Origin of the sequence: Streptomyces sp. NPDC093984, from assembly GCF_044764595.1 — a bacterium.
GTDB lineage: Bacteria > Actinomycetota > Actinomycetes > Streptomycetales > Streptomycetaceae > Streptomyces > Streptomyces cynarae.
In genome coordinates this window covers 1-56,468 of record NZ_JBIWIM010000009.1, presented here as the reverse complement: position 1 = coordinate 56,468, position 56,468 = coordinate 1, and the positions used below count along the sequence as shown (strand labels likewise).

At 71.8% G+C, this 56,468-nt stretch carries 52 protein-coding genes (1 of these 52 running past the window's edge); 34 read left to right on the top strand and 18 right to left on the bottom strand.

Going from position 1 to position 56,468, the window contains the following annotated elements:
- The 3 genes from ACIRC0_RS28395 to ACIRC0_RS28385 all read right to left on the bottom strand — a co-directional run.
- A protein-coding gene (locus ACIRC0_RS28395) for an amino acid permease (protein WP_403621269.1) crosses the window boundary here: on the bottom strand, window positions 1-864 show its 5' portion. 693 nt of this gene lie to the left of the window's left edge; the window shows 864 of its 1,557 coding nt (coding positions 1-864); its start codon is at window positions 862-864; its stop codon lies off the left edge, out of view.
- A gap of 220 nt (window positions 865-1,084) precedes the next feature.
- Window positions 1,085-1,930 carry a siderophore-interacting protein gene (locus ACIRC0_RS28390; RefSeq protein WP_403621266.1) on the bottom strand — a complete coding sequence of 282 codons (846 nt, stop codon included), beginning with the start codon at window positions 1,928-1,930 and terminating at the stop codon, window positions 1,085-1,087.
- Window positions 1,931-2,042: 112 nt separating this feature from the next.
- Window positions 2,043-2,981 (bottom strand): 5'-3' exonuclease H3TH domain-containing protein, encoded by a 939-nt coding sequence (locus tag ACIRC0_RS28385; protein ID WP_403621770.1) that lies wholly within the window; start codon window positions 2,979-2,981, stop codon window positions 2,043-2,045.
- 191 nt (window positions 2,982-3,172) lie between these two features.
- On the opposite strand from ACIRC0_RS28385, the gene ACIRC0_RS28380 reads away from it, so the two are divergent.
- The 4 genes from ACIRC0_RS28380 (at window position 3,173) to ACIRC0_RS28365 (ending at window position 8,636) form a co-directional block, all read left to right on the top strand.
- On the top strand, window positions 3,173-4,261 hold the full coding sequence (locus tag ACIRC0_RS28380; RefSeq protein WP_403621263.1) for a glycine betaine/L-proline ABC transporter ATP-binding protein: 1,089 nt from the start codon (window positions 3,173-3,175) through the stop codon (window positions 4,259-4,261).
- Window positions 4,254-6,869: an ABC transporter permease/substrate binding protein gene (locus ACIRC0_RS28375; protein WP_403621260.1), complete on the top strand. Its 2,616-nt coding sequence runs from the start codon at window positions 4,254-4,256 to the stop codon at window positions 6,867-6,869. Before ACIRC0_RS28380 ends, ACIRC0_RS28375 begins: the two co-directional genes overlap by 8 nt.
- A gap of 434 nt (window positions 6,870-7,303) precedes the next feature.
- The gene (locus ACIRC0_RS28370; protein WP_103845299.1) at window positions 7,304-7,879 is read left to right on the top strand and encodes a helix-turn-helix domain-containing protein; all 576 of its coding nucleotides are present in this window, start codon (window positions 7,304-7,306) and stop codon (window positions 7,877-7,879) included.
- Between the two features lie 37 nt (window positions 7,880-7,916).
- Window positions 7,917-8,636 (top strand): helical backbone metal receptor, encoded by a 720-nt coding sequence (locus tag ACIRC0_RS28365; protein ID WP_403621256.1) that lies wholly within the window; start codon window positions 7,917-7,919, stop codon window positions 8,634-8,636.
- Here the strand turns inward: ACIRC0_RS28365 and ACIRC0_RS28360 are convergent.
- Entirely contained in the window at window positions 8,563-9,759 is a 1,197-nt protein-coding gene (locus tag ACIRC0_RS28360) for a TDT family transporter (RefSeq protein WP_403621254.1), read from the bottom strand. The two genes, ACIRC0_RS28365 and ACIRC0_RS28360, sit on opposite strands and share 74 nt — an antisense overlap.
- A 70-nt stretch (window positions 9,760-9,829) precedes the next feature.
- On the opposite strand from ACIRC0_RS28360, the gene ACIRC0_RS28355 reads away from it, so the two are divergent.
- On the top strand, window positions 9,830-10,765 hold the full coding sequence (locus tag ACIRC0_RS28355; RefSeq protein ID WP_403621251.1) for a LysR family transcriptional regulator: 936 nt from the start codon (window positions 9,830-9,832) through the stop codon (window positions 10,763-10,765).
- Between the two features lie 203 nt (window positions 10,766-10,968).
- Here ACIRC0_RS28355 and ACIRC0_RS28350 read toward each other — a convergent pair whose 3' ends face one another.
- Entirely contained in the window at window positions 10,969-11,661 is a 693-nt protein-coding gene (locus tag ACIRC0_RS28350; protein ID WP_403621767.1) for a gamma-glutamyl-gamma-aminobutyrate hydrolase family protein, read from the bottom strand.
- Window positions 11,662-11,710: 49 nt separating this feature from the next.
- Entirely contained in the window at window positions 11,711-12,457 is a 747-nt protein-coding gene (locus ACIRC0_RS28345) for a FadR/GntR family transcriptional regulator (protein ID WP_403621248.1), read from the bottom strand.
- Window positions 12,458-12,533: 76 nt separating this feature from the next.
- Between ACIRC0_RS28345 and ACIRC0_RS28340 the strand changes: the two genes are divergently transcribed.
- From ACIRC0_RS28340 to ACIRC0_RS28330, 3 genes are read left to right on the top strand one after another with little or no spacing between them, the layout of a single operon-like run.
- On the top strand, window positions 12,534-13,904 hold the full coding sequence (locus ACIRC0_RS28340) for a glutamine synthetase family protein (protein WP_403621245.1): 1,371 nt from the start codon (window positions 12,534-12,536) through the stop codon (window positions 13,902-13,904).
- Window positions 13,905-13,927: 23 nt separating this feature from the next.
- The gene (locus tag ACIRC0_RS28335) at window positions 13,928-15,307 is read left to right on the top strand and encodes an aldehyde dehydrogenase family protein (protein ID WP_403621764.1); all 1,380 of its coding nucleotides are present in this window, start codon (window positions 13,928-13,930) and stop codon (window positions 15,305-15,307) included.
- A 2-nt stretch (window positions 15,308-15,309) separates the two neighbouring features.
- Window positions 15,310-16,101: a 3-oxoacyl-ACP reductase gene (locus ACIRC0_RS28330; protein WP_403621761.1), complete on the top strand. Its 792-nt coding sequence runs from the start codon at window positions 15,310-15,312 to the stop codon at window positions 16,099-16,101.
- Window positions 16,102-16,199: 98 nt separating this feature from the next.
- Here ACIRC0_RS28330 and ACIRC0_RS28325 read toward each other — a convergent pair whose 3' ends face one another.
- Window positions 16,200-17,402: an amino acid deaminase/aldolase gene (locus ACIRC0_RS28325; protein WP_403621242.1), complete on the bottom strand. Its 1,203-nt coding sequence runs from the start codon at window positions 17,400-17,402 to the stop codon at window positions 16,200-16,202.
- Window positions 17,403-18,364: 962 nt separating this feature from the next.
- Between ACIRC0_RS28325 and ACIRC0_RS28320 the strand changes: the two genes are divergently transcribed.
- Window positions 18,365-19,444 (top strand): hypothetical protein, encoded by a 1,080-nt coding sequence (locus tag ACIRC0_RS28320; protein ID WP_403621239.1) that lies wholly within the window; start codon window positions 18,365-18,367, stop codon window positions 19,442-19,444.
- On the top strand, window positions 19,441-20,607 hold the full coding sequence (gene mycP / locus ACIRC0_RS28315) for a type VII secretion-associated serine protease mycosin (RefSeq protein ID WP_403621237.1): 1,167 nt from the start codon (window positions 19,441-19,443) through the stop codon (window positions 20,605-20,607). Before ACIRC0_RS28320 ends, mycP begins: the two co-directional genes overlap by 4 nt.
- Window positions 20,608-20,631: 24 nt before the next feature.
- On the opposite strand, the gene ACIRC0_RS28310 is transcribed toward mycP, so the two are convergent.
- A complete protein-coding gene (locus ACIRC0_RS28310; RefSeq protein ID WP_403621234.1) occupies window positions 20,632-21,582 on the bottom strand; it encodes a hypothetical protein in 951 nt (316 codons plus the stop codon).
- A gap of 151 nt (window positions 21,583-21,733) precedes the next feature.
- Here ACIRC0_RS28310 and ACIRC0_RS28305 point away from each other — a divergent pair, with 151 nt between their 5' ends.
- Entirely contained in the window at window positions 21,734-22,465 is a 732-nt protein-coding gene (locus tag ACIRC0_RS28305; protein WP_403621231.1) for an SseB family protein, read from the top strand.
- 28 nt (window positions 22,466-22,493) lie between these two features.
- Here the strand turns inward: ACIRC0_RS28305 and ACIRC0_RS28300 are convergent, their stop codons facing one another.
- The gene (locus ACIRC0_RS28300; protein ID WP_403621228.1) at window positions 22,494-22,889 is read right to left on the bottom strand and encodes a DUF1844 domain-containing protein; all 396 of its coding nucleotides are present in this window, start codon (window positions 22,887-22,889) and stop codon (window positions 22,494-22,496) included.
- 370 nt (window positions 22,890-23,259) lie between these two features.
- Here ACIRC0_RS28300 and infC point away from each other — a divergent pair, with 370 nt between their 5' ends.
- From infC to ACIRC0_RS28255, 9 genes are all read left to right on the top strand, one after another.
- Window positions 23,260-23,913, top strand: a complete 654-nt coding sequence (infC, locus tag ACIRC0_RS28295; protein WP_366025651.1) for a translation initiation factor IF-3 — start codon at window positions 23,260-23,262, stop codon at window positions 23,911-23,913.
- Window positions 23,914-24,099: 186 nt separating this feature from the next.
- A complete protein-coding gene (gene rpmI, locus ACIRC0_RS28290) occupies window positions 24,100-24,294 on the top strand; it encodes a 50S ribosomal protein L35 (RefSeq protein ID WP_007829094.1) in 195 nt (64 codons plus the stop codon).
- A 113-nt stretch (window positions 24,295-24,407) separates the two neighbouring features.
- Window positions 24,408-24,791 carry a 50S ribosomal protein L20 gene (gene rplT / locus ACIRC0_RS28285; protein ID WP_055492778.1) on the top strand — a complete coding sequence of 128 codons (384 nt, stop codon included), beginning with the start codon at window positions 24,408-24,410 and terminating at the stop codon, window positions 24,789-24,791.
- A gap of 384 nt (window positions 24,792-25,175) precedes the next feature.
- Window positions 25,176-26,036 carry a TrmH family RNA methyltransferase gene (locus ACIRC0_RS28280; protein WP_403621225.1) on the top strand — a complete coding sequence of 287 codons (861 nt, stop codon included), beginning with the start codon at window positions 25,176-25,178 and terminating at the stop codon, window positions 26,034-26,036.
- Window positions 26,037-26,086: 50 nt separating this feature from the next.
- Window positions 26,087-27,223, top strand: coding sequence for an ATP-binding protein (locus ACIRC0_RS28275; protein WP_403621222.1), 1,137 nt, complete (start codon window positions 26,087-26,089; stop codon window positions 27,221-27,223).
- 139 nt (window positions 27,224-27,362) lie between these two features.
- A complete protein-coding gene (gene pheS, locus ACIRC0_RS28270) occupies window positions 27,363-28,484 on the top strand; it encodes a phenylalanine--tRNA ligase subunit alpha (protein WP_366025497.1) in 1,122 nt (373 codons plus the stop codon).
- Window positions 28,484-31,036 carry a phenylalanine--tRNA ligase subunit beta gene (locus tag ACIRC0_RS28265; protein ID WP_403621218.1) on the top strand — a complete coding sequence of 851 codons (2,553 nt, stop codon included), beginning with the start codon at window positions 28,484-28,486 and terminating at the stop codon, window positions 31,034-31,036. The genes pheS and ACIRC0_RS28265 overlap by 1 nt, the downstream gene beginning before the upstream one ends.
- Before the next feature lie 480 nt (window positions 31,037-31,516).
- Window positions 31,517-32,857 (top strand): transcriptional regulator, encoded by a 1,341-nt coding sequence (locus tag ACIRC0_RS28260; protein WP_403621215.1) that lies wholly within the window; start codon window positions 31,517-31,519, stop codon window positions 32,855-32,857.
- Window positions 32,858-33,009: 152 nt separating this feature from the next.
- Window positions 33,010-33,555 carry an NUDIX hydrolase gene (locus ACIRC0_RS28255; RefSeq protein WP_403621212.1) on the top strand — a complete coding sequence of 182 codons (546 nt, stop codon included), beginning with the start codon at window positions 33,010-33,012 and terminating at the stop codon, window positions 33,553-33,555.
- A 17-nt stretch (window positions 33,556-33,572) separates the two neighbouring features.
- On the opposite strand, the gene ACIRC0_RS28250 is transcribed toward ACIRC0_RS28255, so the two are convergent.
- Window positions 33,573-33,830 (bottom strand): hypothetical protein, encoded by a 258-nt coding sequence (locus ACIRC0_RS28250; protein WP_200421292.1) that lies wholly within the window; start codon window positions 33,828-33,830, stop codon window positions 33,573-33,575.
- Between the two features lie 192 nt (window positions 33,831-34,022).
- Window positions 34,023-34,883, bottom strand: a complete 861-nt coding sequence (locus ACIRC0_RS28245) for a 3-hydroxybutyryl-CoA dehydrogenase (RefSeq protein ID WP_403621208.1) — start codon at window positions 34,881-34,883, stop codon at window positions 34,023-34,025.
- 172 nt (window positions 34,884-35,055) lie between these two features.
- Here ACIRC0_RS28245 and ACIRC0_RS28240 point away from each other — a divergent pair, with 172 nt between their 5' ends.
- On the top strand, window positions 35,056-36,276 hold the full coding sequence (locus tag ACIRC0_RS28240) for a glycoside hydrolase family 10 protein (RefSeq protein WP_403621205.1): 1,221 nt from the start codon (window positions 35,056-35,058) through the stop codon (window positions 36,274-36,276).
- An 8-nt stretch (window positions 36,277-36,284) separates the two neighbouring features.
- Here the strand turns inward: ACIRC0_RS28240 and ACIRC0_RS28235 are convergent, their stop codons facing one another.
- Together ACIRC0_RS28235 and ACIRC0_RS28230 are read right to left on the bottom strand one after the other, a co-directional pair.
- Window positions 36,285-36,494, bottom strand: coding sequence for a DUF1918 domain-containing protein (locus ACIRC0_RS28235; protein WP_263228998.1), 210 nt, complete (start codon window positions 36,492-36,494; stop codon window positions 36,285-36,287).
- A 149-nt stretch (window positions 36,495-36,643) separates the two neighbouring features.
- Window positions 36,644-37,576: a DMT family transporter gene (locus tag ACIRC0_RS28230; protein WP_403621202.1), complete on the bottom strand. Its 933-nt coding sequence runs from the start codon at window positions 37,574-37,576 to the stop codon at window positions 36,644-36,646.
- On the opposite strand from ACIRC0_RS28230, the gene ACIRC0_RS28225 reads away from it, so the two are divergent.
- The 3 genes from ACIRC0_RS28225 (at window position 37,575) to ACIRC0_RS28215 (ending at window position 40,370) form a co-directional block, all read left to right on the top strand.
- A complete protein-coding gene (locus tag ACIRC0_RS28225) occupies window positions 37,575-39,017 on the top strand; it encodes a PLP-dependent aminotransferase family protein (RefSeq protein WP_403621199.1) in 1,443 nt (480 codons plus the stop codon). The two genes, ACIRC0_RS28230 and ACIRC0_RS28225, sit on opposite strands and share 2 nt — an antisense overlap.
- A 224-nt stretch (window positions 39,018-39,241) precedes the next feature.
- Complete coding sequence (locus tag ACIRC0_RS28220) at window positions 39,242-39,709, top strand: GNAT family N-acetyltransferase (protein ID WP_403621196.1); 468 nt, start codon at window positions 39,242-39,244, stop codon at window positions 39,707-39,709.
- 73 nt (window positions 39,710-39,782) lie between these two features.
- Window positions 39,783-40,370, top strand: a complete 588-nt coding sequence (locus ACIRC0_RS28215) for a histidine phosphatase family protein (protein WP_403621193.1) — start codon at window positions 39,783-39,785, stop codon at window positions 40,368-40,370.
- Here the strand turns inward: ACIRC0_RS28215 and ACIRC0_RS28210 are convergent.
- Window positions 40,358-40,825 (bottom strand): DUF6314 family protein, encoded by a 468-nt coding sequence (locus ACIRC0_RS28210; RefSeq protein WP_403621758.1) that lies wholly within the window; start codon window positions 40,823-40,825, stop codon window positions 40,358-40,360. The two genes, ACIRC0_RS28215 and ACIRC0_RS28210, sit on opposite strands and share 13 nt — an antisense overlap.
- Window positions 40,826-40,961: 136 nt before the next feature.
- Between ACIRC0_RS28210 and ACIRC0_RS28205 the strand changes: the two genes are divergently transcribed.
- Complete coding sequence (locus tag ACIRC0_RS28205) at window positions 40,962-43,442, top strand: alpha-L-arabinofuranosidase C-terminal domain-containing protein (RefSeq protein WP_403621190.1); 2,481 nt, start codon at window positions 40,962-40,964, stop codon at window positions 43,440-43,442.
- Here ACIRC0_RS28205 and ACIRC0_RS28200 read toward each other — a convergent pair.
- Together ACIRC0_RS28200 and ACIRC0_RS28195 are read right to left on the bottom strand one after the other, a co-directional pair.
- Window positions 43,429-43,866: a carboxymuconolactone decarboxylase family protein gene (locus tag ACIRC0_RS28200; protein ID WP_403621187.1), complete on the bottom strand. Its 438-nt coding sequence runs from the start codon at window positions 43,864-43,866 to the stop codon at window positions 43,429-43,431. The genes ACIRC0_RS28205 and ACIRC0_RS28200 overlap by 14 nt on opposite strands.
- Window positions 43,844-44,293 (bottom strand): MerR family transcriptional regulator, encoded by a 450-nt coding sequence (locus ACIRC0_RS28195; RefSeq protein WP_403621184.1) that lies wholly within the window; start codon window positions 44,291-44,293, stop codon window positions 43,844-43,846. The genes ACIRC0_RS28200 and ACIRC0_RS28195 overlap by 23 nt, the downstream gene beginning before the upstream one ends.
- 422 nt (window positions 44,294-44,715) lie before the next feature.
- Here ACIRC0_RS28195 and ACIRC0_RS28190 point away from each other — a divergent pair, with 422 nt between their 5' ends.
- The 8 genes from ACIRC0_RS28190 to ACIRC0_RS28155 all read left to right on the top strand — a co-directional run bounded on the left by ACIRC0_RS28190 (window position 44,716) and on the right by ACIRC0_RS28155 (window position 53,881).
- Window positions 44,716-47,403 (top strand): YfhO family protein, encoded by a 2,688-nt coding sequence (locus tag ACIRC0_RS28190; RefSeq protein ID WP_403621181.1) that lies wholly within the window; start codon window positions 44,716-44,718, stop codon window positions 47,401-47,403.
- 24 nt (window positions 47,404-47,427) lie between these two features.
- Entirely contained in the window at window positions 47,428-48,405 is a 978-nt protein-coding gene (locus tag ACIRC0_RS28185; protein WP_403621178.1) for a glycosyltransferase family 2 protein, read from the top strand.
- Entirely contained in the window at window positions 48,405-48,806 is a 402-nt protein-coding gene (locus ACIRC0_RS28180) for a GtrA family protein (RefSeq protein WP_403621175.1), read from the top strand. The genes ACIRC0_RS28185 and ACIRC0_RS28180 overlap by 1 nt, the downstream gene beginning before the upstream one ends.
- Before the next feature lie 95 nt (window positions 48,807-48,901).
- On the top strand, window positions 48,902-49,930 hold the full coding sequence (gene argC, locus ACIRC0_RS28175; RefSeq protein WP_403621172.1) for an N-acetyl-gamma-glutamyl-phosphate reductase: 1,029 nt from the start codon (window positions 48,902-48,904) through the stop codon (window positions 49,928-49,930).
- Window positions 49,931-50,042: 112 nt separating this feature from the next.
- Entirely contained in the window at window positions 50,043-51,194 is a 1,152-nt protein-coding gene (gene argJ / locus ACIRC0_RS28170) for a bifunctional glutamate N-acetyltransferase/amino-acid acetyltransferase ArgJ (protein ID WP_403621169.1), read from the top strand.
- The gene (gene argB / locus ACIRC0_RS28165) at window positions 51,191-52,126 is read left to right on the top strand and encodes an acetylglutamate kinase (RefSeq protein WP_403621166.1); all 936 of its coding nucleotides are present in this window, start codon (window positions 51,191-51,193) and stop codon (window positions 52,124-52,126) included. The genes argJ and argB overlap by 4 nt, the downstream gene beginning before the upstream one ends.
- Entirely contained in the window at window positions 52,123-53,328 is a 1,206-nt protein-coding gene (locus ACIRC0_RS28160) for an acetylornithine transaminase (protein WP_403621163.1), read from the top strand. The genes argB and ACIRC0_RS28160 overlap by 4 nt, the downstream gene beginning before the upstream one ends.
- Before the next feature lie 7 nt (window positions 53,329-53,335).
- The gene (locus tag ACIRC0_RS28155; protein WP_403621160.1) at window positions 53,336-53,881 is read left to right on the top strand and encodes an arginine repressor; all 546 of its coding nucleotides are present in this window, start codon (window positions 53,336-53,338) and stop codon (window positions 53,879-53,881) included.
- Window positions 53,882-53,975: 94 nt separating this feature from the next.
- Here the strand turns inward: ACIRC0_RS28155 and ACIRC0_RS28150 are convergent, their stop codons facing one another.
- Complete coding sequence (locus ACIRC0_RS28150) at window positions 53,976-54,932, bottom strand: GlxA family transcriptional regulator (protein ID WP_403621157.1); 957 nt, start codon at window positions 54,930-54,932, stop codon at window positions 53,976-53,978.
- 70 nt (window positions 54,933-55,002) lie between these two features.
- Here ACIRC0_RS28150 and ACIRC0_RS28145 point away from each other — a divergent pair, with 70 nt between their 5' ends.
- Window positions 55,003-55,953: an NADP-dependent oxidoreductase gene (locus ACIRC0_RS28145; protein ID WP_403621154.1), complete on the top strand. Its 951-nt coding sequence runs from the start codon at window positions 55,003-55,005 to the stop codon at window positions 55,951-55,953.
- Between the two features lie 53 nt (window positions 55,954-56,006).
- Here the strand turns inward: ACIRC0_RS28145 and ACIRC0_RS28140 are convergent, their stop codons facing one another.
- On the bottom strand, window positions 56,007-56,330 hold the full coding sequence (locus ACIRC0_RS28140) for a transposase (RefSeq protein ID WP_403621151.1): 324 nt from the start codon (window positions 56,328-56,330) through the stop codon (window positions 56,007-56,009).
- Window positions 56,331-56,468: the final 138 nt, after the last annotated feature.

Here is a 56,468-nt window from a genome sequence, read left to right as displayed (position 1 = left end):
GAGAATGCCGCCGAGGACGATGAGCCCGCCGAGCAGGCCCGCCGCGCCGAGCGCGGTCAGGATGGTGCGCGGCGCGGTGCGGCGCGGGTTGTGGGTCTCCTCGCTCATCTCCCCGGCGCTGTCGAACCCGATCATCACGTACGCCGCCGTGAACGACCCGACGAGCAGCGCCCCGAGCAGTCCGCCCGTGCCGGAGCCGGTGTGGAAGGTGATGCCGGGGGAGCGCCGGGAATGGGTGAGCAGCAGCACGACGATCAGGCAGGCGCCGATGATCTCGGCGGTGACGCCGATGCGGTTGACCACGGACATCACCCGGTTGTCGACGACGTTCACGAGCGTGGTGAGCACCAGCAGGATGACGCCGAGGACCGCCGCGTTGGCCGCGCCGCTGGGCGAGGTGGGTGACGGGTCGCCGCCCACCAGCTGGAAGCCGGACCACAGCGGCGGCATCACCATCTGCAGCGCCAGCGCAGCCGCGGCGACCACGACTATTTGCCCGATCACCATGATCCAGCCGGCGAACCAGCCGAAGGTGGGGTTCGACAGGCGCGAGGACCACTGGTAGATGGCGCCGGAGATGGGGTAGCGCGCGGCCAGCTCGGCGAAGCACGCGGCCACCAGCACCTGGCCCGCCATCACCACGGGCCAGGTCCAGAAGAAGACGGGGCCGCCGAACGCGTACCCGAACGCGAAGAACTGGAAGACGGTCGTCAGGACGGAGATGAAGGAGAACCCGGCCGCGAAGGAGGCGTACCGGCCCAGGCTGCGGTGCAGTTCCTGGTGGTAGCCGAAGCGCGCCAGGTCGGCGGCTTGCTCGGGGCCCGGAGGGTCGGGGCGGACGTCGGCGGGGGCGGTGCTCGTCATGGCGGCAACCTGCTTTCGCACTGCGCGCGAGAGTTCCTGTCGGGCGACAGAAATTGCTGTCGGGCGACCGAACGTAGGGAGCACCTGTTTCACCGGCGTCACGCCGCGGTGTCGGCGTCGGACCCAAGTCCTCACGCCTCCGCGAGAGCACCGCACGACAGGGCGGCGGCACCCGGGTATCCCCGGAGTGCCGCCGCCCTGGGTGTCCGACCGCGGTGTCCTAGGCCGCGGACGCGCCCTCCTGCTCCGCCTCTATGCGCGCGTTCCACTCCCGCTTCGACGCCTGCCAGCCGTCCTCGTCGTGCCCGAGGCGCCAGTAGCCGGAGATGGACAGGTCCTCGCGCGGGAATCCGCGCTCGACGCGCAGCAGCCGGCGCAGTTCCTTCACGAAACCGGCCTCGCCGTGCACGAACGCGTGCACGCGGCCCTCGGGGAACTCAAGCGCCCGTACGGCCTCGATGAGCGCCGCGCCGACCGGCCGGTTCCCGCGGTGCAACCAGACCACCTCCACATCGGAGTCGATCTTCTGCTCCTCCTCGGGGCCGGCGACCTCCACGAACGCGTGTGCCCGGGCGCCGACCGGCAGTGCCTCCAGGGTCGCCGCGATCGCGGGCAGCGCGCTCTCGTCACCGGCGAGCAGATGCCAGTCGGCGCTCGCGTCCGGTGCGTAGGCGCCGCCCGGCCCCATGAACCGCACGGTCTCGCCCGGCCGCACCCGCAACGCCCACGGCCCGGCGAGCCCCTCGTCGCCGTGGATCACGAAGTCCAGGGTCAGCTCGCGGTGCTCCGGATCCCAGGCGCGCACGGTGTACGTCCGGGTCACGGGCCACTGCTCCCGCGGCAGCTCCTCACGGATGCGCTGCAGGTCGAAGGGTTCCGGATAGGTGACGCCCTCGGCAGGGGGGAAGAGCAGCTTCACATAGTGGTCGGTGCAGCCGCCCGCCGCGAAGCCGGCGAGCCCCTCGCCGCCGAGCACCACCCGCTGCATGTGCGGGGTCAGCCGCTGCGTGCGGACCACCTGCGCGGTGTGGGCCCTGCGCGCCTTGCCTGCGGGGCGCTCTGCCATCACGGCCTCCCGGTTCCCTGAGTTAGGTTCACCTAAGTTAGCATCTCCTGCCAGTCAGCACCTCATTCCCGACTCTCCCCTGAGAACGGGATGACACTTCCTCCCGGAACCGTCACGCCCCGAGCGTGGTGAGCAGTCGCCGCAGTGAGCCGCCCAGACCCCAGCGGGCCTCAAGGGCGTCCAGCGCGGCCGGGTCGCGCGGTGTGCGCGGCAGCGCCGTGTCGACCTCGGGCAGCGGTACGTCCTCGGCGACCCGGACGACCGAGGGCGCGACCGCGACATACGGCCGTGCCTCGGCGAGTCGCTTGCGCTGGGCCGGTGTGAGCTTCGACGCCGGGTCGTCGACCGCGGCCATGATCCCGGCCAGGTCGCCGAACTCGGCGAGCAGCTTCGCGGCCGTCTTCTCGCCGATGCCCGCGACCCCCGGCAGCCCGTCGCTGGGGTCGCCGCGCAGCAGCGCCAGATCCGCGTAACCCCGCCCGTCCACGCCGTACTTCTCGCGCAGCGCCGCCTCGTCGGTGAGCTGCAGCGTGCCGACGCCCTTGACCGGGTACAGCACCCGCACCCCGCGCGCGTCGTCGACCAGCTGGTACAGGTCGCGGTCACCGGTGACGATGTCGACGGGACCCTTGGCGCGCGCCGTGAACGTGCCGATCACGTCGTCCGCCTCGTACCCGGCGACGCCCACGCGCGCGATGCCCAGCGCGTCCAGGACGTCCTCGATGACCGGTACCTGCGGGGACAGCGTGTCCGGCACCTCCTCCACGTCCGGTTCCGCCTCGTGGGCCTCGGCCACGCGGTGCGCCTTGTAGGAGGGGATCAGCTCCACCCGCCAGTGCGGGCGCCAGTCCGCGTCCATGCAGGCCACCAGGTCGTCGGGGTGGTGGTCCTTCACCAGGCGGTCGATGAAGTCGAGCAGCCCGCGCACGGCGTTCACGGGCGTGCCGTCGGGGGCCCTCACGGACTCCGGCACGCCGTAGTAGGCGCGGAAGTACAGCGAGGCGGTGTCGAGGAGCATGAGCCGTCGGGTTCTCTGCGTCACGTGCCGCATCATGCCGTACGGCGCCGACAGTGGCCCTTCCGTGGGCGTGCCGTGCACATACGTGGCAGAAGTAAACGCCTTGTGAACTGGGCCACCCCTGCGTTTGGCCTTGACGACCGGGGGCAGGGGCGCCTCGAAGTGATGCCGGTTGCAGTTTCAACGTTTGCAGCGGCTCGGAGGCTTCGAGACGAGAGGTACCTGTGTCTTCCAGGCTTGAGACCGAGCACCTGTACAAGGTGTTCGGCAGACGACCGGATCGGGCGGTGGAACGGCTCCGGCAGGGGGCCGACCGCGAGGAACTACGCGCCGACGGGACCACCGCGGCTGTGATCGACGCGTCCTTCACGGTGGAGCCGGGCCAGATCTTCGTCGTCATGGGCCTGTCCGGATCCGGCAAGTCCACGCTGCTGCGCATGCTCAACGGCCTGCTCGAGCCGACCGCCGGACACGTCCGCTTCGACGGCCAGGACCTCACCGCCCTCGGCCCCCGTGAGCTGCGCGAGGTCCGCGCACGGAAGATCAGCATGGTCTTCCAGCACTTCGCGCTCTTCCCGCACCGCAGCGTCCGCGAGAACGCCGCGTACGGCCTGGAAGTGCAGGGCGTGCCCCGCGCCGAGCGCCTGAAGCGCGCCGACGAGGCGCTCGCCCTGTGCGGCCTGGCCGGCTGGGAGAAGTCGTGGCCCGACGAGCTGTCGGGCGGTATGCAGCAGCGCGTGGGCCTGGCCCGGGCGCTCGCCACGGACGCCGACCTGCTGCTGATGGACGAGTCGTTCAGCGCGCTCGACCCGCTGATCCGCCGCGACATGCAGGACCAGCTGCTGCAGCTGCAGCAGACCCTGAAGAAGACCATCGTCTTCATCACGCACGACCTCAACGAGGCCATGCGCCTCGGCGACCGCATCGCCGTGATGCGGGACGGCCGCATCGTGCAGATCGGCACCGCCGAGGACATCCTGGTCCGCCCCGCCGACGACTACGTCGCCTCCTTCACCCAGGACGTCGACCGCTCGCGGGTGCTCACCGCCGGCGCGGTCATGGACACCACGGTCACCGGCGACGACCCGGGCTGCGGCTGCGAGACCGCGACCCCCGACACGCCGTTCGCCGAGCTGTGCGCGATCAGCGCCCGGCTCTCCCATCCCGTCGGGGTGGTCGACGAGGGCAACCGGCTCATCGGTGTCGTACCGCAGGAGCGGCTGGTGGGCTTCCTCGGCAACGAGGCCGCCGACCCCGCCCCCTGCGACGACAGGCGCGACGCCGACGGCGGGAAGGTGGTCGCCCGTGCCTAGGATCCCGTTCGGCGACTGGGTCAACTCCCTGGTCGACTGGCTGCTGCACCACATGGCGTGGCTGTTCGACTTCTGCAAGACCGTCTTCCTGGGCGCCTTCGACGGCATCGACGCCGTCCTGCAGGCCCCCGAGCCGCTGCTGCTCGCGGGCATCTTCGCCGTGATCGCGTTCTGGCTGCGCGGCACGGCCGCCGGTGTCCTCGCCTTCGCCGGCTTCGCCTTCATCGACTCCCTTCAGCTGTGGGACGACGCGATGGTGACCCTGTCGCTCGTCCTGGTCGCGACGCTCATCGCGCTCGTCGTCTCCGTGCCCGTCGGCATCTGGGCGGCCCGCTCCAGCCGGGTCGGCGGCCTTGTGCGGCCGGTGCTCGACTTCATGCAGACGCTGCCCGCGATGATCTACCTCATCCCGGCGATCCTGTTCTTCGGCACCGGTGCGCCCGCCGGCATCGTGGCCACCCTGATCTTCGCCCTCGCGCCCGGCGTCCGCATGACCGAGCTGGGCATCCGCCAGGTCGACAAGGAGCTGGTGGAGGCCGCGGAGGCGTTCGGCACCACCCCGCGCGACACGCTGCTGCGCGTCCAGCTGCCGCTCGCCCTGCCGACCGTCATGGCCGGCGTCAACCAGGTGATCATGCTGGGTCTGTCCATGGCGGCCATCGCCGGCATGGTCGGCACCGGCGGCCTCGGCGGCGACGTCAACGAGGCCATCGGCCAGCTCGACGTGGGCCTCGGCTCCGAGGCCGGTGTCGCCATCGTCATCCTGGCGATCTACCTGGACCGCATGACCAGCGCCCTCGGCACCCAGGTCTCCCCGCTGGGCCGCCGCGCCGCCGCCCGGCTGCGCGCCGCGCAGGGCCTGAAGATCTGGTCCTACCGGCCCCGGCCCGCCGTGGCCGTGATCGGCGTGGTGGTGCTCGCGCTGGTCGCCGGCGGCATGGGCGTCTTCGCGGGCGGCGGCAAGTCCGCCACCGCCGCCGACGCGCAGAACGTCGGCCAGGGCAAGAAGATCACCATCGGCTACATCCCCTGGGACGAGGGCGTCGCCTCCACGTTCCTGTGGAAGGAGGTCCTGGAGCAGCGCGGCTTCCAGGTCGACGTCAAACAGTTCGACGCCGGTCCGCTCTACACCTCGCTCGCGCAGGGCGACATCGACTTCGAGACCGACTCCTGGCTGCCCACCACGCACCAGCAGTACTGGCAGAAGTACGGCAGCCGGCTCGACGACCTGGGCTCCTGGTACGGCCCGACGTCGCTGGAGCTGACCGTGCCCTCGTACATGAAGGGCATCGACTCGCTGGAGGACCTCAAGGGCAAGGCCGCCACCTTCGGCGGGAAGATCACCGGCATCGAGTCCAGCGCCGGTGAGATGAGCCTGCTCAAGAGCACGGTCCTCAAGAAGTACGGCCTGGACAAGGAATACCAGGTCGTCGACAGCTCCACGCCCGCGATGCTCGCCGAGCTCAAGCGCGCCTACGAGCAGAAGAAGCCCATCGTCGTCACGCTCTGGTCGCCGCACTGGGCGTACAACGACTACGACCTGAAGAAGCTCAAGGACCCCAAGGGCGCCTGGGGCAAGGGCGACTCGGTGCACACGCTCGCCCGCAAGGGATTCGCCCGGGACAACCCGGTCGTCGGGACCTGGCTGAAGAACTTCAGGATGGACGAGAAGCAGGTCACCAGCCTGGAAGCCGAGATCAACAAGGCCGGAAAGGGCAGGCAGCAGGACGCCGTGCGGGCCTGGCTGAAGAAGAACCCGGGTGTCGTCGACAAGCTCGCCCCCGTGCAGAAGTCCGCGGCCGGCAGCCCGGCCGAGGCCGAGCGGCCGCTGAACGTCGCCTGGTTCCCCTGGGACGAGGACGTCGCCGTCACCTACCTGTGGAAGAACGTCCTTCAGCGGCGCGGCTACCGGCTCGACCTGAAGCAGATGGACGTCGGCCCGGTCTACACGGGACTGGCGAGCGGCGACCTCGACCTCAACTTCGACGCCTGGCTGCCGTACGCCCAGAAGAACTACTGGGACAAGACGAAGGACAGGCTCACGGACCTGGGCACCTGGTACCAGCCGACCTCACTGGAGATCGCCGTGCCCTCCTACGTCAAGGACGTGAAGTCCCTGGAGGACCTCAAGGGCAAGGCGAGCACCTTCGACGGAAAGATCATCGGCATCGAGCCCGGCACCGGCGAGATGAACCTGCTCAAGACGAAGGTCCTGCCCGGCTACGGCCTCGACAAGGAGTACCAGGTCGTCGACGGCTCCACGCCCGCGATGCTCGCCGAGCTGAAGCGTGCCTACGCGCAGAAGAAGCCGGTCGCCGTCGTCCTGTGGTCGCCGCACTGGGCGTACAGCGAGTACAAGCTCACCAAGCTCGCGGACGACAGGAAGCTGTTCGGTGAGGGCAACACGATCCGCACCATCGCCGCCCGGGCGTTCCCGGACCGGTACCCGCAGCTCACCAAGTGGATCAGGAACTTCAGGATGAGCGAGGCGGAGCTGGGCAGCCTGGAGAGCGAGATCAAGAACCGCGGCCAGGGCCATGAGGAGGCCGCCGTGGCCGCGTGGGTGCAGCGCCACCCGGACATCGTGCAGCGCATGACCCCGCAGTGACCCGCCCGTAGTGCTCCGGGAGGACACCCGGAGCACCACCAGGACCGCGAGCCGCCCGGCGCCCTCAGCGCGCCGGGCGGCTGCGTACTCCCGTGCGAGCGCCGTGCGAGGCCGTGCGAGAAGAATCCGGACAACCCCGCAACGGCCCAATTCGCCGATCGTGGCCGTACGGCTCTCTTCCCTGACCTTGTCCGCGACGCCTCCGGCACCTCGCGCGGGCCGCCCCGCGCCCCTGGTCAGCCGTTTCCTCGCAGGTGAGCGCGGCGTGCGCGGGGAGGCGGGACGGCTCGTCCGGTGGCGCGAACCCTGACCTTCACCACTCTTGTATATGGCACCGATGTGACGGGCGCATGAAACGGTTTGCCGAACATGCGTAGGGTGCAGACAACTCAGAAGAAGCAGTGGACCGACGAGCGAGGGAGGGAGCCGGAGCGATGGGCGACCACAAAGAGCAGCCCCTTCGGGTGGGCGCGGCCGTACGGCGGCGGCGCCGCGCGCTCGAGCTCACCCTCGCCGTCGTGGCCGAGCGCAGCGGCCTGTCGGTGCCCTTCCTGAGCCAGGTGGAGAACGAGCGGGCGCGTCCCAGCCGGCCCTCCCTGGAGCGGATCGCCGACGCCCTGCGGACCACCGCCGTCGACCTGCTGGCCGCGGCCGACCCGGCGTGCAGCGTGGACGTGCTGCGCGCCGACGACGAAGCGGTCCCGCCGGGGCAGGCCAGGGTGCGCCCGCTGGTGCGCGGGCACCACCAGCTGCACGCGATGGAGTTCATCGGGGACCACGACGAGGGACGCGAATTCCAGCACCGCAACGACGAGTTGATGTACGTCGTCGAGGGCGCCGTCGAGATAGAGGCGGAGGGCCGGGCGCACCGGCTCGGGCGGGGGGACACGCTGTACCTGAGCGGGGGAGTGCGGCACCGCTGGCGGGCGACCGTGCCGGACACCCGCGTGGTGGTGGTCGCGGTCGCGGACCACATCGAGGCGGTCGAGGACCGGTCGCGCCGCCGCTGACCTGCTTGCCGTCACCGCCGGGGCCCGAGGAGGCAGGATGCGGGTCGTCTCACTGGTGCCGTCGCTGACGGAGGCCGTCACCGCCTCCGTGCCGGGCGCCCTGGTCGGCGCCACCGACTGGTGCACCCACCCGGCGGACCTCGACGTCGTCCGGATCGGCGGCACGAAGAACCCGAAGGTCGACCGGATCGTCGGGCTCGCCCCCGACCTGGTGCTAGCCAACGAGGAGGAGAACCGCGAACCGGACCTCGCCGCCCTGCGCGAGGCGGGCCTGAACGTCCTGGTCACCGAGGTGCGGAACGTGCCGCAGGCCTTCCGCGAGCTGGAGCGGGTGGTGGCGGCGTGCGGCGCGCCGGCCCGGCCCCGCTGGCTGGACGAGGCCGAGGCGGCGTGGTCACGGCTGCCGGAGCCGGGGACCTGGACGAGCGCCGTCGTACCCGTCTGGCGCAGGCCCTGGATGGTGCTGGGCCGGGACACCTTCGCCGGGGACGTGCTGGCCCGACTGGGCGTCGGCAACCTGTACGGGACGCACCTCGAGCGCTATCCGAAGGTGCCCCTTCAGGAGCTGCGGGACGCCGCCCCCGACCTGGTGGTGCTGCCCGACGAGCCGTACCGCTTCACCGCCGACGACGGTCCGGAGGCGTTCGAAGGGCTGCCGTGCGCGCTGGTCAGCGGGCGTCACCTCACTTGGTACGGGCCCTCGTTGATCCAGGCGCCACTCGTTCTCGCCCAGGCGCTGCGAGCAGCTCGCCGCTGACGACACCCCGGCCGGTCAGGACCGCGGCCACGGCCCAGGCGGCGACGAGCAGCGCGTACAGGCCGACCGCGAGCCCGTCGAAGGCGCCGAGCCCCGTGCGCCGGGCCAGCGCCTCCGCGCCGGTGGCACAGGTGCCGACCGGGAACGTGAACGCCCACCAGGTCATGGCGAAGCCCATGCCTTGCCGCAGGGCCCGCACCACCAGCGCGGCTGCGAGCGCCAGCCACAGCAGGGCGAAGCCCATGACCGGAACGCCGTACAGCACGGCCAGGACGGCGAAGCCCTCGGCGTACGGGGCGGGTACGGCGTCGCGTGCGGCGTCGGCGGCGGTGCCGACGGCGGTGGTGGACTGGCCGAGCGGGCCGAGGACCAGGAAGAGGGCCGGTGTCAGGGGAAGCGGCAGCGGTCCCGCGGTGATGAGCCGGGTCACGATCGGCGGCAGGATCACGAGCGTGGCCAGCAGGCTCAGCCCGAACAGGGCGAGACAGGCGAGCAGCAGCGTCTCGCGGGGCCGGCCGGCGGGCAGATGCGGGACCAGCAGCGGACCCTGGGCCGCGGAGACCATGGGGGCGACCAGGGGCAGCAGCCACACGGGGCTCGCCTGGTCCGGCTCGATGCGGTGCCGGGCGACCATCAGATACGGCACGGCGACGGCGGCGACGAGAGCGATGACAGTGCCCGCGGTGAACAGGACGGTGTCCACGGCGACGGCGGGACCCGCACCGATCCAGTCCCGGCCGACGGCCAGGGTGGCGCCGCCCACGGCGAGCAGGGCCATGGCCAGGCAGCCGTAGAAGGGGGCCACGGCGGGGTCGAGGAGATGGGCGCGCGCCTGGTCGCGGTGGTGGACCCAGTGCAGGGTGCGGGCGACGAGCAGGGCCGCGAGCAGGGCCGACGCGAGCGCCCAGACGGCCGTGCAGACGGTCCGCAGCCCCGGCACGTGCACGGCGCCGGGCAGACCGGCGCCGGCGGTCGCCACGATCGCGGTGCCCATCACGGAGGCGTACCAGTTCGGTCCGAGGTGCCGGACGGTGGGGGCACGCCGGGGGCCGGCGGGCAGGGGAGGGGCGCTTCTCACGGATCTCCGAGAGAAGGATGCTGGGGGCTGGGCTGCGGTGACCATGGATGCACGGTCCCGCCGGGCGGAGGCCGGCACCAGGGACCACGCCTCTATGTGGGCATAAGCTGTGTTTATGGCTGAGGGTGTTGAGGCGGGGCTTCCGGGGGCGGGTCTGGCGCACCGGGTGCCGGATCTGGGGGCACTGGAGCTGCTGCTCGCGGTGGCCCGGCTGGGCAGCCTGGGGCGGGCCGCGCGGGAGCTGGGGATCACCCAGCCGGCGGCCAGCAGCCGGGTCCGGTCGATGGAGCGGCAACTCGGGGTGGCGCTGGTGGACCGTTCGCCCCGGGGGTCCCGGCTGACCGCCGCGGGGGCGCTGGTCACCGACTGGGCGAGGCGGATCGTGGAGGCGGCGGAGGCCTTCGACGCGGGGGCACAGGCGCTCAGGGGCCGACGGGACTCACGGCTGCGGGTGGCCGCGAGCATGACGATCGCGGAGTACCTGCTGCCCGGCTGGCTGATCGCGCTGCGCGCCCAGCGGCCCGACACGGCGGTGTCGCTGCTGGCCGGGAACTCGGCGGCGGTCGCGGAACGGCTGCTCGCGGACGAGGCCGACCTGGGCTTCGTGGAGGGGCTCTCCGTGCCGGCGGGCCTGGACGAGGCGGTCGTCGCCCGGGACCGGCTCATCGTGGTGACGGCGCCGGGGCACCCGTGGGCACGCCGCCGCAGGCCGCTCACGGCCGGGGAACTGGCCTCGACCCCGTTGATCCTCCGGGAGGAGGGCTCGGGCACCCGTCAGGTCCTGGACGCGGCCCTGGGCGGCCTCGCCCGCCCCCTGCTCGAACTGTCGTCGACCACCGCGGTGAAGGCCTCGGCGGTGAGCGGCGCGGGCCCCGCGGTCCTGAGCGAACTCGCCGTGGGCGAGGAACTCTCGGCCCGCCGCCTGGTGAGCGTCCCGGTCGACGGCGTACGCCTGGACCGCGCGCTGCGAGCGGTATGGCGCACCGGGCACCGTCCGACGGGCCCGGGACGGGACCTGCTGGGGCTCACGCGGCACAGGGGGCAGGGCTGACCGGCGCAGAGGCAGGGCTCACGCGGCACAGGGGGCAGGGCTGACCGGCACAGAGGCAGGGCTCACGCGGCACAGAGGCAGGGCCGACCGGCACAGAGGCAGGGTCGGACGAGGCCAGGGGCTGACGCGCGGACGAGGCCAGGACTGACGCGGAAGACGAGCGCCAGGGCTGACGCGGAAGACGAGCGCCAGGGCGGCGCGGTCTAGGCGCGGGCGGACGCCGCCTCCACCAGCGCCCGCATCACCCGGACGTCCTCGCCCATCTCCGGGTGCCACTGCACACCCAGCACCCAGGCGGCACCCGGCACTTCGACCGCCTCCGGTGTGCCGTCCTCCGCGTACGCCGAGATCACCAGTCCGTCCCCGAGGCGGTCCACGGCCTGGTGGTGGTAGGTAGGGACCGACACCGACTCCGGCGCCACCTCCCCGTAGCGCGTGCCCGGCACCGGCTCGACCGTGTGCCCGCCGAACGCGCCGACCTGGACGACGTGCCCGTCGAGGTGCTGCACGAGTGTGCCGCCCAGGGCGACGTTGAGCAGCTGCATCCCGCGGCAGATGCCGAGCAGCGGCGTGCCGGACGCGAGCGCCGCCCGGATCAGCGCCAGTTCCCACGCGTCCCGCTCGGGCGCGGGCGGCCCGGTGCGCGGGGAGCGCTCCGCGCCGTAGCGGGCCGGGTCCACGTCCGGGCCGCCCGCGATCACCACACCGTCCAGCCGGGCCACCGTCGCCGCCGCCTGCGCCGGATCGTCCGGCGGGAGCATCGCGGCGAGCCCGCCGGCCCGCTGTACCAGCCGCGGATAACCCGCCGGCAGCAGCGCCGCCTCCAGCTCCCAGACGCCCCAGCGCGCCCCGGCCTCCAGATACGTGCTCACGCCGATCAGCGGCCGTCCGGTCATACGGGCCTCCCAGAGCTCCAATGGTCAACGGTAATACCTTTACAAGCGCTCAGGCCAGGAAGCCCCGCAGCAGCGCCGCCGTCCCCGCGCAGTGCTCCCGCATCATCTCCCGCGCACCGTCGGCGTCCCCGTCCAGCACCGCCTCCACCAGCGCCTCGTGCTGCCGCTGCGAGTGCTCCAGGTTGCGCACCAGCAGCGGGATGCAGTCCAGCAGGTCGTTCACGCTGGCCCGGACGGCCGCGTACTGCGCCGTCAGCGACGGCGACCCGGCGAGCTCAGCCAGTGTGAGGTGCAGCAGCGTGTCCAGGCGCCGGTACTCCGTCAGCGGTGCGTCCTGGGTGCGGACCAGGGACCCCCGCAGTCGTGCCGCCTGCTCGTCCGTGAGGCCGTGCGTCGCGCACAGGCCCGCCGCCCCCACCTCCAGCACCTCACGGAACCGCAGCACGTCCTCGATGTCGACCTTCTCGATGCGCCGGCGCAGCTCGTCCTCGCCGCCCGCGTCCACGCGCGGCAGCACGAACGTGCCGCCGTAGCGCCCGCGCCGCGACTCCACCAGGCCCTGCTCCTGGAGGACCTTCAGCACCTCGCGCAGCGTCACCCGGCTGATCCCCAGCCGCTCCGCCAGCTCCCGCTCCGCGGGCAGCCGCTCGCCGCCCGGCACCAGCCCCAGGCGGACCACCTGGAGGATCTGCTCCAGCGCCTCCTCGAAGCCGTTGCCCGCCCGCACCGGCCGCAGCACCGGCGTCAACCGGTCCCGCACGCCGGCGGTGAGGTCGTCGGGTTCCGCCTGCGACATCCGGCCGTGCCCCCTTCCCAAGCAATGGTTCTCGGAAATACCTTATGACTCCCGGCGGACCCGAAGGAGACCTCCTGTGGCAGACCGCACATCCCCGCTCGGCATCGAGGAGCTGCACGCCCTCGTCGCGGGCGGCGAGATCGACACTGTCGTCCTGGCCTTCCCCGACATGCAAGGGCGCCTCCAGGGCAAGCGGTTCGCCGCGCGCTTCTTCCTCGACGAGGTGCTGGAGCACGGCACCGAGGGCTGCAACTACCTCCTCGCCGTCGACACCGAGATGAACACGGTCGACGGTTACGACATGTCCTCCTGGGACCGCGGCTACGGCGACTTCGCCTTCCACCCGGACCTGAGCACCCTGCGCCGGGTGCCCTGGCACGAGGGCACGGCCATGGTCGTCGCCGACCTCGCCTGGAACGACGGCTCACCCGTACTCGCCGCCCCCCGCCAGATCCTGCGCCGCCAGCTGGAGCGCCTGGCCGCCCTCGGCTACACCGCCCAGGTCGGCACCGAGCTGGAGTTCATCGTCTTCAAGGACACCTACGAGCAGGCCTGGGACGCGAACTACCGGGGCCTGACCCCGGCCAACCAGTACAACATCGACTACTCCGTACTCGGCACGGGCCGCATCGAGCCCCTGCTGCGCCGCATCCGCAACGAGATGGCCGGCGCCGGGATGACCGTCGAGTCCGCCAAGGGCGAGTGCAACCCCGGCCAGCACGAGATCGCCTTCCGCTACGACGACGCCCTGGTGACCTGCGACCAGCACGCGATCTACAAGACCGGAGCCAAGGAGATCGCCGCCCAGGAAGGCGTCTCGATCACCTTCATGGCGAAGTACAACGAGCGTGAGGGCAACTCCTGCCACATCCACCTCTCGCTCGCCGACGAGAACGGCCGCAACGCCATGGCCGGCGGGCCCGGCGACCCCGGCGGGATGTCGGAGGTCATGCGGCACTTTCTCGCCGGGCAGCTGGCCGCCCTGCGCGACTTCTCGCTGCTGTACGCGCCGAACATCAACTCCTACAAGCGCTTCCAGCCGGGCTCGTTCGCCCCGACCGCGGTCGCCTGGGGGTACGACAACCGCACCTGCGCCCTGAGGGTCGTCGGCCATGGACGCTCGACGCGCTTCGAGAACCGGGTCCCCGGCGGTGACGTCAACCCGCACCTCGCCGTCGCCGGTTTGGTCGCGGCCGGACTGCACGGCATCGAGCAGAAACTGGAGCTGCCCGAGCCGTGCGCGGGCAACGCCTACACCGCCGAGTACGCGCATGTGCCCACCACCCTGCGCGAGGCCGCCGAACTCTGGGAGAACAGCGCCCTCGCCAAGGCCGCCTTCGGCGACGAGGTGGTCGCGCACTACGGCAACATGGCCCGTGTCGAACTGGCGGCCTTCGACGCCGCGGTGACCGACTGGGAGCTGCGCCGCTCCTTCGAACGCATGTGAGGGGTTCTTTCGTGCCGAACGTCGTGTCGAACGAGCTCGAGCTGCAGGTACTGAATCCGGCCACCGAGGAGGTCGTGGCCACCGTCCCCGCCGCCACCGCGGCCGACGTGGACGCGGCCGTCGTACGGGCCGCGCGGGCGCAGTCCCGGTGGGCGGCGCTCCCGCCCGGCGACCGGGCCCGGCTGCTGCGCCGGTTCGCCCGGGTCGTCGACGAACACCTCGGGGAACTGGCCGAGTTGGAGGTCCGCGAGGCGGGGCACACGATCGGCAACGCCCGCTGGGAGGCGGGCAACGTTCGTGATCTGCTCGACTACGCGGCCGGCGGAGTGGAGCGCCTGACCGGACGTCAGATCCCCGTCCCGGGCGGCCTGGACGTCACGATCCTCGAACCGCTCGGTGTCGTGGGCGTCATCGCACCCTGGAACTTCCCGATGCCGATCGCCGCCTGGGGCACCGCCCCGGCGCTCGCGGCGGGCAACGCGGTGCTCCTCAAGCCCGCCGAGACGACCCCGCTCACCGCCCTGCGCCTGGCCGAACTGGCCCTGGAGGCGGGCCTGCCCGAAGGACTGTTCCAGGTACTGCCCGGCCACGGCCCCGTCGCGGGCGCCGCGCTCGTCGAGCACCCGGGCGTGGCGAAGATCGTCTTCACCGGGTCGACGGCCGTGGGCAAACAGGTGCTGGCGAAGGGCTCGGCCCGGCTCAAGCGCGTCACCCTCGAACTCGGCGGCAAGAGCCCCAACATCGTCTTCGCCGACGCCGACCTCGAAGCCGCCGCGGCCACCGCCCCCATGTCGTTCCTCGACAACTCCGGCCAGGACTGCTGCGCCCGCACCCGCATTCTCGTCCAGCGCTCCGCCTACGACCGCTTCCTCGACCTGCTCGCCCCCGCCGTCGAGTCGGTCGTCGTCGGCGAGCCGGCCGACGAGAACACCCAGATGGGCCCGCTGATCTCCAGGACCCAGCTGGAGCGCGTCCGCTCGTACGTCCCCGCGGACGCCGAAGGGATCCGCGGCAAGGCACCCGAGGGGCCGGGCTTCTGGTTCCCGCCGACCGTCCTCACCGGGGTCGGCCCGCACGCGCGCGTGGCCGTCGAGGAGGTCTTCGGCCCGGTCGCCGTCGTCCTGCCCTTCGAGGACGAGGCCGACGCGATCCGGCTCGCCAACGACACGCCGTACGGGCTCTCCGGCTCCATCTGGACCCGGGACGTCGGCCGCGCGCTGCGCGTCTCCCAGGCCGTCCGCGCGGGCAACCTGTCCGTCAACTCCCACTCCAGCGTCCGCTACTGGACCCCCTTCGGCGGCTTCAAGCAGTCGGGGATCGGCCGCGAACTCGGCCCGGACGCCCTGACCGCCTTCACCGAGACCAAGAACGTCTTCATCAGCACGGAGGGCCCCGCACAGTGACAGTGACCTCGCAGACCTCTGACAGCATCTGCCGCCGCCTGGTCGGCCGCACCGCCGTCGTCACCGGTGCCGGCAGCGGCATCGGCCTCGCCAGTGCGCGCCGCCTCGCCGCCGAGGGCGCGAACGTCGTCTGCGGCGACATCGACGAGACCCGCGGCAAGGCCGCCGCCGAGGAGGTCGGCGGGCTGTTCGTGAAGGTCGACGTCACCGACCCCGAACAGGTGGAGGCGCTGTTCAAGGCGGCCTACGACACCTACGGGTCCGTCGACGTCGCCTTCAACAACGCGGGCATCTCGCCGCCCGACGACGACTCCATTCTCGAGACCGGCCTGGAGGCCTGGAAGCGGGTCCAGGAGGTCAACCTGACCTCCGTCTACCTGTGCTGCAAGGCCGCCATCCCCTACATGCGGCGCCAGGGCAAGGGCTCCATCATCAACACGGCCTCGTTCGTGGCCCGCATGGGCGCGGCCACCTCGCAGATCTCGTACACGGCCTCCAAGGGCGGCGTCCTCGCCATGTCCCGTGAGCTGGGCGTGCAGTTCGCACGGGAGGGCATCCGGGTCAACGCGCTGTGCCCCGGGCCGGTCAACACCCCGCTCCTGCAGGAGCTGTTCGCCAAGGACCCCGAGCGGGCCGCGCGCCGTCTGGTGCACATCCCCGTCGGACGGTTCGCGGAGGCGGAGGAGATCGCCGCGGCGGTCGCGTTCCTCGCCAGCGACGACTCGTCCTTCGTGAACGCCACCGACTTCCTGGTGGACGGCGGAATCGCGGGCGCGTACGTCACGCCCCTGTAGCGGGCCCCGGCCTCGTGCCCCGGGGTCAGGGCGACATCAGGGCGGCCCGAGGGCGGCGGCACCGGCGCCAGGCGCCGGTGCCCGTGCCGGTGGTCGCGTCAGAGGAAGGTGTGCCCCTCGCCGCGGTACGTCGGGACGGTCGCCGTGACCCGGTCGCCCTCGACGAGGTGGAGCGCGTCGAAACGCTCGCACAGCTCGCCCGCCTTGGCGTGCCGGAACCATACCTTGTCGCCGATGAGCAGGTCGTCGGCGGCCGAGCCCAGCAGCGGCGTCTGCACCTCGCCGGGCCCCTCCTGCGGGTCGTACTTCAGCCCCTCGGGCAGATACGGCACGGGCAGCCGGTCGGGGCCCGCGGCGCCCGACGCGGGGTAGCCGCCGCCCAGCACGGTCACCACCCCGACGCCCGGCCTGCGCACCACCGGCTGGGCGAACAGGGCGGCCGGACGGCCGCGGAACGCGGTGTAGTTGTCGAACAGCCGCGGCTGGTACAGCCCGGAACCCGCCGCTATCTCGGTCACCGCGTCCTCGGCGGCCGTGTACTGGACGCTGCCCGTGCCACCGCCGTTGACGAACTCCAGGTCCGGTGCCACGGCCCGGACCGCGCGCACCACTTCCGCGCGGCGCCGGCCGAGCTCCCTGCGCGCGGTGGCCTGCATCAGCCGGATGGCCCGCGACCGCACCGGGCGCCCGGCCACCGCGTCGCCGACACCGGCGACATGGCCCTCGTACGCCATGATGCCCACCAGCCGGAAACCGGGCGTACGGACCACCGTGCGGGCCATCTCGGCGACCTGCTCGGGGGAGTGCAGCGGCGAGCGGCGCGCGCCGACGCGGACCCGGCCGCCGAGCAGCTTCAGCGAGGTGTCCAACTCCAGGCAGACGCGCACCTCTTCGGTGCCGCCCCGGCGGGCGTCGTCGATGAGGCGCAGCTGGGCCGGATCGTCGATCATCACCGAGACGGCGGCGGCGAGCTTGGGGTCGCCGGTCAGTTCGGCGAACGCCTGGCGGTCGGCCGAGGGGTAGGCCAGCAGGACGTCGTCGAAACCGGAGCGGGCCAGCCACAGGGACTCGGCGAGCGTGAAGGACATGATGCCGGCGAAACCGTCCCGGGCGAGCACCCGTTCGAGCAGAGCGCGGCAGCGTACGGACTTGCTGGCGACCCGGATCGGCTTGCCGCCGGCCCGGCGGAGCAGGTCGTCGGCGTTCGCGTCGAACGCCTCCAGGTCCACGATCGCGACAGGGGCGTCGAGATGAGCGGTGGCCCGGTCGTAGCGGGCCCGGTCTGCGGCGCGGGCAGTCATGGACGCAGCCTGCCAGATGTGATTACCGCAGGGTAGGGGGACGATCCGGGCAGATGCCGCCGGTGACGCGGACCGGTTCCCGTTCGAGGCGGATCAACCCGTAGAGTGACGCGCACGTGGGCAAGCGGCTGCTCCGCTCGGGCGCGTACGCCTGGGATGGGCGCCCGCTCGCGCGGGTATGCCTGCCCAGGACGGGCCGGCGTCCGCACCACGCCTACCGGCCGTCCGCCCTGGGCGGTCGGACACCCGGGGCGTCCCGGGAGGCCCGGCTACAACGAAACGGGGGGTGCATGAGCACGGAAGCGCACCGCGCCTCCATCCCTCCGCGCCCCTCGACCCCGCCCCGTCCGGCCACGCAGCCGGGCGACCCCATGACTCCGCGCCGTCCGTCGAGTTCACCGGACGAGCCGGCGACTGCGCCCCGCCCGGCGACGCGCTCCGACGCCTCCGTGCCCCCGCCGCGCCCGTCGACGCCGCCGGGTGTCCCGCCCGCGGGGCCGAACGGCACCTCCGCGCCCGGAGGCGACCGACCTCGGCCCACGCAGCGCGACGGCTCGGCCGCAACGATCCCGCCCCGCCCCGAGCAGCCGCCCGCGGCGGCACCCCTCTCCGGCCCGCAGGCCCCAGCCGCACCGCGGCGAACTCCGTCTGCCCGCACGCCCTTCCCGCCGGTCCCGCCCCGCCCCGAGCAGCCGCCCCGGACGCGGACCGCGACCGCGTCCGGCGCGACCGGGGCCCCGGTGCGGCCCGGTACGGACGAGTTCTTCGGCCGTTCCGGTGCGGAGGGCGGCTCTCGCCGACCGGACACGGTGGACGCTCCCAGGCACTCCGCCGCGACCGGGTCCGGCACGGCCGGGCACCCGGCCCGTTCCGGTGCGAGCCACCCCCCGGCCGGTCCCGGTGCGGTCGGTGCGTCCGCCCGGACCGGTGCCGTCGCGCGGCCGTTCAGGCTCGGCGCGGGCGTGCCCCAGCGGCCCGCCGGCGTCTCCGAGGGCGCATCCGGTACTGACCGCGAACCGTCGGCGCGCCCCGCCCCCGAGTCCCACCGGCTCGCGGACGTCCAGCGCGACCCGCACGCCGAGACCCCCGGTCCGCCCCCGCCGGTGGCCACCGCACGCTTCCCCGACGCGCCCCCGGCCGTCGGCGTCGCCCCCGCCGCGGACGCCCCCGGCATCGTGGAGACCACCGCCAGGCTGCGACCCGTCGAACCGGCGCGGCCCTTCGTGACCCTCGCCCAGCCCGACACGCGCGGTGTCGAACTCCCCAGGCCGCGGCTGCACTTCGGCACCCGCATCCGCCCCCGGGTCGCCGCGTCCGCCGCCTGCCTCGTCCTCGGGCTCGGGCTCATCGGCGGTGCCGTGACCGGCAGTTGGCTCACCGGGGACGACTCACCGGACGGTGCGCGGGGCGCGTACGCCGTCGCCGGGACCCTGTGGCGCAGCGTCCCCGTCGACCGGCTCTTCCCACCCACCGTCAACGGCCCGGGCGAGGGCCCCGGCGGCGCCGACCGCACCTGGACCCGTATCGCCGTCGCCCCCGACAGCGGCTGCGCGGACGCCTTCGACCCGCTCCTGCGCAAGGCCCTCGCCCCTGTCGGCTGCCTGCGCCTGCTGCGCGCCACCTACACCGACGCGACCAGCAGTCAGGTCACCACGGTGGGACTGCTGTTCACACGGGCCGACGCCGCCGCCATGGGCGCCCTCGCCAGCCGCTTCAAGGACGAGGGCCTGGACCGCCGCACCGACCTCATGCCCCGCCCGTACGCGGCCAAGGGCACCGTCGCGGCGGGCTTCGGCGACGCCCAGCGCGCGTCCTGGACGATATCCGTCCTCACGGACGCCCCCGTCGTCGTCTACGCCGTCTCCGGCTTCGCCGACGGCCGCACCGTCACCGAACCCGAGCCGGCCGAGAACGCCATGAAGACGGGCGCCACCACGGCCCCCGCCCAGGCGGGGCTCGGCAACGACGCGGCCGGCCTCGCCGACCGTATCGAGGTGGCTCTGCGCAAGACCTTCACCTCGGCCACGGAGAAGCCCTCATGAGCGCCCGTACGACCGGCGCGCGCCTGCTCACCCCCCTCATCGCCGCCGCTCTCGCCCTGCTGCCCGCCACCGCCGCCCACGCCGACGGCATACGAGCCCAGGAGTGGGCCCTCGACGCCCTGCACATCCACCAGGCCTGGCAGACGACCAAGGGCAAGGGCATCACGGTCGCGGTCCTCGACACCGGCGTCGACGAGACCCACCCCGACCTGGTGGGCAACGTCCTCCCCGCCAAGGACCTGGTCGGCTTCGGCGCCCGGCGCGGCGACCCCGCCTGGGCCGTGCACGGCACCGCCATGGCCGGCATCATCGCCGGCCACGGCCACGGCATCGACGACTCCGACGGCGTCGTCGGCGTCGCCCCCGAGGCGAAGATCCTCCCCGTACGCGTCATCCTCGAGGACGGCGACCCGGCCCGTACGAAGGCCCGCAACACCCGCGGCAACGCACTCGCCGAAGGCATCCGCTGGGCCGCCGACCACGGCGCCGACGTCATCAACCTCTCCCTCGGCGACGACTCCAGCTCCGCACACCCCGAAGCGGCCGAGGACGAGGCGATCCAGTACGCGCTGAAGAAGGGCACGGTCGTCGTCGCCTCAGCCGGCAACGGCGGCGAGCTCGGCGACCACACCTCGTATCCGGCGGCCTACCCCGGCGTCATCGCGGCCACCGCCGTCGACAGCGACGGCACCCGCGCCTCCTTCTCCACCCGCCGCTGGTACGCCACGGTCAGCGCCCCCGGCGTCGACGTCGTCATCGCCGAACCGGACCGCAAGTACTACGAGGGCTGGGGCACGAGCGCGGCCTCCGCCTTCGTCTCGGGCGCCGTGGCGCTCATCAGGGCGGCCCATCCGGGGCTCAGCCCGGCCCAGATCAAGCGACTCCTGGAGAAGACGGCCCGCAACCCCCCCACCGGCGGCAGGGACGACTCCCGCGGCTTCGGCTTCATCGACCCCGCGGCGGCCATCAAGGCGGCGGCCGGCCTCGGACCGGACAACCTGCACCCGGCGGCATACGGCAAGGAGTACTTCGGCTCCGGCCCGGACACGGCCGGCGCCGCCTCGGACTCCCCGGGCTGGGCGGGCCCCTTGGCGGGCACCCTCGGCGTGGCGCTGCTGGTGGCTTCGGTACTGCTGTGGAGGGGCCGCAGAAGCGCCCCGTAGGCGACCCGCGGTGCTACGGCGCTCTCAGCCGAAGACGGCCACGGCCGCTCGCGCCGCGGCCTCCACCACGGAAATCCCCCTCTCCTTCGTCGAGTTCCCGTCGGACAGCGCCGCCACCAGGTAGTCGCGCCCGCCGGCCCTCACCCGTCCGATGCTGTTGACGTCCCACAGCCCGGTCGTGCTCCGCGCCAGCCATCCGTTTTTCAACGCCCACGCGGAGCCGTCCGCCGCTGCGGAAACCCCCCACCGCTGATCCTCCGCGATGTCGCCCATGAGCCCCCGCAGGTAGGACCGTGAGGCCCCGCTCAGCTGTGAGTCCTCCCCGAACACCTGCTGGAGCAGGGTCAGCTGATCCGCCGCCGTGGTCTGCGTGAGCCCCCACAGCGTGCCCTCACCACCGACCGTGTCCGTCAGGCCGAAGCGTTTGTTCGCGCCGTCCAGGCCGTCGGCGCCCCCGATCGCGGTCCACAGAGCCGACGCGGACGCGTTGACGCTGTTCCCGATCATCGCGGTGGCGTACGCCTTCTCCTGCGCGGTCAGGTGCCGGCCGGCGTCCTGCGCCTGGAGCAGCAGCGCCGCCAGAATGTCCACCTTCACGATGCTCGCCGTGTCGAAGGTGCCGTCGCCGTACGCGGCGCTCTCCCCGGAGTCCGTCGAGAGGACCGCCACGGCCACGTCCGCCGTGTCCTCGACGGCCACCGAGGTCATCGCCCGCTTCAGCAGCGCGTCCCGGTCCACAGGGGGTTCCGCGGCAGGTTCCACCGATGCCTCCCGGCTCGACGAGGCCGACGCCGACGGCGTCACCGACGACGCCGACGATACGGCGCCCGCGTCGGCGTGCGCCCGCTCCCTCAGGTACACCGTCCCCGTCGCCGTACCGCCGGCCACGACGGCTGCCGCCAGCGCCGTACAGAAGAACGACCGGCGCCGGCAGGCGCGGACGCGGCGGCGACGGTGGGTTCTCGGGGACTCCATGGCCGCCGATGCTCTTCACCCGTGCTGTGCGCGCCGTGGGACGGGCGTGAGAGGTGTGTCAGGAGACGCTGAGAAACCGGGGAGAGCGGTGACCGCCGTGGCTCAGGGGCGGCACGACCCCGGCGAAGACCCCCCGATAGGGTCGGTGACCGTGGCGAACAAGAACATTCCCGACTCCGGCTTCTCCGACGACGACGGTTCCGCCGACCCCCGGCTGAGCGCGGCGCTCGCCGCCTGGGCCGAGGACCGCACCGCCGTGGGGCCCGTCCTTGAGGCGCTGAAGGGCGCACGGCTCCTCGTCCCCGTCGTCGCGATCCTCGGCGAGGTGGAGGAGGACGAGAAGGGGCTGCGCCGCGAGAAGACCAGCGAGATGGCCGTACCGACCCTGAAGGCCGGCGGCCGCACCGCCCTGCCCGCCTTCACCTCCACGCAGGCGCTGGCCCGCTGGGACCCCGCGGCCCGCCCGGTCGCCGTCCCGCTGCACCAGGCCCTGCAGGCCGCCGTGCACGAGAAGGCCGACACGATCGTGCTGGACCTGTCCGGGCCGGTGCCGTTCGAACTGACGGGCCCCGCGCTGCTGGCCCTCGCCGAGGGCCGTACGACGACCGACCCGCTCGCCGACCCGGCCGTCACCGGCGCCGTACGTGCCGCCGTGGCCGCCGAGCCCGCCGTGCGGCGCGCCTACCTCGGCCCGGGCCGGGCGGACGGCACCCTCGCGCTCGTCCTGGACCCGGCGGCGAGCCCGGCCGAGGCCGCGCGCGCCGTGGCCGAGCGGATGGCCGCCGACGACACACTGAGGGCCCGCCTGGTGCGCGGCCTCGACCTGGCAGTCCTGCCGGCCGGAGCGACGCCCCCGGGCGAGCCCCTGTTCGTGCGTTCGTGAACGATTTTCGTGGGGTCGCGGGTACGCCCTAGCCGTAGACCGGCCCGGTGTACTTCTCGCCCGGGCCCTGGCCCGGCTCGTCCGGGACGACGGACGCCTCGCGGAACGCCAGCTGCAGCGACTTCAGGCCGTCGCGCAGCGGCGCCGCGTGGAAGGAACTGATCTCCGTCGCGCTCGCGTCGAGCAGCCCGGCGAGGGCGTGCACCAGCTTGCGGGCCTCGTCCAGGTCCTTGTACTTGTCGCCCTCCTCGGTGAGACCGAGCTTCACGGCGGCGGCGCTCATCAGGTTGACGGCGACCGTCACGATCACCTCGACCGCGGGCACCTCCGCGATGTCACGGGCCATGGCGTCGAAGTCGGGCTGCGCGGCGGAATCCGGGGACTCCGTGGGGGCCTCGAATTCCGAGGGGGAGCTGTCACTCATGCACCACACGATAGGTGCCGGACGTGCGTTCGCCTGAATTAGCCCTGGCCGACCGAAGCTGCTAGCCTTGACTGACGACCGGCCGGACACCTCGTTGCCCGGCCCACAAGTGGAGGCTCCGATCTCCCACCTGGCCGCCCCGAGGGGCGGCGGGTCACCGGTCAGGCGGCCACCACCGTTCCGTACGGACGGTGGAGTCGCCCGAAAGCGCGCCCCGCGGTCCACCGCGGCGGTGCTCCGGAAAGCTCGGAGTCCCGCCTGTGTCCCGTCCGGGGCATTTTTCATGCGCCGTGATGGTTGGTCCTTATGTCAACCCAGACATATACGCGGCCGTCCGCCAGGCGGCCGTAGGTGCTACCGAGGAGGATCCATCAGCGCCGAGCCCCGCATCAACGACCGGATTCGCGTTCCCGAGGTGCGACTTGTCGGTCCCAGTGGCGAGCAGGTCGGCATCGTGCCGCTTGCCAAGGCCCTGGAGCTTGCGCAGGAGTACGACCTGGACCTGGTCGAGGTCGCGGCGAACGCCCGTCCGCCCGTGTGCAAGCTCATGGACTACGGGAAGTTCAAGTACGAGTCGGCCATGAAGGCCCGTGAGGCGCGCAAGAACCAGGCGCACACGGTCATCAAGGAGATGAAGCTCCGGCCGAAGATCGACCCGCACGACTATGACACCAAGAAGGGTCACGTCGTCCGGTTCCTCAAGCAGGGCGACAAGGTCAAGATCACGATCATGTTCCGTGGCCGCGAGCAGTCCCGCCCCGAGCTGGGCTACCGACTGCTGCAGCGCCTCGCGGAGGACGTCCAGGACCTCGGTTTCGTGGAGTCGAACCCGAAGCAGGACGGCCGCAACATGATCATGGTTCTCGGTCCGCACAAGAAGAAGACCGAGGCGATGGCCGAGGCTCGCCAGGCGCAGGAGGCCCGCAAGGCGGAGGCGAAGGCCAACCCCGGCCGCTCGCAGAACCCCGCCGACACCGAGGCTGAGACCGCCGAGGCCCCGGCCGAGGCTTCCGCCGAGGCCTGATCCCGGGGCGTGAGCCCCGGGGGAGCCGGACGTACGGACGTACGACCGCCGCAGGGTGGACGTACGGACCCCGGAAAGCCCGGGACGCCAGTCCCAGGATGTAACCGATACAAGAGCGACACTCCAATCGTGCCCGGTTGTTGCGACCGGGCACCGGAGTGCCACCGACGAGGAGAGAACGGCGCTATGCCGAAGAACAAGTCGCACAGCGGTGCCAGCAAGCGCTTCAAGGTCACCGGCTCCGGCAAGGTGCTCCGTGAGCGCGCCGGCAAGCGCCACCTGCTCGAGCACAAGTCGTCCCGTCTGACGCGTCGCCTCACCGGCAACGCCGAGATGGCCCCGGGCGACGCCAAGAAGATCAAGAAGCTTCTCGGCAAGTGACGCCACGGCGCTTGATCTTCTGATCAGTCCGCGCCGTACGTACGTCAGGACCGGGACCCAATCGTTTCGGGCCGTGTGAAGACCACCACGGCCCCGCTACAAGGAGTTAACAAGTGGCACGCGTCAAGCGGGCAGTCAACGCCCACAAGAAGCGCCGGGCGATCCTCGAGCAGGCCTCCGGCTACCGCGGTCAGCGTTCGCGCCTGTACCGCAAGGCCAAGGAGCAGGTCACCCACTCGCTGGTCTACAACTACAACGACCGCAAGAAGCGCAAGGGCGACTTCCGTCAGCTGTGGATCCAGCGCATCAACGCCGCTGCCCGCGCCAACGGCATCACCTACAACCGCTTCATCCAGGGTCTGAAGGCCGCGAACGTCGAGGTCGACCGCAAGATCCTCGCTGAGCTGGCCGTCAACGACGCGGGTGCGTTCGCCGCGCTCGTCGAGGTCGCGCAGAAGGCCCTGCCGGCGGACGTGAACGCACCCAAGGCTGCGTGACGCGACGGCGCCGCGCCGGCTTCAGCCGGATGTGAACCGGACCCGCAGGTCTACGACGGCCTGCGGGTCCGGTTGTGTCTGCGCGGCTGCCGCAGCCGCCGTAGAGCTGCGGGTGATCGTGCCTCCCCCAGAGCCTTGACGGCCTGGGGGGACCCCCAGGGGCGGCACGGGTGGCGCTGGGCGCACCCCCTCCTCGAAGAGGTTGGGGGAGGCACCCTGCCAGCGCCGGTAAGCGACAACCCCCGCGGTACGGCACGACACGCTGCGCGTCGTACCTGGTAGTCCGGCACCGCCCAAAACCGCCGCCGTGGCTTGAGCGCCGTCGCGGCGGAAAAGAGCCGGCTGTCCCGCCACCAGACCCCTGAGCTTCCGAAAGTGAACCGCATGCCCCCCGCCACCCCCGAGCTCATCTCCCCCCGTTCCCCCCGCGTCAGCGCCGCACGGCGGCTGGCGAAGCGGAACTTCCGGGGCAAGGAGCGGCTGTTCCTCGCGGAGGGGCCGCAGGCCGTGCGGGAGGCCGCGGCGCACCGGAGCGGCGGCACGGCGACCCTCGTCGAGCTGTTCGCCACCCCGGACGCGGCGGAGCGGTACCCGGACATCGTGGGAGCGGCCCGTGACGCCGGTGCCCGCGTCCACCTCGCCGCCGAGCAGGTCATCGCCGACATCTCCACCACCGTGACCCCGCAGGGCCTCGTCGGGATCTGCCGCTTCCTGGACACCGACTTCGACGCGATCCTCAAAGCCCGCCCCCGCCTGGTCGCCGTCCTCGCCCACGTGCGCGACCCGGGCAACGCCGGCACCGTCCTGCGTTGCGCCGACGCCGCCGGTGCCGAGGCCGTCGTCCTCACCGACGCCTCCGTCGACCTGTACAACCCCAAGGCCGTCCGCGCCTCCGTCGGCTCCCTCTTCCACCTGCCCGTCGCCGTCGGCGTCCCCGTCGAGCGGGCCGTGGCCGGGCTCAAGGACGCCGGCGTGCGCATCCTCGCCGCCGACGGCGCGGGCGACCACGACCTCGACGACGAGCTCGACAAGGGCACCATGGGCGTGCCCACCGCCTGGGTGTTCGGCAACGAGGCATGGGGACTGCCGGAGGAGACGCGGGAGCTGGCCGACGCCGTCGTCCGTGTGCCCATCCACGGAAGGGCCGAGAGCCTGAACCTCGCGACCGCCGCGGCCGTATGTCTCTATGCGTCCGCCCGTGCACAGCGCGCCCCCGGAGGGTGCCGCTCCGTCACTCACGGCTAGTAGGGTGGCGGGCTCGGGGCCCGCGGCCTGACGAGAGGTGGGGTACGGGGATGAGGGTCGGCACGAGCAGAGCACCGGAGGCACGGGACGCGCACCGCGCCCCCGGGTCCCGGCACGGCGATCTCGCCGAGCTCGGCATCGACCCGGACGAACTCCCCGACGGGCTCGTGATCGCCGACGAGCACGCGCGCGTCATCTGCTTCAACGCCGCCGCCGAACGCATCACCGCCGTCCGTGCCGCCGACGTCCTCGGGCAGCGGCTCGACAAAGCCCTGCCATTAGAAGACCTCGAGGGGCGGCGCTGGTGGCAGCTGACCGACCCCTACGGCGGGCTCACGATCCGCGTACGGCAGCCGGAGCGGAACCTCCTGCTGCCCGGGGGGCGCGAGGTCCTCGTCTCCGCGCGCTATGTGCGCACCCGTCCCACCGGGCCCATCCGCCGCGTGGTCGTCACCCTCCGCGACACCGAGGCCCGCCGCCGTACCGAACGCAGCCACGCCGAACTGATCGCCACCGTCGCCCACGAACTGCGCTCCCCGCTCACCTCCGTCAAGGGCTTCACCGCCACCCTCCTCGCCAAGTGGGAGCGCTTCACCGACGACCAGAAGCGGCTCATGCTGGAGACCGTCGACGCCGACGCGGACCGGGTCACCCGGCTCATCGCCGAACTGCTGGACATCTCACGGATCGACTCCGGGCGGCTGGAGGTGCGCCGCCAGCCCGTCGACATAGGAGCGGCCGTCGGACGGCACATCCAGGCCTACGTCGCCGCCGGGCAGCCAGCCGACCGATTCCTGCTGCGCATCGAGCAGCCCCTGCCCGCCCTCTGGGCCGACCCCGACAAGATCGACCAGGTGCTCAGCAACCTCCTCGAAAATGCCGTGCGCCACGGGGAGGGAACCGTCACGATTGACATCAAGCCCTCGGTGTCGCCCCGCGAAGGGGAGGACACCGGCACGTCGGTCACGGTGAGCGACGAGGGCCCCGGCATCCCGGAGGAGTCCATGAACCGCGTCTTCACCCGCTTCTGGCGGGGCAGCAAGCGCGGCGGCACGGGCCTCGGGCTCTATATCGTCAAGGGCATCGTCGAGGCCCACGGCGGCACCATCACGGTCGGCCGTGCCCGCGGCGGCGGCGCCGAGTTCCGATTTACGTTGCCCGTGGGGGCACCGGCTTACCTGGCCTGAGCAACCCACGGGCGCATTCACTTTCCCCAGCCCCGTTAGACTCGGCCATTGGCACCTTTGCGTCCCAATATCCGGAGACGACTCGTCCACGAGTCGGTGACGGGGACCGTCAGCCAGCCAATCGGAAGCACGGGAAGAGATGTCGGCACCCAATAAGTCGTACGACCCTGTCGAGGTCGAGGCCTTGAAACCGGAAGAGATCGAGCGCATGCGGGACGAGGCGCTCGCCGCCTTCGCCGCCGCGGACTCCCTCGACGCGCTCCACGAGGCCAAGGTCGCCCACACCGGCCCCACCTCGCCGCTGGCTCTCGCCAACCGCGAGATCGGCGCCCTGCCCCCGCACGCCAAGGCCGACGCCGGCAAGCGGGTGGGGCAGGCCCGTGGCGCCGTGAACAAGGCTCTCGCCGGCCGTCAGGCCGAACTCGAGGCCGAGCGGGACGCCCGCGTGCTGGTCGAGGAGTCGGTGGACGTCACGCTGCCCTACGACCGCGTGCCCGCGGGCGCCCGCCACCCGCTGACCACGCTCTCGGAGCGCATCGAGGACGTCTTCGTGGCCATGGGCTACGAGGTCGCCGAGGGCCCCGAGGTCGAGGCCGAGTGGTTCAACTTCGACGCCCTGAACATCGGCCCGGACCACCCGGCCCGCGGCGAGGCCGACACCTTCTTCGTGCAGGCGCCCGACGGCGGCTCGGAGTCCGGTGTCGTGCTGCGCACCCACACCTCGCCCGTGCAGATCCGCTCCCTGCTGAACCGCGAGCTGCCGGTCTACGTGATCTGCCCCGGCCGCGTGTACCGCACCGACGAGCTGGACGCCACCCACACCCCGGTCTTCCACCAGGTCGAGCTGCTCGCCGTCGACGAGGGCCTGACCATGGCGGACCTGAAGGGCACGCTGGACCACATGGTCCAGTCGCTGTTCGGCGAGGGCATGAAGACCCGGCTCAGGCCGAACTTCTTCCCGTTCACCGAGCCGTCCGCCGAGATGGACATGGTGTGCTACGTCTGCCGCGGCGAGTCCGTCGGCAACCCCGACCGGCCCTGCCGCACCTGCTCGTCCGAGGGCTGGATCGAGCTCGGCGGCTGCGGCATGGTCAACCCGCGGGTGCTCACCGCCTGCGGCGTCGACCCGGAGAAGTACAGCGGCTTCGCCTTCGGGTTCGGCATCGAGCGGATGCTGATGTTCCGCCACAACGTCGAGGACATGCGAGACATGGTCGAGGGTGACGTCCGGTTCACCCGGCCGTTCGGGATGGAGATCTGATGCGGGTCCCGCTTTCTTGGCTGCGGGAGTACGTCGACCTGCCGGCGACTGAGACCGGGCGCGACGTCCAGGCCAAGCTCATTTCGGCCGGCCTCGAGGTCGAGACCGTCGAGCAGCTCGGCGCCGACCTCACGGGGCCGCTGGTCGTGGGCCAGGTGCTGACCATCGAGGAGCTGGAGGGCTTCAAGAAGCCGATCCGCCACTGCACCGTCGACGTCGGACAGGCCAACGGCACCGGCGAGCCCCAGGAGATCATCTGCGGCGCCCGTAACTTCGCCGTCGGCGACAAGGTCGTGGTGGCCCTCCCCGGCGCGGTCCTGCCCGGCGACTTCGCGATCGCCGAGCGCAAGACGTACGGCCGGATGTCGCGCGGCATGATCTGCTCCAGCGAGGAGCTGAACATGGGCGACGACGGCACCAAGGGCATCATCGTGCTGCCGCCCGGCACCGAGGTCGGCAAGGACGCGATCGAGCTGCTCGAGCTGGTCGACGAGGTGCTGGACATCGCCGTCACCGCCAACCGCGGCGACTGCCTGTCGATCCGCGGTGTCGCCCGCGAGACGGCCATCGCCTACGGCCTGCCGCTGCGCGACCCCGCGCTGCTCGACGTGCCGGCGCCCAACGCGTTCGGCCACCCGGTGAAGATCTCCGAGCCCCTCGGCTGCGACCGCTTCACCGCCCGTACGGTGACCGGCGTCGACCCCGAGGCCCGTTCCCCGATCTGGCTGCAGCGCCGGCTGCAGAAGGTCGGCATGCGCCCGATCTCGCTCGCCGTCGACATCACCAACTACGTGATGATGGAGATCGGCCAGCCGCTGCACGCCTACGACCGCAAGCTGGTCCAGGGCACGATCGGCGTGCGCCGTGCCGAGGAGGGCGAGAAGTTCACCACCCTCGACGGCGTGACGCGCATCCTGCACGCCGAGGACCTCGTCATCACCGACGACCGAGGCCCGATCGGCCTCGCCGGTGTCATGGGCGGCGCCAACACCGAGATCGCCGACCTCCCCCAAGCTCTCGACTCCGCTCGAGCAGGGGGGACCCCCATCGACCTCGAGAACGCCACCACCGAGATCGTCATCGAGGCCGCGCACTTCAACCAGGTCTCCATCGCCCGCACCGCGCGCCGTCACAAGCTGTCCTCCGAGGCGTCCCGCCGCTTCGAGCGCGGCGTGGACCCGCTGGCCGCGCCCGCCGCCGCCCAGCGCACGGTCGACCTGCTGGTGCTGCTCGCGGGCGGTACCGCCGACGCGGGCGTCACCGAGATCATCGCGCCGTCCGCGCCGCACACCATCGCCATGCCGGCCGACCACCCGGACAAGGTCGCGGGCGTGCACTACGGCCGTGAGACCGTCGTACGCCGCCTGCAGGAGGTCGGCTGCGACGTCTACGGTCAGGACGAGCTGATCGTCACCGTGCCGTCCTGGCGGCCGGACCTGGCGGAGCCGAACGACCTGGCCGAGGAGGTCATCCGGCTGGAGGGCTACGAGAACCTGCCCTCCACGCTGCCCAAGCCCCCGGCCGGGCGCGGTCTGACCCCCCGGCAGCGGCTGCACCGCCGCGTCGGCCGGGCCCTGGCCGGGGCCGGATACGTCGAGGCGCCGACCTACCCGTTCGTCAGCGAGCAGGTCTTCGACCAGTTCGGTCTGGAGGCCGACGACCCGGCCCGCCGCGTCGTCAAGCTGGTCAACCCGCTCAGCGACGAGGAGCCCGCGCTGCGTACGACGCTGCTGCCGGGCCTGCTCGGCGCGCTGCGCCGCAACGACGGCCGCGGTTCGCACGACCTGGCGCTGTTCGAGACCGGGCTGGTCTTCCACCCGCGCGAGGAGCGGCGTGTGGCCGCCCACCTGCCCGTCGACCGGCGTCCCACCGATGAGGAGATCGCCGCGCTGACCGCCGTGCTGCCCGAGCAGCCGCGCCACGTGGCCGTCGTCCTCGCGGGAGCCCGCGAGCAGGCCGGCTGGTGGGGCAAGGGCCGCCCGGCCGACTGGGCCGACGCGGTCGAGGCCGCCCGGACCGTGGCCCGCGAGGCCGGGGCCGAGCTGATCGTCCGCAAGGGCCAGTACGGACCGTGGCACCCGGGCCGCTGCGCCGAGCTCGCGGTCGTCACGGACGGCGCCGAGCAGGTCGTGGGCCACGCGGGCGAGCTGCACCCGCGCGTTCTGAAGGCGCTGGGGCTGCCCGAGCGCACCTGCGCGATGGAGCTGAACCTGGACGCGCTGGAGGCGGTCGGCGACGGTACCCCGCAGGCACCGGGCATCTCCACCTTCCCGGTCGCCACTCAGGACGTCGCGCTCGTCGTGGACAAGCCGGTGCCGCAGGCGGAGGTCGAGGCCGCGCTGCGCGAGGGCGCCGGTGAACTCCTCGAGTCCATCCGGCTGTTCGACGTCTACGAGAACGAGGAGCAACTGGGGGAGGGGCGCAAGTCGCTGGCCTACGCGCTGCGCTTCCGCGCGGCTGACCGGACGCTCACGGTGGACGAGGCGTCCGCTGCGCGCGACGCGGCCGTCGCGCTGGCCGCTGAGCGAACGGGAGCAGTGCTGCGGAGCTAGCTGCGCCCATAACGCCGGGCGACTCCGGTTGTTCGCGGGCTGCGGGCCGTCCGTGGCTGATCGCTCCCCCAAGTTCTCGGCTTGGCTCGAACAGGGGGACCCCCATCGCGGCGGAGCCGCATGACGATACAGCCCCGCGCCCCTTTGGGGGCGCGGGGAACTGCGCGAGAAACCACAGCGAACCCGCAGTCGGCGAACGAACTGCGCTACCCGGCGCTTCCAGCGAAGCGCCTGGCACGGCCACGCCGTCCGCCGGCCACGGAGTGTCGGGCAGGCAGCCGGTCGGACGGCGTGGAGGGGCCGCCGCACTGTATGAGGGGGAGCCGGCGGCCCGGCCGGCCTCTTGCGAGGGGTTTCAAGTCAAGCGCCCGGAAACTCTCCGCGACAGCGCACGCACAGCCCGGATTCGCGCACTCCGTTCACACCCCGTGTGAAGCGGTTCGCACTAGCCTGGCGAAACCGAGCCACCGGAGTGCACCCATGCAGCCCAACACTCTGCTCGACGCGATCCTCGACGAGGCCGGAATCTCCCACGCGGGACTGGCCGCGCACGTCAACCAGGCGGGGCGGGCACGCGGCCTCGCGCTCAGATACGAACACACGGCCGTGGCACGGTGGTTGAAGGGCCAGCGCCCGCGCGGCCAGGTGCCCGACCTGATCTGCGAGGTGCTCGCGGCCCGGCTGCACCGCCCGGTGACCCTCGACGACATCGGCCTCGGCGTGCCCGGAGAACCGGCCGCCCCGCACGGCTCCAGCCTCTCCGGATTCGTCGAGCGCGCCACCGCCCTGTGGCGCTCCGACGAACAGCAGCGCCCCCACATCCTGGGCGCCCCGGCGGTGACCGGCACGCCCGCCGTGATGCCCGTGTGGGAGTGGGAGAACCCGCCCGAGGACGTGGACGTCTCCCGCGGCGGCCGCCACCGGGTCACCCCGGCCGACATCGACATGCTGCGCGCCGCCCGCGCCCACTACGAGCAGATGTACCGCAAGGCAGGCGGCATAGCCACCCGTGCCCGTATCGTCGGCTTCCTCAACGCCGAGACGGCACCGCTGCTGCGTGGCGGCTACACCGACGCGTTGGGCCGCCAACTGCACCGTGCGACCGGGGGACTTGTGGCGATCGCCGGTATCTGCGCGTACGACTCCGACGCCCACGGTCTCGCCCAGCGCTACTTCCACCAGGCCCTGCGCCTGGCCAAGGCCAGCGGGGACCGGGGGCTCGGCGCGTACGTCATAGCCCTGCTGGTCAACCAGTCGCTGTTCATGAGGGAGTACCGGCAGGCCGTGGCCTTCGCCGAGGCCGCGCTGCGCGCCGCGGGCAAGCAGATCACCCCGGCGCTCGCCTCGGACCTGTACGCGATGCAGGCCAAGGCGTACGCGCACCTCGGGGACGCGTCGGGCGCGCTGTCCTGCATCCGGCGGGCCGAGTCGGCCGCCGAGCGCATCCGGCGCGGCCACGAACCGGACGAGACCGGCTACGTCCAGCCCGGCCTCGTCAACGTCCAGGTCGCCGAGGCGCTGCTCAGCCTCGGCGACCTGACGGCGGCCGGGGAGCACGCCGAGGCGGCGGTGGGCACGCCCGCGCACGACCGGGGCCGGGTGCACCGGCTCGCCATGCTCAGCCAGATCGAACTGCGCCAGGGCAACGCCGACAAGGCGGTGGCCACCGCGGTGGAGATGGCGGAGCGGGCGCGTGGAATGGAGTCCATGCGCCTGCGCGACAGACTCCGGGCGGTGCGCGAACACCTCGTTCGCAGCGGCTGCGCCGGAACGGCCGAGGCGGCCGAACTCATCGACGGGGCCCTGCGCGTACCGCTCTAGTCACCGCCCCATCCACTGCATGAGAGCCGCGCGATGTCCGCCGGCACGGACGACTGCGCCCGCCGCTGCGCCGGGCGTGCGCCGCTGTGAGCCTGCTGAGTCGCCGCTCCTGCTGCGATATTGCCCCTTACTCGGCGGAAGGTGGCAGAACCATGCAGTGGACGAAACAGAACGAACAAACTGTGTATGAAAACCGCTGGTTCAGCGTCAACCTGGCGGATGTCGAGCTGCCGGACGGCCGGCACCTCGACCACTTCCTGATACGGCTGCGGCCCGTCGCCGTGGCCACCGTCGTCAACGAGGCCAACGAGGTGCTGCTGCTGTGGCGGCACCGCTTCATCACCGACAGCTGGGGGTGGGAACTCGCGGCGGGCGTCGTCGAGGACGGCGAGGACATCGTCGACGCGGCGGCCCGCGAACTCGAGGAGGAGACCGGTTGGCGGCCGGGACCCCTGCGCCATCTCATGAGCGTGGAGCCCTCCAACGGACTCACCGACGCCCGGCACCATGTCTACTGGGCGGACGAGGGCGAGTACGTCGGGCACCCCGTGGACGACTTCGAGTCGGACCGCCGGGAATGGGTTCCCCTCAAACTCGTCCCCGACATGGTCGCCCGTGGGGAGGTCCCGGCCGCCAACATGGCGGCCGCGTTACTGCTTCTGCATCACCTCAGGCTGGGGCAGGACGCGATGCCCTGAGCTGCGTGCGTCCGGCCCTAGTGACCCAGTGCCTGCCAGACGGCCACGACGAGCGCGCCCACCGCCGTGAGGGCGGCGACGGCGGGCAGCGGCCAGCGCGCGTGTTCCAGCGTGATGAGGCGGGTGTGCAGTTCGTCCAGCTCCTTGGCCGTCTCCTCGGTGCGATGGCTGAGCAGCGCCAGCCCGCCCTCGACGCGTGCGTAGGCCACGTCGAGTCGGCGGCGTAACTCTGCGAGTTCTCCATGGACGACGGGATGCTCGGGATCGGCGGTCACAAGTCCGCTCCTTTCCGTAGTCGTCTCACATCCCTTGCATGCGCATGCTGAGTCAACCCGCCTGGTGGGCGCGTGAGGAGAGTGTGCGAGCGGCATATGCGGGTCCGCCGCGCACACGCCGTGTGAATGGCGTGGGCCCGGCACCGTCCGACGGTGCCGGGCCCACGCGAGCCGGTTTCTGACGCTGTGTAGTCAGGAGTAGGTGTAGAAGCCCGAGCCGGTCTTGCGCCCGAGCCTGCCCGCCTCGACCATCCGCTGCAGCAGCGGGGGAGCGGCGTACAGGGGCTCCTTGTACTCGTGGTACATCGAGTTGGCGATCGAGACGACGGTGTCCAGCCCGATCAGATCGGCGAGCTTCAGCGGGCCCATCGGGTGGGCGCAGCCCATCTCCATGCCGTTGTCGATGTCGTCCCGCCCGGCGATGCCCGACTCGAACATCCGGATCGCGGACAGCAGGTACGGCACCAGCAGCGCGTTGACGACGAAGCCCGAGCGGTCCTGGGCGCGGATGGCGTGCTTGCCGAGGAGCTTCTCGGTGAACAGCTGGGCCCGGCTCAGGGTGCCCTCGGAGGTGGTGAGCGCCGGGATCAGCTCGACGAGCTTCTGCACCGGGGCCGGGTTGAAGAAGTGGATGCCGATCACCTGGTCGGGCCGCGAGGTCGCCACGGCCAGCTTCACCAGCGGGATCGAGGAGGTGTTGGAGGCGAGGATGGCGTCCGGGCGGGTCACCACCTGGTCGAGCACCTGGAAGATCTCGGTCTTCACCTGCTCGTTCTCGACGACGGCCTCGATCACCAGGTCGCGGTCCGCGAACTCGCCGAGGTCGGTGGTGAAGGTCAGGCGCGCCTGCGTCGCCTCCCGCTCCTCCTCGGAGATCTTGCCGCGCTCGGCCGCCTTGGACAGGGAGTTGAACAGGCGGGTCCGGCCGATCTCCAGGGCCTCGCCGGTGGTCTCGGCGACCTTCACGTCCAGTCCGGCGCGGGCGCACACCTCGGCGATGCCCGCGCCCATCTGGCCGCAGCCCACCACTCCGACGCGTTCGATGTCGGTCACATCGTCCCTTTCGCTGATCTACGGCTGTGGCAGGTCCGATCGGGTTCCGGTCGCCTGCTCCGATCGTGCACGTTACTCCCAAGTATCGATGATCGATCGTCGGGGTGGGAGCATGCTGGGTCACCGGGACGATCCGTGACGAGGCGGGTCCGCAGAGTACGGGGGTGTGCCGATGGGCCGGTTGTCACGCCGGGCGTTCACGGTGGCCGCGCTGGCGAGCCTGGTCACGACGGGCGACGCCGCCGCCGCACCGCGCGGCGCGGCGGCCGGGGAGATGCGGGGCATGTGGCTGGCCTGCGTGGCCAACCGCGACTGGCCCTCCCGTTCCGGTCTGACGGCGTCCGCGCAGCGCGACGAGCTGTGCACCCTGCTCGACGTGGCCGTGCGGCGCCGGCTGAACACGGTGTTCCTCCAGGTGCGCCCCACGGCCGACGCCCTGTGGCCCTCCCCGTACGAGCCGTGGTCCCAGTACCTGACCGGCGTCCAGGGGCGGGACCCCGGCTGGGACCCGCTCGGCACGGCCGTCAGCGAGGCGCACGCGCGGGGCCTGGAGCTGCACGCCTGGTTCAACCCGTACCGGATCGCCCTGCACGCCGACCCGTCCCGGCTCGCCGCCCGGCACCCCGCCCGCAGGCACCCCGACTGGGTCGTGGCCTACGGCGGCAAGCTCTACTACAACCCGGGACTGCCGGAGGTCCGCGCCTTCGTCGAGGACGCGATCCTGGACGCCGTACGCCGCTACCCGGTCGACGGCGTCCACTTCGACGACTACTTCTACCCGTACCCCGTCGCCGGGGAGGACTTCGACGACGACGCCGCGTACGAGGAGTACGGCGAGGACTTCCCGAGCCGGGCCGCCTGGCGCCGGGACAACATCGACCAGCTGGTGCGCGAGACCGCGAGCCGTGTGCGGCAGACCAGACCGGCCGCGCGCTTCGGGATCAGCCCCTTCGGGGTGTGGCGCAACGCCGACACCGACCCCCGCGGCTCCGACACCCGCGCCGGGGTACAGACGTACGACGACCTGTACTCGGACACCAGGACCTGGGTGAGGTCGGGGTGGCTGGACTACGTCTGCCCGCAGATCTACTGGAACATCGGCTACGCCGCCGCCGACTACGCGCGACTCGTGCCCTGGTGGGCAGGTGTCGTACAGGGCACGGACGTACAGCTGTACGTGGGTGAGGCGCTCTACAAGGCCGGTGCCGCGGCCGAGCCCGGCGCCTGGCAGGACCCGGCCGAACTCTCCCTGCACCTCACTCTGGCCAGGCGTTACCCACAGGTCCGCGGGCACGTCTTCTTCGCGGCCAAGGACGTGGCCAAGGACCCGGTCGGCGCGATGACGCGGGTGGTCGCCGATCACTACCGGCAGCCGGCGAAGCCCCCGCGCTGAACCCGGCCCTACTGTCCGATCGGCCGGCCGGCGTCCTCCTTGTGGCGAATCTCGGTGTCCGGGCCGGGTGAGCACACCCCTTCGTGCCCGTCCTGGAAGCGGACCCGGTACGGCGGGTTGCCGTCCGCGCCCATCACTTCGACGATCTCGCCGACCTTGTCGTGCTGCCCGACGATCCTGCCGTGCTGCACCAGCTTGTCGCCCACAGTTGCGCGCATCTGTTGGGCCCTCCTCGTCGCGTCGCGGGAGTATCGGTCCCATAGTCAGGCGGCTCGCCTCCGGGACGCTGCGGCCCCTTCGGCTCACTCGCTGCGGCCGCGAGCCGCGGCCGGTGGCGCCGGACGTCCCGGTCCGTCCCCCGCCCCGGTCAGCCTCGCGCCCGCTGGGTGACCGCGATGCACACGAGGACCGCGGCGGCCGTGAGCGGTGCGGCCGGGGTGAGGTGCTCACCGAGGAGCAGTACCGACCACACCAGTGTGAGCAGGGGCTGGGCCAACTGCAACTGACTGGCCTTGGGGATGCCGATCGCGGCCATGCCCCGGTACCAGACGACCAGACCGAGGAACTGCGATCCGGCCGCCACCCACAGCAGCCCCGCCACGCCGTGCGCGGTGAGGTGGACCGGCTCGTACGACAGCGCCACGGCCGCGGCGGGCACGGTGAGCGGCAGGCACAGCACCAGGGCCCAGCCGATGACCTGCCAGCCGGGCATGACCCGGGCCAGCCGGCCGCCCTCGGTGTAGCCGGCGGCGCAGACCAGCAGGGCGCCGAAGAGGTAGGCGTCCGCGCCGGTCAGCGCGCCGCCGCTCTGCTGCACGGTGAACGCGATGACGGCGGCGGCGCCGGCGAGGGCGGCGAGCCAGAAGGTGCGGGAGGGCCGGGTGCGGACGCGCAGCGCGGAGAGGAGGGCGGTGGTCAGGGGGAGCAGCCCGACGACCACGGCGGCGTGCGCGGTGGTCGAGGTCTTCAGGGCGAGGGTGGTCAGCAGCGGGAAGCCGAGCACCACACCGGCCGCGACCACGGCGAGCCCCGCCCAGTGGGCCCGCGCGGGCACCGGAACGCGGAGTGCGAGCAGGCACCCGCCGGCGATGAGGGCGGCGAGCACACTGCGCGCGGCCACGAGCGACCAGGCGCCGAATCCCTCGAGCCCCCAGGCGGTGGCGGGAAAGGTGAGCGAGAAGGCGACGACGCCGAGGGCGGCCTGGAGGGTGCCGGTGCGGCGGCGGGCCGTGTCGGCCTCCGTGACGGCCGCGGTCACCGCTATCGATGTGGGAGCGGTAGCGCTATCCTGTGTCCTCATGCAAGAGAGTAGCAGTGTCGCCGAGCTGGCCAGTCGGCTCCGTGGTGAGCTGAAGCGCTACTCGCCCGGAGAGAAGCTGCCGTCCAGCCGTGCGCTCGTCGAGCGGTTCCGGGTGAGTCCGGTGACCGTCTCGCGCGCGCTCGCCCAGCTGGCCGCCGAGGGGCTGGTGGTCACGCGCCCCGGAGCCGGGGCCTTCCGGGCGGAGCCGCGGGCGGTGGCCCCGGCCGTGGGGGACACCGCCTGGCAGGAGGTCGCGCTCAGCGCCGATGCCTCCGCCGAGCTCGTGCCGCGCAGCGTCGACGCGTCCGGAGTGGTCGTCTCGCTGGCCGCACCGCCCGCCGGTGTCATCGAGTTCACCGGCGGCTATCTGCACCCCTCGCTGCAGCCGGAGCGGGCCATGGCCGCGGCCCTGTCGCGCGCCGGCCGCCGCCCCGGCGTCTGGGCCCGGCCGCCCGTCGAGGGCGTCGCCGAACTGCGCGAGTGGTTCGCGCGGGGCATCGGCGGCCCGACCACCGCCGCCGACGTGCTGATCACCGCGGGCGGCCAGTCCGCGCTGACCACCGCGCTACGGGCCCTCGCACCGCCCGGCGCCCCCGTCCTGGTCGAGTCGCCCACCTATCCCGGCATGCTCGCCATCGCCCGCGCGGCCGGCCTGAGGCCCGTACCCGTGCCGGTCGACGCGGACGGGGTCAAGCCCGCCCTGCTCGCCGACGCGTTCCGCGCGACCGGCGCCCGTGTCCTCGTCTGCCAGCCGCTGTTCCAGAACCCGACCGGTGCGGTCCTCGCTCCCGAGCGCCGAGGTGAGGTGCTGCGGATCGCGCGCGACGCCGGAGCGTTCGTGATCGAGGACGACTTCGTCCGCCGGCTGGTGCACGAGGACGCCGGCCCCCTGCCGCCCCCGCTGGCCGCCGAGGACCTCGACGGGGTCGTCGTGCACGTCAACTCACTGACCAAGGCGACCTCGCCCAGCTTCCGGGTCGGCGCCCTGGCCGCCCGCGGCCCTGTCCTGGAACGGCTGCGCGCCATCCAGATCGTCGACACCTTCTTCGTGCCACGCCCCCTCCAGGAGGCCGCGCTGGAACTCGTCGGCTCGCCCGCCTGGCCCCGGCATCTGCGCGCCGTCGCCGCCGAGTTGAAGCACCGCCGCGACACGATGACCGCCGCCCTGCGCCTGCACCTGCCCGAACTCGCCCTGCCGTACATCCCGTCCGGCGGCTACCACCTCTGGGCGCGCCTGCCCGAGGGCACCGACGAGGCGGCCCTCACCGCGGGCTCCCTGCGCGCGGGCGTCGCGGTCACCCCCGGCCGCCCCTACTTCAGCGCCGAACCCCCCGCCCCGCACCTGCGGTTGAGCTTCGCGGCCGCCGCGGGGGAGGGGGAGATCGCCGAGGGCGTTCGCCGCCTGCGCCTCGCCTGCGACGAGGTGCTCGGGCCCCGCTAGCGCCGCAACAGGCAACGTTCGCCCCGTCGCGGCCCCCGGCACGCACTCTCGCCGCACCGGCCGAAAGCCCAAGTACGTCCAGTACGAGGACTTCCGGCCGGCACGCCGAGAGCACGCACCGGACGCCGCTCCTCGACGGGCAAACGTTGCCTGCCGCGGCACTAGCGCGATCCACCCGCTCGAAATGGTTCGACAGCGCGGCCCCGGCCTGCGAGTCTCCCGCCATGACAGCAAGGACCGGCACATCCCGCCTCCCCGAGGGCTACGAGTTCTCCGCCGAGCTCGCCCGGATCGACATCGACCGCACCCACCACTGGCTCGCGACCGACGCGTACTGGGCGATCGACCGGCCCCGGGACAAACACGAGCGCGCCGTCGCGAACTCCCTCAACTTCGGGGTGTACGACACCGCTTCGGGCGAGCAGGTGGCGTACGCGCGCGTGGTGACCGACGAGGCGTCCTTCGCCTGGCTCTGCGATGTCTACGTCGACCGTTCGGTACGCGGCAAGGGCATCGGCACCGCCATGGTCGGTGCCGTCCGCGACCACCTCGCCCCGCTCGGGCTGCGCCGCCTCCTGCTGGCGACGAGCGATGCGCACGGGGTCTACGCCAAGCTCGGGTTCGAGTCGCTCGAGCGGCCGGACGAGTGGATGGTGCACCGGTTCGACCCGTCGAACCAGGTCCGTGTGTGATCCCGGCGATACCCTTGGTAACTCATGAGTAATCCCTCTTGACCTGCGCAGTTGGGCGCCGGACGATCGCCGCATGCATCTTCGGGTCACGTTCGTCGCCGCCGCGCGCAGTTCCTCGCTGCTCGCGGAGCGCTTCGAGGACGACCGGCCGCTGGACCAGGCCGGCTGGGACGAGGTGCAACGTGTCGCCCCGGAGCTGGTGCCGCTGGCGGCGGCCGAGCTGCGCTACTGCTCGCCCACGCCGCGCAGCCGGGCGACCGGGGACGCGCTCGGATACGCACCGCTGGTTCAGCCGGCGCTGCGGGACTGCGACATGGGCCGCTGGCGCGGGTTCACGCTGGGCGAGGCGATGGCCCGGGAGCCCTCGGCGGTGGACGCCTGGCTCGCGGACCCGCGCTCCGCACCGCACGGCGGTGAGTCGCTGCTGGCGTTCATCTCCCGCGTGGGCGGCTGGCTGGACACGCGCCCCGTGGAGGACGGCAGCCGTATCGTCGCCGTGGCGGAGCCGTCGGTGGTGCGGGCGGCGCTGGTGTACGCGCTGAGGGCGCAGCCGTCGTCGTACTGGAACATCGACGTCCGCCCCCTGTCGACGGTGACGCTGGCCGGGCACGGAGGCCGCTGGAACCTGCGCCTCGAGACCGCGTCCCATCAGACCGTCTGAGGTTCCGAAGGCCGGCGCTCGCGTGTGTAGTCGGTGGTCAGGACCAGGTCCTTCGCGGGCCCGCCGACCCGCCACACCGTGCGCCAGCGGTCCTCGTCGTACACGGTGAACTCGCCTCGGTAGAGGTCCGCCGCGCACCGGTGCTCGGCGACGTGGCGGCCGGTCGTGAGGTCGAGGTCGTGGAACGGGCGGCCGTCCGCGAACGCGACGTCCGAGGTGCCCGGCGAGGCCCCGGGCAGGAACAGCAGCGTCCGCTCGGCGGGCCGGGACGCACCCTGCCAGAGGAACGTGCCGGACTCGTGGTGCAGCAGCCCGCCGCCCTCCCGCGGCGAGAACACCGTCGTCCCGCTGAAGCGGCCGTCCTCGCCGCTCGCGAGATCCCGCACGGCGCGCTCCAGGTGCCAACGCCCGGCCAGATGGGCCAGCACGTCCTCGACCGGCCAGAAGCCGCCCACCATCATGGCCCTCTGTCCTCCTGTCCTTGCATGGCCCATTGACGCGATCATGTCGCCTCTCTATCTTGCCGTTCGAAGTGCTGACCAAGATCCGATATTTCGAACAACTCCCCTGATAGAGAGCCGCGGAGTATCCATGTCACGCGCCCGCACCCGCTGGAGACTGGGCCTCACCGCCACCGCCGTCCTGGTGGCATCGGCCGTCGTCCCCGTGTCCGCGCACGCCGAGAACGTCACCGACTACGCCATCACCGTCGATCCGGCCGCGAAGGGACCGGTGATCGACAAGACGATGTACGGCGTCTTCTTCGAGGACATCAACCGCGCCGCCGACGGAGGTCTGTACGCCGAACTCGTCCAGAACCGCTCCTTCGAGTACTCCACCGACGACAACCGGTCCTACACCCCGCTGACCGCCTGGGCCGTCGACGGCACGGCACAGGTCCTGAACGACGTCGGCCGCCTCAACGACCGCAACCGCGACTACCTCTCCCTCAGCGCCGGTTCGTCGGTGACCAACTCCGGCTACAACACCGGCATCCACGTCGAGAAGGGCAAGACGTACGACTTCTCCGTCTGGGCGCGCGCCGAGAGCGGCACCACCCTCACGATCAGCCTGCACGACGCTCCCGGTGCCCTGGCCACCGCCCGCCAGGTGGCCGTCAAGGGCCGCTGGGCCAAGTACACCGCCACCTTCACCGCGACCCGCGCCAGCAACACCGGTCGCCTCACGGTCGCGTCCTCCGGCGCCGCGGCGCTCGACATGGTCTCGCTGTTCCCGCGCGACACCTACAAGAACGAGCCGAACGGCCTGCGCAAGGACCTCGCCGAGAAGATCGCCGCCCTGCACCCGGGCTTCGTCCGCTTCCCCGGCGGCTGCCTGGTCAACACGGGCTCCATGCAGGACTACAGCGAGGCCTCCGGCTGGCAGCGCAAGCGCTCCTACCAGTGGAAGGACACCATCGGCCCGGTCGAGCAGCGGGCCACGAACGCCAACTTCTGGGGCTACAACCAGTCCTACGGCCTCGGCTACTACGAGTACTTCCGCTTCGCGGAGGACATCGGCGCCATGCCGCTGCCCGTCGTCCCGGCCCTGGTCACCGGTTGCGGCCAGAACAAGGCCGTCGACGACGACGCGCTGCTCGAGCGGCACATCCAGGACACCCTCGACCTGATCGAGTTCGCCAACGGCCCGGTGACGTCGACCTGGGGCAAGAAGCGCGCCGAGATGGGCCACCCCAAGCCCTTCCACCTCACCCACATCGAGGTCGGCAACGAGGAGAACCTCCCGAACGAGTTCTTCGCCCGCTTCCAGAAGTTCCGCGCCGCGATCCAGGCGAAGTACCCGTACATGACCGTGATCTCCAACTCCGGCCCGGACGACTCCGGCACCACCTTCGACACGGCCTGGAAGCTCAACCGCAACGCCAAGGTCGACATGGTCGACGAGCACTACTACAACAGCCCGCAGTGGTTCCTGCAGAACAACGACCGCTACGACTCCTACGACCGCAGCGGCCCCAAGGTCTTCCTCGGCGAGTACGCCTCCGGAGGCAACGCCTGGAAGAACGGCCTCGCGGAAGCCGCCTACATGACCGGCCTGGAGCGCAACGCGGACGTCGTCAAGCTCGCCTCCTACGCGCCGCTGTTCGCCAACGAGGACTACGTGCAGTGGCGGCCGGACCTCGTCTGGTTCAACAACCACGCCTCCTGGGGCTCGGCCAACTACGAGGTCCAGAAGCTGTTCATGAACAACGTCGGCAGCCAGGTCGTGCCCAGCAGGGCCACCACCACGCCGAACGTCAGCGGCCCCATCACCGGCGCCGTCGGCCTGTCGACGTGGGACACCAGTGCCGCCTACGACGACGTGAAGGTCACCGCCGCCGACGGGAGCACGCTGTTCAGCGACGACTTCTCCGGTGACGCCTCGAAGTGGACGCACACCGGCGGCGGCAGCTGGAGCATCCAGGACGGTCAGTACGTCCAGACGGACACCGCCGCCGAGAACACCATGGTGCAGGCGGGCGACCCCGCCTGGCACGACTACGACCTCCATGTGAAGGCCACCAAGAAGTCCGGCAAGGAGGGCTTCCTCGTCGCCTTCGGGGTCAAGGACACCGGGAACTACTACTGGTGGAACCTGGGCGGTTGGGGCAACACCCAGTCCGCGGTCGAGCAGGCCGCGGACGGCGGCAAGTCCACGCTCGTCTCCAAGCCGGGATCCGTCGAGACCGGCCGGGCCTACGACATCGACGTCAAGGTCAGGGGCCGCCAGGTGACCCTGTACCTCGACGGTCAGCAGTGGGGCAGCTTCACGGACGACAAGCCGGCCGAGCCGTTCCGCCAGGTCGTCACGCGGGACGCGAGGACCGGTGAGCTGGTCGTCAAGGTCGTCAACGCCCAGGACACGGCCGCCCGCACGGCGATCGACCTCGGCGGCGCGAAGGTCGCCTCCCGGGCCCGGGTGACGACGCTCGCGGCGGCGCCCGACGCGGTGAACACCGAGTCGGACACGCCGGTCACCCCGGTCACGTCCACCTTCGGCGGGGTCGCCGGCAAGTTCACGTACACCTTCCCGGCGAACTCGATCACCTTCCTCAGGATCAAGCAGGGGTAGCCGCGGCCTGCGCGGGCTGCTGCCCCAGCGGCAGCAGCCCGCGCTCGGCGAAGACCTTCTTCGCGGCGAAGGTCGCGTTCAGCGCCTTCGGTATGCCGCAGTACACCGCCGAGTGCAGCAGGGTCTCGACGATCTGCTCGGGGGTGAGGCCCACGTTCAGCGCCGCGTTCACGTGCACGTCGAGCTGGGCCTCGCAGCCGCCGAGCGCCGTGAGCATGCCCAGCGTCACCAGCTGACGGTCGCGCGGGGCGAGCCCGGGCCGGTCGTAGATCTCGCCGAAGGCCCAGGAGACGATCTGGTGGCCGAGCTCGGGACTGATGTCGGCGAGCGAGTCGACGACCCGCTGCCCGGCCTCGCCGTCGACCTTCCTCAGGACCTCGAGGCCGTGGGCGAAACGCTCGTCACGGGTGGTGCTCTCGCTCATGTCCGCTCATCCGTTCCCGCTGCGCGGGCATGTCGCCGAGCAGCCGTTGGTAGTGGTCGATCTTGTCGTCCAGCGCGGCCGCGTTGCGGCGCAGTGCGCGAATCCGTACCGCGAGCTCCGCGCGGTGCTCCCGCAGCATCGCCAGCCGGTCCGCGACCGTGGCGTCCCCCTGCGCCCGCAGCCGCGCGAACCGCTGCATGTCGGCGATCGACATGCCCGTCTCGCGCAGCCGCAGCAGGAACTCCAGCCAGGCCAGGTCGGCCGTGTCGTAGCGCCTCTGGTTGCCGGTGGTCCGGCCGACCCGCTCGATCAGGCCCGCCCTCTCGTAGTAGCGCAGGGTGTCGTGCGAGAGGCCGGTGCGCTCGGCGACCTGGGCGATGGTCAGGGTCGGTCGCCGATCCCGCGGGAGGGGTTGTCCGCTGGTCATGACAAGACCGTAGAACCTGGAGTGCGCTCCAGGTCAAGCGATGCCCGGTGAGCACGCCCGGATGCGCCTGACGGGCATCCGACGCGGCCCGCGCACGGCGCCGGGTGAACTCCCGCACGACACCCGAGTGAAATTCGGAATTCATTCTCTATTCCTCCGGCTGCTCCGCAACCATTCGGAATCACTGCCCGTCTAACCGACGAATCCATGACGGCCCTGGGAGTGAATTCCCAGGTCGGACGCCATGCGTCCTGAATTCTCCGGAGCTTGCCGAGAATGATGTGTCCAACCCTGTTCATTGCCCGTTCACCGGACGTTTCTCCGGTATTCGGGGTAGTCACTGTATTTCCCTCAGTCGGCTCTCTTCGCGCACGTGACACCGCTCACGGGACCATACGGCGCCGACCGAACAGGAACAGGGTGTGAACCTCACCATTCAGCACGACCGCCGCGCGTGGCTCAGGCTGCCGCGCCCGATCGGACCCCGGCAGGCCGGCGCCCTGCTCGCCGCGGTCCTCACCACCGTCGCGTTCTGCGCGGCCGACGCCGTCGCCCGCAGCTACCCGTTCGGTCCCCGCACCCGGAGCGTCAACGACCTGGGCAACCAGTACGTCCCGTTCCACGCGCACCTGTGGGACCTGCTGCACGGAAGGGGCGACGGAGGACTCCTCGTCAACTGGCAGTCCGGGTACGGCTCCAGCTTCCTGCCCGACCTCGGTACGTACCTCAGCAGCCCGTTCGCCCTGCTCGTGGCGGTGTTCCCACGCGACGAGATCGACCTCGCGGTCTATGTGATCACGGTGCTGAAGACGGCCTGCGCGGGCGCCGCCATGGCCTGGCTGCTGCTCACCCTGCGTCCCGGCCGCTGGTGGGCCGCGGCACTGCTGGGCACCTCCTACGCCCTGTGCGGCTGGAGCGTGGCGTCCGCCGTGTACAACCCGATGTGGCTCGACGGGCTCATCGCCCTGCCGCTGCTGTGCCTGGTCGGCGAATGGGCGCTGAACGGGCGGCACCGGGTCCTCGGCGTGCTGATCGTGGCGCTCGCCTGGACCGCCAACTTCTACACCGCGTACATGGCCACCCTCGGCGCCGGTCTGGTGCTGCTGCTCCGGCTGCTGCTCGCCGGACTTCCCCGCCGCCAGGGGCTGGGGGCGGCGGGCCGCGCCGTTCTGACCGTGGCACTCGGCATGGGCCTGGCCGCACCACTGGTGATGGCCGTGTACTTCGGCACCAAGCACGCCTCCCCGGGCACCTACGGGCATTTCGTGCCGGTGGCGGCGCGGGACCTGCTGGCCCGTCTGCTGCCGACGACGTACAGCTTCGGTACGCCGGCCGTCTATGTCGGCGTCACCGCGCTGCTGCTCGCCCTCGCCCTGCCGTTCCACCGGGCGGTTCCCGGGCGGGTGCGCGTGGGCTGGACACTCTTGGTGGCCGCGATGGTGCTGTCGATGCAGTGGGCGCCGACCCAGCTGGCCTGGCACGCCTTCACCGAGCCTCAGGGCAGTTCGTACCGCCAGGCCTTCGTCCTGTGCGCGCTGCTGGTGATCGCCGCGTGGCACTCGCTCTCGTACGGCGCGCCCGACTGGCGAGCGCTGGCCCCGGCGGGTGTGCTGCTCGCGCTGATCACTGCCGTCGCGAGCCGAAGCGTTCTCGTGAGGTCCACGACCTGGTGGGTGCTGCTGTTCGCCGTCGTGGGCGCTCTGGGCGGGCTGGCCCTGCTCGGCCGTACGGACGGCGGGCGCCGGGCGGGCAGCAGGCGCCACAACGCGCTGGCCGGGCTGGCCGTGGTGCTGCTCCTGGGCGCGCAGTTCGGCGAGGCCGCCGCCACCTCCGCCGAGGCCACCCGGCAGCGGCTCCAGCACCTGGACGACTACGCGCCCTGGGGCGCGCGCCAGCAGCAGCAGGCGGAGGCGATCGCCCGGGCCGACGGCTGGCCCCGGTACCGCACCGACCCCGGCCGGGAGCAGACCGTCGCCAACGACCCGATGCTGGTGGGCGGCCAGGGCGCCCAGTACTACAGCAGCCTCACCTCCGACGTCCTCAACCGCATGCTCACCGCCATCGGCGGGGGCTGGACCTCACGCGGCCGGAGCCTGCAGAGCCTGGACAACGCCGTCACGGACGTCGTCTTCTCCGTGGGCGCGCGGGTGCACTCCCCGCCGGACCCGCACCAGTGGTGGAACCCGCCGAACGCCGGCCCGGTGACCGTGTCCCACCAGGACGTACCGCCGCTGGTCACGGTGCGGCCGTCCGTCACCCTCGATCCCGCGCGGACGGGCGTCTCCGCCTTCGGCCCGTCGCCGTACCGCAACCAGGAGATGCTGCTGGGCACCCGCGTCTACACCGTGCCCGCGCTCACCGTGCGCACGGGGGACGGGAAGCCGCCGGCCCGCAGCCACGACGACCGGCCGGGCCTGGTCATCGACCGTCCGGCGGCCGGGAGCGCCGCGCAGAAGCCCACCATCACGGCCCAGTGCCCGGCGCGCAGCGAGGTGTACCTGTGGGCGCCGTACTACTCGGGCACCGCAAGGCTCGCCGGCGCCTCGCAGGGCACGATCGGGCGGTTCACGTCCGACCACCCCGTCAACAAGATCGCCGCCATGCAGCCGCTCGGCGAGGCGCCGGCCTCCGGCCCGGTGCGGATCGAGCTGTCGCCCGACTGGACGAGCGTCGTCCCCGACAGTGCCGTCGGCTGCCTGGACACCGCCCGGCTGCGCACCACGGTGGAAGGGCTCAAAGCCACCGGCGCCACCGAGGTGACCGTCTCCGACGGCACCGTCCGGGCCGAGATCCCCGCCGGCAGCAAGGGGATCGCCGTCGTCGCGGCGCCCCGCATCGCCGGCTGGCGCTGCGCGGCGGGGGATGCTCCGGCCACACCCGCGGGCGACTACCACGGGCTGATCGCCGTGCCCCTCGACGGCTCCTCGACCAGCCTCACCTGCGCGTTCCATCCGCCCGGGCTGCGACTGGGCACGGCCGTCGGGGCCACTTCACTGCTGGCCCTGATCCTGCTCGGCGTCCTCACCGCCGTCCGCCGGCGGCGCGCCACGGGCCGACCGGCAACGCCCACGACCACCCCACCGCTCGAGCGCACGACCCACGCTCTCTGACCGCGCGTCCCCAGGGGAACAACCATGCTCATTTCGATCGTCGCACCCTGCTACAACGAAGAAGAAGTGATCGGACGCTTCCACGAGGTGGTCCAGAAGGTCGCGGACGAACTCCTTCCGCTCGGTCACGACACGGAGTTCGTGTACGTGGACGACGGCAGCCGGGACCGCACCCTCGAGGTCCTGAAGCGGCTCGGCGAGCTCGATGCGCGGGTGCGGTACGTCTCCTTCAGCCGCAACTTCGGCAAGGAGGCGGCCCTGCTCGCCGGCCTGCGCCACGCCTCGGGGGACTGCGTGGTCGTCATGGACTCGGACCTGCAGCACCCGCCGGAGCTGATCAAGCGGATGGTCGAGCTGAGCGAACAGGGCTACGACCAGGTCATCGCCAAGCGCACCAGAAGCGGTGACCGGATCACCCGCACGCTCACCGCCCGCCTGTACTACCGGCTCATCAACCGTCTCGTCGACGTGGAACTCGTGGACGGCGTCGGCGACTTCCGCCTGTTGTCCCGGCGCGTGGTGGACGCGATCCTCGCCCTCACCGAGTACAACCGCTTCTCCAAGGGCCTGTTCGCCTGGGTGGGCTTCCCCAGCACCACCTTCGAGTACGAGAACGCCGTACGCGAGCACGGCCGCAGCTCATGGAGCTTCCGGAGCCTGCTCAACTACGGCCTCGACGGACTGCTCTCCTTCAACAACAGGCCGCTGCGCGCCGCGCTCTACCTCGGCATGGGCCTGTTGCTGTGCGCGGGTCTGTACACCGCGTGGATCGTGGGCGCCGCGCTCATCCACGGTGTGCAGACGCCCGGCTATGTCACGACGATCACGGCCGTCACCGCGCTCGCGGGCGTGCAGATGGTCATGCTCGGGGTCATCGGTGAGTACACCGGCCGTATCTACTACGAGGTGAAGGGCCGCCCGCACTTCCTGGTGAAGGCCACCAATGTGGAGCGGACGGAAGCCGGCGCGCCCCGCGGCACCGCGAAGGACCTCATTCCCTGATGTCCACCACCACTGCGCGCCCCATCATGGGGCAGGTCGTCACCTTCGCCGTGGTCGGTGTCATCAACACCATGACGTATTACGGCCTTTACCTGTTGTTCCTCACCCGTTTGCCGTACCTTGCCGCACATATTCTCGCGTTCATTCTGAGCATGATCGGGAGCTTTTTCCTGAATGCGCGTTTCACCTACCGGACGCGGCCGACGTGGAGGAAATTCCTGCTGTTCCCGCTGACGAACGCCACCAATTTCGTGATCACGACGGTGGGGGTCTATGTGATCGTCGACGTCCTGCACGCCGGGAGCCGGTTCGCCCCGCTGCTCGCCTCCGCCGCGGCGATTCCGGTGACCTTCGTCGTCTCCCGCACGATCATGCTGCCCAGGGAGCAGGGCACCGCCTGATCGCCTCCGGCACACGGGCCGTCATGGGGCCCGATCTCCAGGATTGCATAAACGTGCGGCGATACGTATAGTCATGCCATCCAGGAGGAGGTTCCATGACGGTACGTGCCGCAGTCGCCGGAGCGAGCGGGTACGCGGGCGGAGAGGCGCTGCGTCTGCTCCTCGCGCACCCCGAGGTGGAGATCGGCGCCCTGACCGGCAACTCCAACGCCGGCCAGCGGCTCGGTGCGCTGCAGCCGCATCTGCTGCCCCTCGCCGACCGGGTGCTCGCCGAGACCACTCCCGAGGCCCTCGCCGGGCACGACGTCGTCTTCCTCGCCCTGCCCCACGGACAGTCCGCCGCCGTCGCCGAGAGGCTCGGGCCCGACGTCCTCGTCATCGACATGGGCGCCGACTTCCGGCTGAAGGACCCGGCCGACTGGGAGAGCTTCTACGGCTCCCCGCACGCCGGTACCTGGCCCTACGGCCTCCCCGAACTGCCGGGTGCCCGCGCTGCGCTGGAGGGGTCCAAGCGCATCGCGGTACCCGGTTGCTACCCCACGGCCGCCTCCCTCGCGCTCTTCCCCGCGTACGCCGCCGGGCTCGCCGAGAACGATGCCGTGATCGTCGCCGCCTCCGGCACCTCCGGCGCGGGCAAGGCGCCCAAACCGCATCTGCTGGGCAGCGAGGTCATGGGGTCCATGTCCCCGTACGGCGTCGGCGGCGTCCACCGGCACACCCCCGAGATGATCCAGAACCTCAGCGCGGCCGCCGGGGAGCCGGTCACCGTCTCCTTCACGCCCACCCTCGCGCCGATGCCCCGGGGCATCCTCGCCACCTGCAGTGCCAAGGCCCGGCCCGGCGTCACCGGCGAGTCGCTGCGCGCCGCCTACGACAAGGCCTTCGCCGACGAGCCCTTCGTGCACCTGCTCCCCGAGGGGCAGTGGCCGGCCACCGCGTCCGTCTACGGTTCCAACGCCGTTCAGGTGCAGGTCGCGTACGACGCCGCCGCGCACCGCATCATCGCGATCAGCGCCATCGACAATCTGACCAAGGGCACCGCGGGCGGTGCCGTGCAGAGCATGAACATCGCGCTCGGCCTCGACGAGACCACCGGGCTTTCGACGATCGGAGTCGCACCGTGAGCGACGCACGTGCAGCCACCGGGCTGCAGACGACGACGATGACCGCACCGCTGCGCTGCACGGGCGGCAGTGACATCAGCCGCTACCGCGGCGGGGCGAACAAGGAGATGCAGTGAGCGTCACGGCAGCCAAGGGATTCCAGGCTGCGGGCATCGCCGCCGGAATCAAGGAGAACGGCAACCCGGACCTGGCCCTCGTGGTCAACACCGGGCCGCGCCGCGCCGCCGCGGGCGTCTTCACCTCCAACCGTGTGAAGGCCGCGCCCGTGCTGTGGTCCGAGCAGGTCCTCAAGAGCGGCCAGGTCTCGGCGGTCGTCCTCAACTCCGGTGGCGCCAACGCCTGTACCGGCCCCAAGGGCTTCCAGGACACCCACGCCACCGCCGAGAAGGTGGCCGAGGTGCTCGGCCGGGGTGCCATCGAGGTCGCCGTCTGCTCTACCGGCCTCATCGGTGTGCTGCTGCCCATGGACAAGCTGCTCCCGGGTGTGGAGACCGCCGCCGCCCAGCTCTCCGAGCACGGCGGCGAGAAGGCCGCCATCGCCATCAAGACCACCGACACCGTCCACAAGACGTCCGTCGTGACGAAGGACGGCTGGACCGTCGGCGGCATGGCCAAGGGCGCCGGCATGCTCGCCCCGGGCCTCGCCACCATGCTGGTCGTCCTCACCACCGACGCCGACCTCGACAGCGAGACCCTGGACAAGGCCCTGCGCGCCGCCACCAAGGTCACCTTCGACCGGGTCGACTCCGACGGCTGCATGTCCACCAACGACACCGTGCTGCTGCTCGCCTCGGGCGCGTCCGGGATCGCCCCCGAGTACGACGAGTTCGCCGAGGCCGTGCGCGAGGTCTGCGCAGACCTCGGCCGGCAGCTCATCGGCGACGCCGAGGGCGCCAGCAAGGACATCAAGGTCGAGGTGATCAACGCCGCGACGGAGGAGGACGCCGTCGAGGTGGGCCGCTCCATCGCCCGCAACAACCTCCTGAAGTGCGCCATCCACGGCGAGGACCCCAACTGGGGCCGCGTCCTGTCCGCCATCGGCACCACCAGAGCCGCCTTCGAGCCCGACCAGCTCAACGTCGCCATCAACGGCGTGTGGGTGTGCAAGAACGGCTCGGTCGGCGAGGACCGCGAACTGGTCGACATGCGCTACCGCGAGGTCCACATCGTGGCGGACCTCGCCGCCGGCGCCGAGACCGCCACCATCTGGACCAACGACCTCACCGCCGACTACGTCCACGAGAACAGCGCGTATTCCTCATGAGCGACACTTCTCCCAAGTCCGGCACGACGCGCAAACACACCGCGCTGCCCAAGGCCGAGATCCTCATCGAGGCGCTGCCCTGGCTGACCCGTCACCACGGCAAGATCGTCGTCATCAAGTTCGGCGGCAACGCGATGGTGAACGAGGAGCTGAAGGCCGCGTTCGCGCAGGATGTCGTCTTCCTGCGGCACGCCGGCCTCAGGCCGGTCGTCGTGCACGGGGGCGGCCCCCAGATCAGCGCCGCCCTCGACCGGCACGGCATCGTCAGCGAGTTCAAGGCGGGCCTGAGGGTCACCACCGAGGACGCCATGGACGTCGTACGGATGGTGCTCGCCGGGCAGGTGCAGCGCGAACTGGTGGGCCTGCTCAACCAGCACGGCCCGTTCGCCGTCGGCCTCACCGGCGAGGACGCGCACACCATCACCGCCACCAAGCACACGCCCGAGATCGACGGCGAGTCCGTCGACATCGGACGGGTGGGCGAGATCACCCAGATCGACACGGGCGCGATCGAGGCCCTGCTCGCCGACGGCCGTATCCCGGTCGTCTCCTCCATCGCCCGCAGTCAGGACGACGGACATGTCTACAACGTCAATGCTGATACGGCGGCTGCGGCACTCGCTGCGGCACTGGGCGCCGAGACCCTCATGGTCCTCACCGACGTCGAGGGCCTCTACGAGGACTGGCCGAACTCCGACGAGGTGATCAGCCGCCTGACCGCCTCCCAACTGGAGAAGCTGCTGCCGGAGTTGTCCTCCGGCATGGTGCCGAAGATGGAGGGCTGTCTGCACGCCGTGCGGGGCGGTGTCAACACCGCCCGCGTCATCGACGGCCGGGTCCAGCACTCGATCCTGCTGGAGATCTTCACCGACGAAGGCATCGGCACGATGGTCGTGCCCGACGAGAAGCCGGACGAACAGGGGGAGTCGTGAGCAACGAGGAACTGACCGCGCGGTGGCAGGGCGCGCTCATGAACAACTACGGCACCCCGCGGCTGCCCCTCGTCCGCGGTGAGGGCACCCGGCTGTGGGACGCCGACGGCAAGCGGTACCTCGACTTCGTCGGCGGCATCGCGGTCAACGCCCTCGGCCACGCCCACCCGGCGGTCGTCGAGGCCGTGAGCCGGCAGATCGCCTCCCTCGGCCACGTCTCCAACCTGTTCATCGCCGAACCGCCCGTCGCCCTCGCCGAACGGCTCCTGCAGCTCTTCGGCCGCGACGGCAAGGTCTTCTTCTGCAACTCGGGCGCCGAGGCCAACGAGGGCGCCTTCAAGATCGGCCGGCTGACGGGCCGCCGGCACATGGTCGCCACCCACGGCGGCTTCCACGGCCGCACCATGGGCTCCCTCGCGCTGACCGGCCAGCCCGGCAAGCAGGAGCCGTTCCTGCCGCTGCCCGGCGACGTCACCCACGTCCCCTACGGCGACGCGCAGGCCCTGGCCGCCGCGGTCACCGAGGAGACGGCACTCGTCATCATCGAGCCGATCCAGGGCGAGAACGGCGTCGTGGTCCCGCCCGCCGGATACCTGAAGGCGGCCCGCGCCATCACCGCCGCCACCGGGGCGCTGCTCGTGCTCGACGAGGTGCAGACCGGTGTCGGCCGTACCGGGCACTGGTTCGAGTACCAGGCCCACGAGGGCGTCCTGCCGGACGTCGTCACCCTCGCCAAGGGCCTCGGCGGCGGGCTGCCGCTCGGCGCCACCGTCGCCTTCGGCCGCGCCGCCGAGCTGCTCCAGCCGGGCCAGCACGGCACGACCTTCGGCGGCAACCCCGTCGCGTGCGCCGCCGGACTCGCCGTGCTCGACACCATCGCGGCCGAGGGCCTGCTGGAGAACGTCAAGCGGCAGAGCGAGAAGCTGCGGGACGGAATCGAGTCGCTGGGCCACCCGTTGATCGAACATGTCCGGGGCGCGGGCCTTCTGCTGGGTATCGTGCTCACCGAGCCGCTCGCCCCGCAGGTGCAGCAGGCGGCTCAGGACGCCGGCTTCCTGGTGAACGCGCCCGCCCCGAACGTCGTACGGCTGATGCCGCCGCTGAACCTCGGCGACGACGAGGTGCAGGCGTTGCTCCAGGCGCTTCCCGGTGTCCTCGAGGCAGTGCACCCAGTGAATGGGGACGGACGATCCGGAGAATGAGACGACGATGAGTCAGGCCCAGGACCACGAGCACGCGGGGCCCGCCGTGCCGCAGACCCGCACCGCACGCCACCGCCGGATCGTGGACATCCTCAACCGGCAACCGGTGCGCTCCCAGAGCCAGTTGGCGAAACTCCTCGCCGACGACGGGCTGAGCGTCACGCAGGCGACGCTCTCCCGGGACCTGGACGAGCTGAACGCGGTGAAGATCCGCAACACCGACGGCGACCTGATCTACGCGGTGCCGAGCGAGGGCGGCTTCCGCACGCCTCGCGCGCCGCTGGGGGAGTCGGCCAAGGAGGAGCGGATGCGGCGGCTGTCGCAGGAGCTGCTGATCTCGGCGGAGGCCTCCGCGAACCTCGTGGTCCTGCGCACCCCTCCGGGGGCGGCACAGTTCCTGGCCTCGGCGATCGACCAGGCCGAACTGCACGACATCCTGGGGACGATCGCGGGGGACGACACGGTGCTGCTGATCAGCCGGGAGCCGACGGGAGGGCAGGCGCTGGCGGACCACTTGCTGAGGCTGGCGCAGAACGGGCACTCATCCGGCTGACTTGTCGCCAGCACCGTCTCCGAGGCTGCGGCGTGTCGACGTCCCAGACGGCCGCCGTGAGCTCGAGCTCACCCGACGGGGCGGGCCGGAACGCTCAGCGGGTCCGCTGGAACGTACGCCGGTAGGTCGTCGGGGACACCCCGATCGCCGCGTGCAGGTGCCTGCGCAGCGAGGCACCGGTGGCGAAGCCGACCTCGGCGGCTATGCGGTCGACCGGCAGGTCGCTCGCCTCCAGCAGGTGCCGGGCGCGGTCGACGCGCTGCTGGATCAGCCAGCGGCCGGGGCTCAGGCCGACCTCGTCGTTGAAGCGACGGGCGAAAGTGCGCACACTCATCCGGGCGTGCGCCGCGAGGTCGGCCAGGGTGAGCGGCTGGTCCAGGCGCGCAAGGACCCAGGTGCGGGTGGAGGCGGTGCCGGCGGCGCCGCCGGCCGGCACCGGCCGCTCGATGTACTGGGCCTGGCCGCCGTCCCGGAACGGCGGTACGACACAACGGCGGGCGACGGTGTTCGCCAGTTCGCTTCCGTGGTCGCTGCGCACGATGTGCAGGCAGACGTCGACGCCGGCGGCGACGCCGGCAGAGGTGAGGATCCGGCCGTCATCGACGAAGAGGACGTCCGGGTCGAGGTCCACCCGTGGATAAAGGCAGCGGAACTGCTCGGCCACGTTCCAGTGCGTGGTGGCCCGGCGCCCGTCGAGCAGTCCGGCCGCGGCGAGGACGAAGGCGGCGGTGCAGATGGACACGATCCGTGCGTGGGGCCGGATCCGGGCCAGAGCGGCGGCCACCTCGTCGGGCAGGTCCGTGGGGATGGCCGCGGGTGCCAGAGGGGCAACGACCACGGTGTCGGCCGTGTCCAGGATCTCGGGCCCGTACTGGACGCCGATGGTGTAGTCGGCGCTGGTGCGCACCGGACGGCCGTCGGCGGTGCAGGTGAGCACTTCGTAGCGACCGTCTGCGGCACCGAGGACGCGACTGGGGATGCCCAGTTCGAAGGGATGAACGCCTTCCAAGGCCAGGACGGCCACACGTTCGGACTTCACCGGTCGGCTCATGGCAGGATCGTATCGAAGAGTGGCAGTCCTGCCATTTTCCCGGCGTGCGGGCTCCGGCAGGCTGGCGGCCATGAGCGATGCGATCACGATGCGAGCCATCAGCCAGGACGTCCTCGGCGGACCCGAGGTGTTGAAGGAGATACGGGTGCGGCGTCCGGCTCCGCGCGCGAACGAGCTGCTGGTCCGGGTGCTTGCTGCCGGGGTGAACCCGACCGACTGGAAACACCGGGCCACCGGGGCCCTGTTGGGCGAGCCGCCGTTCGTGCTGGGCTGGGACGTCTGCGGGGTGGTCGAGGAGGCGGGCTTCGGGGTGGCGGAGTTCCGGCCCGGTGACGAGGTCTTCGGCATGCTGCCCTTTCCGTACGGGCCCGGATCGCACGCGGAGTACGTCACCGCTCCGGCCCGCGTCCTGGTGCGCAAGCCGGCCTCGGTGGACCACGTCCAGGCGGCCGCGCTGCCGCTGGTGTCGCTGACCGCCTGGCAGGCGCTGGTCGAGCAGGCGGAGGTGCGGCCGGGGCAGCGGGTGCTGGTCCACGCGGCGGCGGGCGGGGTCGGGCATGTGGCGGTGCAGATCGCCAAGGCGCGCGGCGCGTATGTGATCGGTACGGCGAGCGCGGCCAAACACGCCTTTCTGCGGGAGATCGGTGTGGACGAGGCGATCGACTATCGGTCGACGGATGTCACCGAGGCCGTGCGGGACGTCGACGTCGTCCTGGACACCCTCGGCGGTGAGACGGCCGTGACGTCCCTGCGGGTGCTGCGGCCGGGCGGTGTCGTGGTGTCGATCCTGCCGGTGGCCTCGGAGGAGTTCCACACCGAGGCCGAGCGGCTGGGCGTGCGGGCGGTTTGGATGCTGGTCCAGGCCGACCGGGCCGGGATGCGGGCGGTCGCGCAGTTGGCGGAGTCGGGAAAGCTGCGGGCGGCGATCGCGGGGACGTTCCCGCTCGCCGAGGCCGCGAAGGCGCACGCGCACGGCGACACCGGAAGAACGACGGGCAAACTGGTGCTGGTGGTCGACTGAGCACGGACCGGCGCGGCCGCCCCGGCGAGATCGCCCAGGCTGCCGCCCGGCTCCTAGTGATCCGGTCCGGAGATCCTGTCGCAGTAGCGGCAGATGCGGTCGATGATCTGGTCCGCGGTCTTGGTCCACTTGAAGGGACGGGCCTGCTCGTTCCAGGTCTTGATCCAGTCCTCGAGCGTGGTCTTCAGCTCGTCCAGTGAGCAGAACACGCCGCGCTCCAGGCAGCGTCGTTCCAGTTCGGCGAACCACCGTTCGACCTGGTTGATCCAGGACGAGTAGGTCGGGGTGAAATGCAGCTTGAACCGGGGATGCGCAAGCAGCCACTTGTGCACCACCGGTGCCTTGTGGGCGGAGAGGAAGCCCCTATGTTTCGTCAAGCCGCAGAAGGGACCTGGTTGGTGGCTCGGGGCTGGATGTGCCGGTAGAGCTCGCGGGCGACGTACCGCTTGAGGCATCGGATGATCTCGCGCTTGGACATGCCCTCGGCGGTGCGTCGCCGCAGGTACTCCTGGGTG

Bases quoted from the DNA above. Each gene is read 5' to 3' on its own strand.
- ACIRC0_RS28345 (WP_403621248.1), bottom strand. From the start codon at position 12,457: ATGTCGCAGGCGGAACCCGACGACCTCACCGCCGGCGTGCGGGACCGG.
- ACIRC0_RS28240 (WP_403621205.1), top strand. From the start codon at position 35,056: ATGGGCCGGTTGTCACGCCGGGCGTTCACGGTGGCCGCGCTGGCGAGC.
- ACIRC0_RS28370 (WP_103845299.1), top strand. From the start codon at position 7,304: ATGGGCGACCACAAAGAGCAGCCCCTTCGGGTGGGCGCGGCCGTACGG.
- ACIRC0_RS28350 (WP_403621767.1), bottom strand. From the start codon at position 11,661: ATGACCGGACGGCCGCTGATCGGCGTGAGCACGTATCTGGAGGCCGGG.
- ACIRC0_RS28385 (WP_403621770.1), bottom strand. From the start codon at position 2,981: ATGCGGCACGTGACGCAGAGAACCCGACGGCTCATGCTCCTCGACACC.
- ACIRC0_RS28195 (WP_403621184.1), bottom strand. From the start codon at position 44,293: ATGACCAGCGGACAACCCCTCCCGCGGGATCGGCGACCGACCCTGACC.
- ACIRC0_RS28200 (WP_403621187.1), bottom strand. From the start codon at position 43,866: ATGAGCGAGAGCACCACCCGTGACGAGCGTTTCGCCCACGGCCTCGAG.
- ACIRC0_RS28180 (WP_403621175.1), top strand. From the start codon at position 48,405: ATGTCCACCACCACTGCGCGCCCCATCATGGGGCAGGTCGTCACCTTC.
- ACIRC0_RS28225 (WP_403621199.1), top strand. From the start codon at position 37,575: ATGCAAGAGAGTAGCAGTGTCGCCGAGCTGGCCAGTCGGCTCCGTGGT.
- ACIRC0_RS28265 (WP_403621218.1), top strand. From the start codon at position 28,484: ATGCGGGTCCCGCTTTCTTGGCTGCGGGAGTACGTCGACCTGCCGGCG.
- ACIRC0_RS28360 (WP_403621254.1), bottom strand. From the start codon at position 9,759: ATGGTCACCGCAGCCCAGCCCCCAGCATCCTTCTCTCGGAGATCCGTG.
- ACIRC0_RS28235 (WP_263228998.1), bottom strand. From the start codon at position 36,494: ATGCGCGCAACTGTGGGCGACAAGCTGGTGCAGCACGGCAGGATCGTC.
- pheS (WP_366025497.1), top strand. From the start codon at position 27,363: ATGTCGGCACCCAATAAGTCGTACGACCCTGTCGAGGTCGAGGCCTTG.
- ACIRC0_RS28355 (WP_403621251.1), top strand. From the start codon at position 9,830: ATGGCTGAGGGTGTTGAGGCGGGGCTTCCGGGGGCGGGTCTGGCGCAC.
- ACIRC0_RS28220 (WP_403621196.1), top strand. From the start codon at position 39,242: ATGACAGCAAGGACCGGCACATCCCGCCTCCCCGAGGGCTACGAGTTC.
- ACIRC0_RS28325 (WP_403621242.1), bottom strand. From the start codon at position 17,402: ATGACTGCCCGCGCCGCAGACCGGGCCCGCTACGACCGGGCCACCGCT.
- ACIRC0_RS28310 (WP_403621234.1), bottom strand. From the start codon at position 21,582: ATGGAGTCCCCGAGAACCCACCGTCGCCGCCGCGTCCGCGCCTGCCGG.
- ACIRC0_RS28215 (WP_403621193.1), top strand. From the start codon at position 39,783: ATGCATCTTCGGGTCACGTTCGTCGCCGCCGCGCGCAGTTCCTCGCTG.
- ACIRC0_RS28150 (WP_403621157.1), bottom strand. From the start codon at position 54,932: ATGAGCCGACCGGTGAAGTCCGAACGTGTGGCCGTCCTGGCCTTGGAA.
- ACIRC0_RS28300 (WP_403621228.1), bottom strand. From the start codon at position 22,889: ATGAGTGACAGCTCCCCCTCGGAATTCGAGGCCCCCACGGAGTCCCCG.
- ACIRC0_RS28155 (WP_403621160.1), top strand. From the start codon at position 53,336: ATGAGTCAGGCCCAGGACCACGAGCACGCGGGGCCCGCCGTGCCGCAG.
- ACIRC0_RS28145 (WP_403621154.1), top strand. From the start codon at position 55,003: ATGAGCGATGCGATCACGATGCGAGCCATCAGCCAGGACGTCCTCGGC.
- argC (WP_403621172.1), top strand. From the start codon at position 48,902: ATGACGGTACGTGCCGCAGTCGCCGGAGCGAGCGGGTACGCGGGCGGA.
- ACIRC0_RS28365 (WP_403621256.1), top strand. From the start codon at position 7,917: ATGCGGGTCGTCTCACTGGTGCCGTCGCTGACGGAGGCCGTCACCGCC.
- ACIRC0_RS28185 (WP_403621178.1), top strand. From the start codon at position 47,428: ATGCTCATTTCGATCGTCGCACCCTGCTACAACGAAGAAGAAGTGATC.
- ACIRC0_RS28390 (WP_403621266.1), bottom strand. From the start codon at position 1,930: ATGGCAGAGCGCCCCGCAGGCAAGGCGCGCAGGGCCCACACCGCGCAG.
- ACIRC0_RS28205 (WP_403621190.1), top strand. From the start codon at position 40,962: ATGTCACGCGCCCGCACCCGCTGGAGACTGGGCCTCACCGCCACCGCC.
- ACIRC0_RS28255 (WP_403621212.1), top strand. From the start codon at position 33,010: ATGCAGTGGACGAAACAGAACGAACAAACTGTGTATGAAAACCGCTGG.
- ACIRC0_RS28280 (WP_403621225.1), top strand. From the start codon at position 25,176: ATGCCCCCCGCCACCCCCGAGCTCATCTCCCCCCGTTCCCCCCGCGTC.
- ACIRC0_RS28275 (WP_403621222.1), top strand. From the start codon at position 26,087: ATGAGGGTCGGCACGAGCAGAGCACCGGAGGCACGGGACGCGCACCGC.
- ACIRC0_RS28260 (WP_403621215.1), top strand. From the start codon at position 31,517: ATGCAGCCCAACACTCTGCTCGACGCGATCCTCGACGAGGCCGGAATC.
- ACIRC0_RS28230 (WP_403621202.1), bottom strand. From the start codon at position 37,576: ATGAGGACACAGGATAGCGCTACCGCTCCCACATCGATAGCGGTGACC.
- mycP (WP_403621237.1), top strand. From the start codon at position 19,441: ATGAGCGCCCGTACGACCGGCGCGCGCCTGCTCACCCCCCTCATCGCC.
- rpmI (WP_007829094.1), top strand. From the start codon at position 24,100: ATGCCGAAGAACAAGTCGCACAGCGGTGCCAGCAAGCGCTTCAAGGTC.
- argB (WP_403621166.1), top strand. From the start codon at position 51,191: ATGAGCGACACTTCTCCCAAGTCCGGCACGACGCGCAAACACACCGCG.